The 57,671-nt window shown below is 45.9% G+C and carries 44 protein-coding genes and 1 pseudogene (1 of these 45 running past the window's edge); 19 read left to right on the top strand and 26 right to left on the bottom strand.

The genetic code is table 11. From position 1 onward, the window contains the following. Positions 1-1,874, bottom strand: the 5' portion of a protein-coding gene (locus QUB52_RS01635; RefSeq protein ID WP_332972224.1) for a heavy metal translocating P-type ATPase. It extends 685 nt beyond the left edge of the window; 1,874 of the gene's 2,559 nt are visible here — the first part of the coding sequence; the start codon lies at positions 1,872-1,874; its stop codon lies beyond the left edge, outside the window. A gap of 321 nt (positions 1,875-2,195) precedes the next feature. On the opposite strand from QUB52_RS01635, the gene QUB52_RS01630 reads away from it, so the two are divergent. Next, positions 2,196-2,381: a DDE transposase family protein gene (locus tag QUB52_RS01630; protein WP_265233714.1), complete on the top strand. Its 186-nt coding sequence runs from the start codon at positions 2,196-2,198 to the stop codon at positions 2,379-2,381. An 83-nt stretch (positions 2,382-2,464) separates the two neighbouring features. Here QUB52_RS01630 and ctpC read toward each other — a convergent pair whose 3' ends face one another. Together ctpC and ispG are read right to left on the bottom strand one after the other, a co-directional pair. Continuing rightward, the gene (ctpC, locus tag QUB52_RS01625; RefSeq protein WP_265233715.1) at positions 2,465-3,820 is read right to left on the bottom strand and encodes a carboxyl-terminal processing protease CtpC; all 1,356 of its coding nucleotides are present in this window, start codon (positions 3,818-3,820) and stop codon (positions 2,465-2,467) included. A 438-nt stretch (positions 3,821-4,258) separates the two neighbouring features. Then, complete coding sequence (gene ispG / locus QUB52_RS01620; RefSeq protein WP_332972222.1) at positions 4,259-5,482, bottom strand: (E)-4-hydroxy-3-methylbut-2-enyl-diphosphate synthase; 1,224 nt, start codon at positions 5,480-5,482, stop codon at positions 4,259-4,261. Positions 5,483-5,776: 294 nt separating this feature from the next. On the opposite strand from ispG, the gene QUB52_RS01615 reads away from it, so the two are divergent. After that, positions 5,777-7,078, top strand: coding sequence for a serine/threonine-protein kinase (locus QUB52_RS01615; protein ID WP_332972221.1), 1,302 nt, complete (start codon positions 5,777-5,779; stop codon positions 7,076-7,078). An 89-nt stretch (positions 7,079-7,167) separates the two neighbouring features. Here the strand turns inward: QUB52_RS01615 and QUB52_RS01610 are convergent, their stop codons facing one another. Both QUB52_RS01610 and QUB52_RS01605 read right to left on the bottom strand, forming a co-directional pair. After that, a complete protein-coding gene (locus QUB52_RS01610; RefSeq protein WP_332972220.1) occupies positions 7,168-7,560 on the bottom strand; it encodes a type II toxin-antitoxin system VapC family toxin in 393 nt (130 codons plus the stop codon). After that, positions 7,557-7,787, bottom strand: a complete 231-nt coding sequence (locus QUB52_RS01605; protein WP_332972218.1) for a prevent-host-death protein — start codon at positions 7,785-7,787, stop codon at positions 7,557-7,559. The genes QUB52_RS01610 and QUB52_RS01605 overlap by 4 nt, the downstream gene beginning before the upstream one ends. A 135-nt stretch (positions 7,788-7,922) precedes the next feature. Here QUB52_RS01605 and QUB52_RS01600 point away from each other — a divergent pair, with 135 nt between their 5' ends. The 3 genes from QUB52_RS01600 to QUB52_RS01590 are packed head-to-tail and all read left to right on the top strand — an operon-like array spanning position 7,923 to position 8,840. Then, on the top strand, positions 7,923-8,273 hold the full coding sequence (locus tag QUB52_RS01600) for a helix-turn-helix domain-containing transcriptional regulator (protein WP_332972217.1): 351 nt from the start codon (positions 7,923-7,925) through the stop codon (positions 8,271-8,273). Between the two features lie 47 nt (positions 8,274-8,320). Continuing rightward, positions 8,321-8,617, top strand: a complete 297-nt coding sequence (locus QUB52_RS01595; RefSeq protein WP_332972216.1) for a hypothetical protein — start codon at positions 8,321-8,323, stop codon at positions 8,615-8,617. Continuing rightward, positions 8,604-8,840 carry a hypothetical protein gene (locus QUB52_RS01590; protein ID WP_332972215.1) on the top strand — a complete coding sequence of 79 codons (237 nt, stop codon included), beginning with the start codon at positions 8,604-8,606 and terminating at the stop codon, positions 8,838-8,840. Before QUB52_RS01595 ends, QUB52_RS01590 begins: the two co-directional genes overlap by 14 nt. Before the next feature lie 206 nt (positions 8,841-9,046). Here QUB52_RS01590 and QUB52_RS01585 read toward each other — a convergent pair whose 3' ends face one another. From QUB52_RS01585 to QUB52_RS01560, 6 genes are all read right to left on the bottom strand, one after another. After that, positions 9,047-11,158 carry a DNA-binding protein gene (locus tag QUB52_RS01585; protein WP_265233727.1) on the bottom strand — a complete coding sequence of 704 codons (2,112 nt, stop codon included), beginning with the start codon at positions 11,156-11,158 and terminating at the stop codon, positions 9,047-9,049. Positions 11,159-11,348: 190 nt separating this feature from the next. Beyond that, complete coding sequence (locus QUB52_RS01580; protein WP_332972214.1) at positions 11,349-12,086, bottom strand: Uma2 family endonuclease; 738 nt, start codon at positions 12,084-12,086, stop codon at positions 11,349-11,351. A gap of 32 nt (positions 12,087-12,118) precedes the next feature. Continuing rightward, entirely contained in the window at positions 12,119-13,123 is a 1,005-nt protein-coding gene (locus tag QUB52_RS01575; protein ID WP_332972213.1) for a ribonuclease III domain-containing protein, read from the bottom strand. A 353-nt stretch (positions 13,124-13,476) separates the two neighbouring features. Further along, positions 13,477-14,211: a hypothetical protein gene (locus QUB52_RS01570; protein ID WP_332969016.1), complete on the bottom strand. Its 735-nt coding sequence runs from the start codon at positions 14,209-14,211 to the stop codon at positions 13,477-13,479. Positions 14,212-14,355: 144 nt separating this feature from the next. Next, positions 14,356-15,144 (bottom strand): PP2C family serine/threonine-protein phosphatase, encoded by a 789-nt coding sequence (locus QUB52_RS01565; protein ID WP_332972304.1) that lies wholly within the window; start codon positions 15,142-15,144, stop codon positions 14,356-14,358. 263 nt (positions 15,145-15,407) lie between these two features. Then, positions 15,408-16,070 (bottom strand): vWA domain-containing protein, encoded by a 663-nt coding sequence (locus QUB52_RS01560; protein ID WP_265233733.1) that lies wholly within the window; start codon positions 16,068-16,070, stop codon positions 15,408-15,410. A 20-nt stretch (positions 16,071-16,090) separates the two neighbouring features. On the opposite strand from QUB52_RS01560, the gene QUB52_RS01555 reads away from it, so the two are divergent. The 3 genes from QUB52_RS01555 (at position 16,091) to QUB52_RS01545 (ending at position 17,277) form a co-directional block, all read left to right on the top strand. After that, on the top strand, positions 16,091-16,234 hold the full coding sequence (locus tag QUB52_RS01555) for a hypothetical protein (protein WP_332972212.1): 144 nt from the start codon (positions 16,091-16,093) through the stop codon (positions 16,232-16,234). Positions 16,235-16,393: 159 nt separating this feature from the next. Further along, positions 16,394-16,984, top strand: a complete 591-nt coding sequence (locus QUB52_RS01550; protein WP_265233734.1) for a Uma2 family endonuclease — start codon at positions 16,394-16,396, stop codon at positions 16,982-16,984. Between the two features lie 53 nt (positions 16,985-17,037). Continuing rightward, complete coding sequence (locus QUB52_RS01545) at positions 17,038-17,277, top strand: DUF6737 family protein (RefSeq protein WP_265233735.1); 240 nt, start codon at positions 17,038-17,040, stop codon at positions 17,275-17,277. A 223-nt stretch (positions 17,278-17,500) separates the two neighbouring features. Here QUB52_RS01545 and carB read toward each other — a convergent pair whose 3' ends face one another. Further along, complete coding sequence (gene carB, locus QUB52_RS01540) at positions 17,501-20,812, bottom strand: carbamoyl-phosphate synthase large subunit (RefSeq protein WP_332972211.1); 3,312 nt, start codon at positions 20,810-20,812, stop codon at positions 17,501-17,503. Positions 20,813-21,274: 462 nt separating this feature from the next. Next, on the bottom strand, positions 21,275-21,517 hold the full coding sequence (locus QUB52_RS01535; RefSeq protein ID WP_332972210.1) for a hypothetical protein: 243 nt from the start codon (positions 21,515-21,517) through the stop codon (positions 21,275-21,277). Positions 21,518-22,035: 518 nt separating this feature from the next. Here QUB52_RS01535 and QUB52_RS01530 point away from each other — a divergent pair. The 5 genes from QUB52_RS01530 to QUB52_RS01510 all read left to right on the top strand — a co-directional run bounded on the left by QUB52_RS01530 (position 22,036) and on the right by QUB52_RS01510 (position 27,222). Next, positions 22,036-22,290 carry a hypothetical protein gene (locus tag QUB52_RS01530; protein WP_265233738.1) on the top strand — a complete coding sequence of 85 codons (255 nt, stop codon included), beginning with the start codon at positions 22,036-22,038 and terminating at the stop codon, positions 22,288-22,290. Positions 22,291-22,331: 41 nt separating this feature from the next. Beyond that, positions 22,332-23,513 carry a murein transglycosylase A gene (mltA, locus tag QUB52_RS01525; RefSeq protein WP_332972209.1) on the top strand — a complete coding sequence of 394 codons (1,182 nt, stop codon included), beginning with the start codon at positions 22,332-22,334 and terminating at the stop codon, positions 23,511-23,513. A gap of 232 nt (positions 23,514-23,745) precedes the next feature. Further along, positions 23,746-24,633, top strand: a complete 888-nt coding sequence (locus QUB52_RS01520) for a tetratricopeptide repeat protein (protein WP_265233739.1) — start codon at positions 23,746-23,748, stop codon at positions 24,631-24,633. 359 nt (positions 24,634-24,992) lie between these two features. Further along, positions 24,993-26,243 (top strand): RNA-guided endonuclease InsQ/TnpB family protein, encoded by a 1,251-nt coding sequence (locus QUB52_RS01515; RefSeq protein WP_332976097.1) that lies wholly within the window; start codon positions 24,993-24,995, stop codon positions 26,241-26,243. Between the two features lie 91 nt (positions 26,244-26,334). Beyond that, positions 26,335-27,222, top strand: coding sequence for an ROK family protein (locus QUB52_RS01510; protein ID WP_332969022.1), 888 nt, complete (start codon positions 26,335-26,337; stop codon positions 27,220-27,222). Positions 27,223-27,409: 187 nt separating this feature from the next. Here QUB52_RS01510 and QUB52_RS01505 read toward each other — a convergent pair whose 3' ends face one another. The 4 genes and pseudogenes from QUB52_RS01505 to QUB52_RS01490 form a co-directional block, all read right to left on the bottom strand. After that, entirely contained in the window at positions 27,410-27,835 is a 426-nt protein-coding gene (locus QUB52_RS01505) for a hypothetical protein (protein ID WP_265233741.1), read from the bottom strand. A gap of 447 nt (positions 27,836-28,282) precedes the next feature. Beyond that, positions 28,283-29,941 (bottom strand): CTP synthase, encoded by a 1,659-nt coding sequence (locus QUB52_RS01500; RefSeq protein ID WP_265233742.1) that lies wholly within the window; start codon positions 29,939-29,941, stop codon positions 28,283-28,285. A 56-nt stretch (positions 29,942-29,997) separates the two neighbouring features. Next, positions 29,998-30,198 carry a hypothetical protein gene (locus QUB52_RS01495; RefSeq protein ID WP_332974869.1) on the bottom strand — a complete coding sequence of 67 codons (201 nt, stop codon included), beginning with the start codon at positions 30,196-30,198 and terminating at the stop codon, positions 29,998-30,000. Then, positions 30,195-31,152, bottom strand: a pseudogene (locus QUB52_RS01490) (Rpn family recombination-promoting nuclease/putative transposase). The gene QUB52_RS01495 and the pseudogene QUB52_RS01490 overlap by 4 nt, the downstream one beginning before the upstream one ends. A gap of 282 nt (positions 31,153-31,434) precedes the next feature. Between QUB52_RS01490 and QUB52_RS01485 the strand changes: the two are divergent. The 3 genes from QUB52_RS01485 (at position 31,435) to cutA (ending at position 35,514) form a co-directional block, all read left to right on the top strand. Beyond that, entirely contained in the window at positions 31,435-33,948 is a 2,514-nt protein-coding gene (locus tag QUB52_RS01485; RefSeq protein ID WP_332974867.1) for a VIT domain-containing protein, read from the top strand. A 252-nt stretch (positions 33,949-34,200) separates the two neighbouring features. Further along, the gene (locus tag QUB52_RS01480; protein WP_265236481.1) at positions 34,201-35,100 is read left to right on the top strand and encodes a pentapeptide repeat-containing protein; all 900 of its coding nucleotides are present in this window, start codon (positions 34,201-34,203) and stop codon (positions 35,098-35,100) included. A 69-nt stretch (positions 35,101-35,169) separates the two neighbouring features. Continuing rightward, positions 35,170-35,514: a divalent-cation tolerance protein CutA gene (gene cutA / locus QUB52_RS01475; protein WP_265236479.1), complete on the top strand. Its 345-nt coding sequence runs from the start codon at positions 35,170-35,172 to the stop codon at positions 35,512-35,514. Between the two features lie 48 nt (positions 35,515-35,562). On the opposite strand, the gene QUB52_RS01470 is transcribed toward cutA, so the two are convergent. Together QUB52_RS01470 and QUB52_RS01465 are read right to left on the bottom strand one after the other, a co-directional pair. Then, on the bottom strand, positions 35,563-36,102 hold the full coding sequence (locus QUB52_RS01470; RefSeq protein ID WP_265236476.1) for a DUF2231 domain-containing protein: 540 nt from the start codon (positions 36,100-36,102) through the stop codon (positions 35,563-35,565). Positions 36,103-36,154: 52 nt separating this feature from the next. Further along, positions 36,155-36,433, bottom strand: coding sequence for a hypothetical protein (locus QUB52_RS01465; RefSeq protein ID WP_265236474.1), 279 nt, complete (start codon positions 36,431-36,433; stop codon positions 36,155-36,157). 210 nt (positions 36,434-36,643) lie between these two features. Here QUB52_RS01465 and QUB52_RS01460 point away from each other — a divergent pair, with 210 nt between their 5' ends. Continuing rightward, positions 36,644-37,840: an NAD(P)/FAD-dependent oxidoreductase gene (locus QUB52_RS01460; RefSeq protein WP_332970062.1), complete on the top strand. Its 1,197-nt coding sequence runs from the start codon at positions 36,644-36,646 to the stop codon at positions 37,838-37,840. A 76-nt stretch (positions 37,841-37,916) separates the two neighbouring features. Here the strand turns inward: QUB52_RS01460 and QUB52_RS01455 are convergent, their stop codons facing one another. From QUB52_RS01455 to QUB52_RS01425, 7 genes are all read right to left on the bottom strand, one after another. Then, the gene (locus QUB52_RS01455) at positions 37,917-39,029 is read right to left on the bottom strand and encodes a hybrid sensor histidine kinase/response regulator (RefSeq protein WP_265236471.1); all 1,113 of its coding nucleotides are present in this window, start codon (positions 39,027-39,029) and stop codon (positions 37,917-37,919) included. 4 nt (positions 39,030-39,033) lie between these two features. Then, the gene (locus tag QUB52_RS01450) at positions 39,034-42,024 is read right to left on the bottom strand and encodes a PAS domain S-box protein (RefSeq protein WP_332974865.1); all 2,991 of its coding nucleotides are present in this window, start codon (positions 42,022-42,024) and stop codon (positions 39,034-39,036) included. Positions 42,025-42,158: 134 nt separating this feature from the next. Further along, a complete protein-coding gene (locus QUB52_RS01445; protein ID WP_265236469.1) occupies positions 42,159-44,957 on the bottom strand; it encodes an adenylate/guanylate cyclase domain-containing protein in 2,799 nt (932 codons plus the stop codon). Positions 44,958-45,289: 332 nt separating this feature from the next. Then, positions 45,290-46,834, bottom strand: a complete 1,545-nt coding sequence (locus tag QUB52_RS01440) for a sensor histidine kinase (protein WP_265236468.1) — start codon at positions 46,832-46,834, stop codon at positions 45,290-45,292. Then, on the bottom strand, positions 46,831-47,367 hold the full coding sequence (locus QUB52_RS01435) for a Rab family GTPase (protein ID WP_332974864.1): 537 nt from the start codon (positions 47,365-47,367) through the stop codon (positions 46,831-46,833). Before QUB52_RS01435 ends, QUB52_RS01440 begins: the two co-directional genes overlap by 4 nt. A gap of 2 nt (positions 47,368-47,369) precedes the next feature. After that, positions 47,370-50,216, bottom strand: a complete 2,847-nt coding sequence (locus QUB52_RS01430; protein ID WP_332974862.1) for an OmpA family protein — start codon at positions 50,214-50,216, stop codon at positions 47,370-47,372. 6 nt (positions 50,217-50,222) lie between these two features. Further along, on the bottom strand, positions 50,223-50,831 hold the full coding sequence (locus QUB52_RS01425) for a hypothetical protein (protein ID WP_332974861.1): 609 nt from the start codon (positions 50,829-50,831) through the stop codon (positions 50,223-50,225). Positions 50,832-52,045: 1,214 nt separating this feature from the next. Here QUB52_RS01425 and alaS point away from each other — a divergent pair. Continuing rightward, entirely contained in the window at positions 52,046-54,697 is a 2,652-nt protein-coding gene (gene alaS / locus QUB52_RS01420; RefSeq protein WP_332974860.1) for an alanine--tRNA ligase, read from the top strand. 354 nt (positions 54,698-55,051) lie between these two features. Next, positions 55,052-57,598 carry a tetratricopeptide repeat protein gene (locus QUB52_RS01415; protein WP_332974858.1) on the top strand — a complete coding sequence of 849 codons (2,547 nt, stop codon included), beginning with the start codon at positions 55,052-55,054 and terminating at the stop codon, positions 57,596-57,598. The last annotated feature ends 73 nt before the right edge of the window (positions 57,599-57,671 follow it).

The following is a 57,671-nucleotide window of genomic DNA, read 5'->3' as shown; positions in this document are numbered from 1 at the left end:
TTCCCAGCGAACACCCGCCGGCCATCCACCAAAGCAGAAACCCCAAATCCCGGTTCCGTGTAGAAATCCTCAGCAGGTAGCAGCGGCAAAGCTTGTTTTTGAGATTCCAGTAAAATCGCGGCGGCGATGGGATGACAAGCGCCTCTTTCCACCGCCGCCACAATTTGCAGCAGTTTTGAGTCAATTGTGGAACAGGCATCTTGTCTGTTTCCAGAAACATCATCAATTGCGGAAATTGTGGAAATTGTGGAAATTGTGGAACAGGCATCTTGCCTATTTCCGACATTAATATCCGAGTTAAAATCCAAATCAGAATTCACAAAAATCGGCAAATAATCAGTGAGTGTGAGATTGCCGGTTGTGAGAGTCCCAGTTTTGTCAAAAACCACCGTATCTAATTGATGTACCCGTTCCAAAACATCACCGCCGCGAATCAAAAGCCCGCGTTCCGCCCCGATGCCAGAACCGACTAAAATTGCAGTTGGGGTAGCCAGTCCCAAAGCGCAAGGACAAGCAATAACTAAAACTGCGATCGCCAATTTCAAACTTAACAGCAAAGAAGATTGATAATGAATCATGGGTAATTGATTTCCCAGATTGATTGCGCCGTGTTCCATATTCATCGCCCCTTGTCCTAAAAGCACAGAAGGCCAAATATGAGTCCCGGCAAAATACCAAAATAGGAAAGTTAAAGCCGATATCGCCATTACGCCATACACAAAATATCCGGCGACAGTATCAGCTAAATTTTGAATTGGTGCTTTGCGAGTTTGGGCTGCTTGCACTAAAGCCACCATTTGGGCTACAGTTGTTTCTTGACCGGTGCGAGTTGCCCGCATCACAACTGCCCCGGATTTATTGATAGTTCCCGCCGCAACTGTATCTCCTGGTTGCTTTAAAACTGGCATCGATTCGCCAGTCAGCATCGACTCATCTACAGTTGTTTTGCCTTCGCAGACTTCGCCGTCTACGGGAATTTTTTCGCCTGGCAAAACTTGCAGCCATTCTCCGACTCGGACGCGATCGGCTGGAATTTCAATGTATTGTGGATTGTGGAGTTGAGATGTCGAGTTTACAGGCAATTCTTGAGAGCCCAAATCTAAAATTGGGAGTTTAAAATCAACTAAGCGGGCTGTCGCGGGTTGTAGTGCGATTAAAGCTTGTAAAGCTGATGCAGCGCGCCGTCTGGCTTGCTGTTCGAGAGTTTTGCCCAACAAAATAAAGCCCAGCAGCATCACTGGTTCGTCAAAAAAGCACTCCCATCCCATGCGTGGAAACAGCAGCGCCGCGTTGCTAGCGGTGTAAGCTGTGACTGCGCCTAAAGCTACTAAAGTATTCATGTTGGGTGCGTTTCGCCACAAACTGCGGCAGCCGTCAACGATAATCGGGCGGCCAGGTAGCAGCAATGCGAGGGTGGCGAGTCCCCAGTGAAACCATATGTTGCTGAGAATTGGGGCTTTGGTGCCGAGGATGTGACCTAAACCGGATAGAATAATTAGGATTAGGGCGATCGACAATTGATTGATTTGCTGTCGAATTTCTTGCCGCCGTCGTTCAATTATCGCCGCTTCCGCTTCCCGCTGATTTCCACCTAAGCGAGACTGGGAGGGAAATCCATTATCAGTCAATTTTTTTGCTAAAGCTTCTGCATCGACAGCCCCCGGTTGACACTCAACCGTTGCGACTTCTACGGCTAAGTTAACGCAAGCTGAAATTACGCCTGAATGCTGCATGAGTTGGCGTTCAACTGCTTTGGCGCAGCCCGCACATTTCATCCCGCTGACATCGAAAGTAACAAGTTCTGGCGGCGGTGATTCTTTAACTGGGATGATTTCGGGTTGAATTTCGGGGATTGCTTTGGGGACAAATTGCATGGTTTTTTTTGGTATTGATTAGAATATTTTGGTGTTTCGGAAATTGTTTAATGCAAAAATGAAATAAATGTATCCATTTTGATAATAGATAGTTTCTCCGGCATCTACCGAAAGTGTTAGTTTTTTTTAATTTTTCTCCCAATTCTGAAGATTAGATGGCGGTTGAAACCGCGCCTACACAGACAAAACCCGCCTTCGCGGGTTGAAGATTAGACGGTTATTGTCTTCAGTCCGCGGAGGCGGACATGGTTTGTATAGACGCGGTTTCAACCGTACGTCTTATATTAGTTAGTATCGATCTTTTACTTGACGAATTTAGCTATGACAGAATCACAGAAATTTTATATTGTCAAACGTCCTGCTGGCAATTGCGAGATTTTACCCATCGCCCAAATCGAACAGCAAAGCCCCACTATTATAGAACAGTGGGGCCCTTATGATTCTGCTGAAGATGCGATCGCCCGACGTATCGGATTAATTCGTGCCCGAAAATGTCAACCGCAATAAATCAGATTCCATAAACCGTTCGATTGTTCGGACTTTAGTCCTTCAAAACTTGGAAAGGACTGAAGTCCGAACGATCAAACTTGCTACTTAGATTTAGAAGGTGTCGGACTCGGTTTGGCCTGCGCCGCAGTCGGTTTAGGTGACGCAGCCTTCGGTTTCGACTCAGCCTTATCGTTCCCGGTTTTACCAGTAACTTGCTTTGTCAAAACTTCCAAAGCTTTCGCGTACTGCGGATCTGCCGTCGTAGCAATTTTATCGCGATCGCGCCGCAACTCCTGTTTTTGAGCATCAGTGAGTTCAACCACAAAATCCGGTTTAATTCCCATGTGATTGATATCGGTGCCATTGGGAGTAAAATACTTGGCAATTGTCACCGCCAAACCGGAACCATTTCCCACGCCGCGTACTGACTGAACTAAACCCTTACCAAAGGTTTTTGTTCCCACCAAAACCGCGCGCTTGTTGTCTTGTAAAGCACCGGATAGAATCTCGCTAGCACTTGCTGAACCGCCGTCTACGAGTACAACCAAGGGTTTGTCGGTGATCTCTCCCTTGTTTGCAGTTTGTTTGTCTGCTTCACCGACGCGATCGACCGTTGAGACGATCGTACCTTCTTTGAGCCACATCCGAGCAATTTCAATACTGCCGTAGAGCAACCCGCCGGGATTTGAGCGCAAGTCTAGGATATAGCCCGTCACCTTTTTCTGTTCCAAATCCTTAATTGCCGATCGCATTTCCGATGCAGCATTGGCGCTAAACTGATTTAAGCGAATATAGCCGATTTCGCCGATCGGGCTTTTCTGCACCGACTTCCGCACGGGATGAATTTCAATTTTCGCGCGTTTCAGCTTAAATTGTAATTCCTTGGTATCCCGCAAAATAGTCAGCGTCACCTCAGTATTCGCCTGGCCGCGAATCAAACTTACCGCTTGATTCGTATCCATGCCTTCCGTGCTCTTGCCGTCAATCTTAGTAATGATATCTTTTGCTAGAATACCAGCAGTAAAAGCCGGAGTATCCTCAATGGGAGAAATCACCACCAACTTCTTAGTTTTCTCATCTTGAGTTAATTGAATCCCGACTCCAATCAACTCCCCAGAAGTTTCAACCTGCATATTTTTGAACTCTTCAGGGTTCATAAACCGCGTGTAAGGATCATCAAGCTTCTTCAGCATTTCGCGAATTGCCTTATAAGCTTCCTCATCGCTGGTATAAGTCCGGTTCAAATAATCATTTCGCACCGCTTTCCAGTCAACCTGGTTAAAAGTGCCATCAACATAACTTTTGTCAATAATCTGCCAAACTTCATCAACCAACTCTTTAGGACTTCCCCGAAAAGAAGCCAGAGATTTAGAACTGCAACCAGTGTTGACAAGAGTTACAGCAGTGAGTGCAACTGCTGTAGCACTTAGAATAAGCCCTCGTTTTGTTATAACCATTTGTCTGACGCGCCGGAGCAAAAGATTTCAGAATAATCACGCCCAATCTAACACAGGCAAGGCTTGGTCGGATTTTGGATACATATTTATTCAACTTTGCCAAGTTGTATTCCCGAAGCCGAGGCTGCCGCGCCTGAATGCGGACGCGGGTGTAGGGGATGGATTTGCAAATGCCTAGAATCCTTTGTATATCTGCTGCACAAGTCTCGATCCCCTAAATCCCCCTTAAGAAGGGGGACTTTGAGAAGACTTTCTTGTCCCCCCCTCTTCTTAAAGGGGGCTAGGGGGACTTTGATCGCTCTTGTCCCCCCCTTCTTAAGGGGGGCTAGGGGGGATCAGGCCTCGGATAAAAGCGAGATTTTTCAACGGTTTCAGGCGATAGTTGACACCAATGGCTTTGAGCATCGCCCCAAACCTCAAAACTAAATCCAGCAAAACCTATTCAGGTTCAAACCAGCGATCGTCCGACTTAATCAAATCAATCAATTCTGCCACACCCTGAGACTCAGGAACCTTCTTAATCTCATCCCGGCCGCGGTACAGAGAAATATAACCCGGTTGCTTCCCGACATAGCCATAGTCAGCATCAGCCATTTCCCCCGGCCCATTGACAATACAACCCATAACTGCAATATCCAAACCAGTGAGATGCTTCGTCGCCTCCCTCACTTTGTGCAGCACATCCTCCAAATTAAACAAAGTGCGGCCGCAGGAAGGACAAGCCACATACTCAACCATCGTTTTCCGCAATCCCAAAGCTTGCAGAATGCTGTAGCAGACAGGAATCTCCTTTTCCGGCGCCTCTGTCAGCGAGACGCGAATCGTGTCGCCGATACCGTCAGCCAACAGCGGGGCGATACCAGCCGTGGATTTAATGCGGCCGTATTCGCCATCCCCAGCTTCCGTAACGCCCAAATGCAGCGGGTAATCCATCCCCAATTCGTCCATCCGGTACGCCATCAAGCGGTAAGCAGCCACCATCACCGGCGCGCGGGAGGCTTTCAGGGAAATCACGATGTTGCGGAAGTCGAGGGATTCGCAAATTTTGATAAATTCCAGGGCCGATTCCACCATACCTTCGGGGGTGTCGCCGTAGGTAAACAGCATCCGTTCGGCGAGGGAACCGTGATTAACGCCGATTCGCAAAGCTTTACCTTGATCCCGCAGGGAAATCACCAGAGGTTCCAGGGTTTCGCGGATTTTCTCGCCAATTTCCGCGAATTCCGCGTCAGTGTATTCGCTTCTGTCGGCTTTGGGCTTCTCGAACACGTAAAGTCCCGGATTGATTCTCACTTTGTCTACGTGTTTGGCGACTTCCAGGGCAATTTTCATCCCGTTGTGGTGGACATCAGCAACCAGGGGCACGGCTTGGTAGGTTTCCTGCAATTTTTGCTTAATTTCGGCTAAAGCTTTGGCGTGGGCCATGCTGGGCACGGTAACGCGGACGATTTCGCAGCCAATCTCGTGCAATCGCCGAATTCCTGCGACTGATCCGTCGATGTCGAGGGTGTCTTCGTTAATCATCGATTGTACGACGACTGGGTTGCCTCCGCCGATCGTGATGCTGCCGACTTTGACGGGACGGGTTTTGCGGCGTTTGATGCTGGTGTCGAAAATCGGTTCGGTTGTGGGGGTTTTAGTTGGATTGGGCAGAGTTTGCATAGTTGATTGGTAGAGTTTTGTTACGAAGGTCTATAAAATTGTGTCTGCTGTTTTTTAGGTTGCCACAGAAAGGGTCTGTTTGGGTAAACAGGTTTTGGGATTTAGGATTCTTAATGAAATTGCTGCGAATTTGTCGATCTAATTATGTCGGAAAAGGGCGATCGAACTAAAAGCCAACCATCACCGGGAAGGCGAACTGAAGTTAGACCCGTGGAACTAAACCGAACTTACAAAATACAGTTAAAATACAGGCTAGGCCGAGATAAAAATTAATATTGGTTGGCGGTGAGGAGAATGGTTTGGGAAGCAGGGCAGGGGTTATATGGCGATCGGTATATTATTGAAGCCAAGTTAGGTGAGGGCGGCTTTGGGGTCACGTACCTAGCGCAGAAGGCGCAAAACAGGCAGCGGGTTGTCATCAAAACGCTTAAAGATGAATTATTGAGCGATCCAGATTTTGCCCGGTATCGGGAAAGATTCCTGCAAGAGGCGGTAAAGCTATTTGTGTGCAAGCATCCCAATATTGTGCAAATATACAACTATTTCGATCATGGTAATTTGCCTTGCATTGCGATGGAATATGTGGCAGGAGAAGATTTGTGGAAATGGGTGAAAAGGCGCGGTATTCTGTCAGAAACTGAAGCTTTAAACTACATCCGCCAAGCAGGAGAAGCCGTAATAGTTGTTCACGAACAAGGTTTACTCCATCGGGATATCAAGCCACAAAACATTATGGTGCGTGACAATCAAGATGCAGTTTTGATTGACTTTGGTTTGGCGCGGGGTTTTATTCCAGATCGCACTCAACAAATGACTTGTGAATTAACACATGGTTTTGCGCCTCTCGAACAATACGCGGAAACTGGCAGATTTGCTGAGTACACAGATGTTTATGCTCTGGCGGCAACGCTATACTATCTGCTAACGATAACACCACCAACTCCTGCATACTTGAGGGCTTCAAATTATCCTTTAAAGCCGCCGTATCAGATTAATCCTAATATTAGCGATGCGGTGCATCAGGCAATTATGAAAGGGATGGAAATGGATGTGACAAACAGGCCTCACTCAGTGCAACAATGGTTGGCTATGCTTCCCCAACCTATAAATTTGATTTCCGCAAAAGGAGTCGATTATGGTAAACTCGATCGGCTGTTGGCTAGCGAAAAATGGCAAGAGGCGGATCACGAAACGAAGAATAAGATGCTGGAAGCAGCAGGCAGAACAGGGGAGAGGTGGTTCAGAATTGAAGATATTGATCGATTCCCCTGTGAAGACTTACGAACTATTGACCAACTTTGGGTAAAATACAGTAACGGACTTTTCGGCTTTTCGGTGCAGAAACGCATCTATGAAAGTCTGGGAGGAAGCGGAGAATACGATCAGAAAATTTGGGAAGCTTTTGGCGATCGGGTAGGTTGGCGTGTGAATAGGCGTGAATGGTTGTACTATAATGATCTAAAATTCAATACCAAAGCACCTCAAGGACACCTCCCGGCGGGGGTCTGGTCAATGCGGTCGGGCAATAGTAGGGTGGGGGATAGGTGGAGTTGGTTCTCTTCTCTCGCGTCGAGACTTGTAGACTGTAACATCTAAGCGTTTCCGGTTTTCATAAAGATTTATTACAAAGGCATAAACCACGAAACCACGCCAGTTCTACGTTTCCGATACCTGGCATATTCAATTTACCAAATTACTAAAGAGTAGAAACCAGCTATTTTTTGATCGGCTGTAATAATAGCAGCTTGACTTCTTTTGGCAACTGCTACAACCACTCTATCTGCTGGATCTCGGTGTTCCCATTCTAACTTGACACTTTGTAGCCAAATGTCCTCATCAATTGGTACGATCCGAATAACATTAGACTTTTTCAAAGTAGCGATATAGTCATCAATGCTTACTCCTAAATCTAACTTATGATTTTTGTTTTTGATAGCTATTTCCCAGATTGCCGTTGATGGAACCAAACCATTTTTTTCTTGTTCCATCTGCTGAAAAGCTTCTTTTGCCCGTTGAGAAAGTTTGTCTGGATCTAAACTCCACCAGATGAGAGCGCAGGTATCAAGGACAAATGTCATACTTCCCGCCATTCTTCAGTTGTTGGCGTAGTTAAATCTTCAAAATATTTTACTTTCCCCCGCATATCCTTAAATAATTCTTCAGTTGAAAGAGACTTTTCATACTGACAAATTCTCACAACTGGTTTATTCCCATCCATCACTACAATTTCTTCGCCTTCAAGCTCGACAAGTTGCAATAATTCTAGTAGTTGAGCGGTTAACTGACTTTTGTCAACGGTTTTCATAGGACAATGATTTGTGTTGTGTTAAAACTACATTATATCTCAATAAGATTCACTTAGCAAAACGTGTCATTGCGAGTCGCGATCGAGATATTCGCAAAGCCAAAGAATACTGGATAGAATTCAGGAGTAGAGACGATGCCTAAAACGCACAGTTACCATGATTATCTGATTAACTCGCTTCAAGACATTGAAGAAACTGCTGCTTATATTCAAGCAATTTTAGAAGAAACAACACCGGAACCTGAACTGTTACTGACGGTACTCAGAGATGTACTTAAAGCTCAAAGTCAAGTCTCTATCATAGCTGAAGACGATTTACAAAATTGGGATAAACTTCAGGAATTGCTGAAAGCATCAGGGGGAGAAGAGATTTACCGATTTATTGGTTTGCTGAAGGCTTTAGGATTAAAGACAGAGATTGCAGCTAGTCAAGGTAAAACACCAGAAGTATCAATAAATTCTCGTGAAGTAGGGTGCGTCAGCTAGGGAGAAGGATTTGGCGTTTTGTTTCATCCTAGCGTGGAGGACTTTTAATGCAAAACTTAACTCAATTAACTCAGCTTGAATTAGTGCTTCTTGAATTAGTGGCTAAAGGTCAAGGAAAGTGGAGTTGGTACGAACTCGCCAATGCACTTTCCTATCGAGATGTACCGCGAGAACCTGACATGATGGTTGTCTTAAAAAAACTGTCTGCTGATGGCTTGGTTAAACGATATATCGAAACAGGTTCGCCCCGCGACAGATGGGAATTGACGGCGCAAGGGTCGATTTTGCTGACAGACAAAACTGCTTCTGAGCTTACTAATTTATGCAAATATGTTGAAGTTTAACTTAAAAATGAAATTTGTAGTTTGCATTAACAATCAAGATTATCAAGCATCCTTAGAAGTGCGAAAAATCTATCGAATCATACCGGATAATCGCGCTGCGGAACATCACTTGATTCGAGTTATTACCGTATTGAATTATACCCTGCTCGCGAGCGTCGCGCTTGCACTGCGCTCGGAAAAATATTATTCCGATGCAAACGGCAACAATATCATACATCTCTAAATTAGAAGCGGTATGTTGTTGGGATGCGAGCCCTGTTTGAGCGCTGAAGTACAACAACTTACCTCTGCCTTCATAGACAAGATTGTAATTCTTGATCTGCTGTTGAAATACATCTGCGTTGGGCTGCGTTTATCTACCTTGAAGGAGCGGTTTTGCGATCGATCAAAGATTTATCCAATAAGTCTCAACCCATAAATCTAATCAAATCACCACTTCCCCAACGCCCCCCAAACAGTACCCGAAATTACGCCCCAAATCGCCCCCAAACCAGCTCCCACGATCGCACCCGCCACAGGCGCCAACTGCACCGACACCCCACTGCTGACAGCCGGAAACATCGCAGAAACCCCCGCCCCCAACACCGCACCCGCAAAAGTCCCCAAAAAACTGCCCCAAATCGAACCCAAAGCCGCACCGCTGACACCCGAAGGCTGAAACGACACCGGCAGCTTCGGCGCAAACCCACAAACACCCAACAAACTCCCAGAAACCACACCCCCGATCGCACCCACACCCGCCGCCACGATCGCCACACCCAGCAATAAACCCCCAAACTCGATCATCGGCCGCATCTGCCCGTTATATTGCTGCCAAACCACCAACCCAGCCCCCAAACAAACACCAGCCCAAGTCCCTAAAAACGCTCCCCAAACCGCCCCCAAAAATGCTCCCCGCCGGCCCCACACTCTGCCCATTGGCAGCGCCAGAGGAGGCGGAAAACCAGCCCAAACACAGCCCCACACAGTACCAATCCCCGCGCCAGATAAAATCGCCTGTCCGATCGCCGAATTATCACTAATCGCCCCAAACACCACACCGCTGATCGCAGCCAAAAAGAAAGCCCCCCAGAGAGTCCCCACCAAAACTCCCCCCCACTTCCGCCAAATCTGGTTCGGCGACAAAGTAAAAATACCCCACATCATCCCAAAAAAACTGCCCCAAATCGAACCGACAAAAATCGCCCCCAAAATCGCGCCGCCACCCTCAGTGATTGCCGAAAAAATCCCCGCCACCGCCGCCAAACACAAAGTCCCCCAAACACCTCCCCAAGCAGCATCCTGAACAATGCGCTCAAACTTGCTAGGGGGAATCCGAGGCACCGGAGTCCGACTCCGAGAAGGTATCGGTAGCATCGGCAGTTGATAGTTTCCCATTTGGCGTGGCAGCCCCGTGGACTGGTGTTGGCGGCGCACTGCGGTCTCCCTCACGACGGGCGGTGGCTGGGGCTTTTTACGCTTGGTTTTCGCGGGCTGCAAGTGCAATCCGTTGCTGACTGCCTGCCGCGAAGGAAACGGATCGCGACCTTTGAGAAGTTTTGCCCGATCGCACCAAGGGCACCGACTCAGATGATTTCCGTATTTGTGCTGAGTGTTTTTGCTGCAAGTAATTAGGGAATCTTCGGCTTCCCGAATCGCATTCACCCAAGTTTTCGCATCCGGGCGCGCCGCCGGATTGCCGTGCCCTTCCTCAAAACAGCGGAGAAACATCTGCCGCAGTTGGGGATGCAGCATCTCGAAGGCTGGCGCAGCGGGCATCGGGCGGTAGGGTATCCGCTTGGTACCGCTGGGAAAATGGCCCGATCGAATTCTCGCTTCCAAAGACGGCGGTTCGTCGCTACCGAGATAAACTCCCGAAAATGGGTGCGTACCTTCCATCAGCAATTGAAAAATTAATACCGCTAAACCGAACAAATCGTGCTCTGGAGCTCGATCGATATCACGGAAAGTCTGCCCCTGCAATTCCGGCGGCGTAAACTCCGGTTTCCCCACCGGACACCGATAAACGTAACCTGTATAAGGATCGCGCACTTGAAACGAATCGGTGTCTACCAGCGTTACCAAAGCCGTATCCGTGACGAGAATGTTCGACTCGTTGACATCGCCAATGACGTAACCCCTGACGTGGAGGGCGTTTACAGCCGAGGCGAGATTTCTGGCGGTGCGATGGAGGTAAAGATAGTTAAATAGCGGTTTTTGTTCGCGCCTGGTTTTGGGTGTGTAGAAAGTGTGTACCGGCAAGGCTTTCTTGACGCGCGGCATCACAAAACCGACGATTTTTTCGCGCCCGCCGACAGTATGCAGCAAATCTATCGGCCAAGCAATTGATGAGTGTCCCACTTCCGAGATCGGCGCATCGGGCGGCATACTGAACATGACAGTGAGTTTGTCGCCGTCTTCGTCTGTCGGTTTGTGGTAGATTTTTGCTACAAGGGACGAGTCTTTGGCGATCGGGTAGATGCGACCTTCACCGCCACTGGCGATCGCGCTGTTGGTGTCGATCGCAATCAGTTGTCCGCTAAATTGGCGCTGCAACTGCATAGAATTCCGTTAGGGGATAGAGGATTAATCAATTTGAGATTTGAGATTTTGGATTTTAGATTAAAGAAAGCTACCCCACTGATAAACCCGTAATTCTATTTTATTGTGAGATGGGCATCCTGCCCGTCCTGGAAAACTCAGCAAGAGGCTTTCGGGCCTGTTCCACAATAGTTCAATTTTGCAATTGTGCTTACAATCGATCGGGATCGATTCCCATTTCTCGCAGTCTTGATTCTAAAGCTTGCGATCGCGATCGTTCTTGTTCCAGCAGCATTTCTGCCTGTTCGGCCCGCTGTCGTTCTTGTTCAGCCCGCAGCCGTTCTTGTTCGGCCCGCGCCTCGGCTTGCTGTCGCAGTCGATCGATCTGAGCAAAACTCATAAACGCTTCTCCAGAGGGCCCGAACATTTCGAGTCCTGTTTCAGATAATTGAAACCGCACTCCCAGTCTCGGACTTACCCAACCCTCCATTTGTTCAATCTGTTCTAATTTTCCCTCAACCCGCAACCATCCTATCAGTTCCAATTTTTCTGGATCGTACAAATAGTATTCTTCCACACCGTAGCGTTCGTAAAATTGAAATTTTTGCATCATCGGAGTCAGACGATTTCCCGGCGACCAAATTTCAAAGGCGACTTGCGGCGCAATATTATCTTCGTTCCACTGTTGATAGGAACCTCGATATCCTTTGGGGATGCCAAAAATTGCCATCACATCTGGTGCTTGGCGTAGTTTATTATTCCCTTCCACCGGATACCAAAGCAAGTCACCTGCTACCAAAACATTTGGATCGTCTGCAAACAGCAATTCTAAATTTTCTTTAATCCAAACGATTAATCGAAACTGATCCGTATTGTTTGACATCGGTTCGCCGTTATCGTCGGGGTAGATGATCTTTGATTTTTCGGGAGATTGCAGTTGTGTAACCATTGCTGTTTTCCCATATTTTTTAGGAGTTGATTTTATTTTAGTCGATCGCCTGTTTCGTCTTCCAGTTCGTCAACTGCGGTTTTGATGAAATTATCCACCAGCCAGTCGCGGGTACGCGAGAAATTGCTCTCCAATTCTAGGTAATGACTGCCTAATTTTGTTTTAAAGTCTTTCGGGAAAATCTCTTTAGCCCCTAACAGATTTTTCCAACGAGTTAGCTGGCTGCTGTTGCGATCGGGAAAGCGGTTGTACAGATAGTCGATCGCGATCGCCTCAAGAATGTCCGCCCCCAGGATTTCCCGCCGTTTTAGCTCATTTTCCAGCGTACCTTTCGACTGCTGAGTTAGATCGAGATGTTCGCCCAGAGTTGGTTCAATCAACTTTTGAATCAGCCAGTTACCCGCACGGCAAAAATCGCGATCGAACTCTAAGTAAATCGCGCCAAACAAAGCCTCAAAAGTCTCAGCTAAAAAAATATTGTACTCGCTTTTGTCTGTTTCTTTCCCGCTCCTAACCCGCCAACTAAGTTCCTTCAATTTCCAACTTTGTGTAAATTCCGCCAGTTTTTTATTGTCTGCTAAACGAGATTTTAAAGTTGAGATAGCATCGCAGTTCAGGTAGGGATATTCGCGGTACAGGTAATCGGTAACAACAGCACCGAAAATCGCTTCCCCTAGGAGTGACAGCCGTTGCTGCTTCACCTCTTGCCCAGTGGGAGACTCGTGCGGGCGATCGCACTTGCTGGTATGGCAGTGGCTGGTCAAGGCGATTTCCAGCAGTTTGGTTTGCCCAAAGTCCGAAAGGTCGATCGCTACTTTGACTGCTTCAACATCTACCTGTTTAATTTTGATCAACTCTAATTCTTCTTCACATTTTCCCCACTTTTCCAACCAATCACCGCCAGCATCTTCCACATAGAAATCAACAAAATCTACCCCATGATTCATCCAATTATCCTGCATTTTTCGGGCAGCTTCTAGTTCTTCAAAGACTTTTTGCAAGTTGCTTTCAACGGTGCTTGTGCCTTGTACTGTCATAGTATTGATGTTGATGTAATTTGATTTTATTTCCAACAACTTCACCGCGATTAAATCAAATCTCTATCTTTCGTAGGGTGCGCAATGGGTACCTTACCGCTATTGATTGCTGCGGTAAATCTTCCCGTTGCTTAGCATTTGTATCAAGTACCTGTTGCCGCAGTTTGCCAGACACCTCCCGGAAATAGAAAATGGGAGGAAAAATCTTGGCATAGCCTTCCTTTTTGCGGGAAGCGGGCTGAGGGTTAGGTTTGTGGCCTTGTCTAGAATTCTGCAATATGTGAGTTATTCAAAATTTTTTCTTCACCGAGTTTTTAGCAGTCGAACTATTCTCAGCAGCAGATCGGGTGAATTTATGGGAATTTGAGGTAACGACCTGCGGGCAAATTATCACTATTATATAATGCAATGTTAACTAACTGGTTCAGGAAATTTGCATCTTTTGTATCATAACTTAAAAATAGTCCTCTGTCAATCCCCCAGCCTTGAAGAGTTTGTTGCCATTGTTGATATTTTTGTTCCGAAAATTCATCAGAAAGAGTGGTGACTTGAATGCAGAGGGGCTGCTGTTGGCGGTTGCTAACGATCGAATCGGTTGCCATAGAAAGATCTGCTACATAGCGATACAAAACACTGCCTTGGCGTTCGACTATCCGGGAGGCGATCGCACGAATGACGCCATCGTCAGCCGGATCGAATTTACCCGCCTTGAGTTTTTGTTTCCAGATGTAAAATTTGCGATCGTTTTCACTCAGCCATTTAGGAAATAGATAGCCGTACCAATACCTTTCTCCCGGAGTCATTAACTCAAACGCCGCTTGTTTTTCTATTTCCGAAGGTAGAGATTGAACTGCCAGCCAAACCTGAGAATCTCGGATAAGCTGTAGCAAAAAAGCCACCACAAATTTCTTAGCAGTTAGCGAACCGGGTTTAACATCTTTCACCCAGCGATTGATTTCATCCAATCTTCTCGCCAAACTCGGATCTATGAGAGCTGCTTCGCTAATTAGGGAGTTGAGCTTATCCTTAATATCTTGTGCTTGCAAGTGACGACCTACTGTACAGACTAAACCAAAATTGTGTGACACCTCGATTTTATTATAGAAGCGCGCCAAATTTTCGCCGCTGGCTCGGTTCAACGAATTAGACTTGTTGCCAAATTCAGAATCGGGAACTTTTAACCGCAGATCAACGCCGATTGACGCAGATAGATGTTGGCTTTTGCAATTGATCTATTCTAAATTTTCCTTTTCCTCCGAACTCGCAAAAGTTGCCAACAATAATGTTAAGTCATCATCGGTGCGTTCGGAGACTCTGGGCGATCGCAAAAACGACTCTAACTGCTCTTTTGCATCCGAATCTTCCTTCGCTTCGCCCGAAAACCGAAACAACGGCGTAAAAAACGGCTTGTGGGGGGTACCTTCGGGGATTTTGAGAGCTAGCATTTGCAAGCCATCGGAAAACACAGCTAAGTGCCGCAGTTTTTCCCGAAGTACCTGAAATTGCGCTGTTTCGATCGCATTTGGCGAAACCAAAAAGATGGTTTCGTTGATATATTCGCCGCAGGGAGGTATCGTAAGGGCGATCGCATTTCCCGCACTATCACCCGCCACCGCCGCACCATCACCAATTTGAGCAACTGCGATCAATTCCGGTGTAGCAACAACCGCAATTAAAGTGCAAGCCAAATCTCTCGCCGCCACTTCCCGCGTTGCCGCTTCTGCTTCCACAGCCGCCCGTGCGACTTGCAGAGAAGCTGTCAAAAATACGTGCCATTCGCCGTCATTTTCAGGCTGCAAATCCTGTTGGCAAATCGTTTCCACAACCGCTTCCACAGCAATTTTCGCTCCAACTTCTGCGAGTACAGCCGAACCCGCGCCGTCGGCAACTGCTGCCACCAAAACACCGTTAGGTAAGACGCGCCAGCAGTGGGCATCTTGACAGGGCTGCGATCGTTTTTCGTGGCTCGTACCAGTCACCGATGCCGCGACAACTTGCCAATTAAAAGATGAATTCTCCATTAATAACTCTTGTATTCCAAACTTCGTAAATTCAAAACTATGGAAATTCATTGGGAGCATCTCATTGTTGTAAAAAGCATTTTTCTGTAGTAGTGCTGTCCCCGCTCGCTTCTATAACCAAGCCAGCGGGGATAGCACTCTTAAAGAAAAATTGAGATTCTCCCAATTCATTGTAAGCACTTCGCACCCATGACTAATCACCAATGCCAACTGCCAACTGCCAACTGCCAACTGCCAACTGCCAACTGCCAACTGCCAAATGACTAAACAGTTCCCCATCCGGGCGGCGGTAATGCGACTTGTTCATCAATTTTTGAGTGAGAAACTCTCTGCATACTAGCCGACAGCCAGATGAACATCTCTCGAAAATCTAATCCTCTCAATTTTACAGGCGTGCGCTCGACAATTTCCGCCAGACGGGCGATATTAGCACCTTCCACTCCGACAGCAAAAAACGCCACGCGCTTATTAGTTTCTTCCTGTTGAATGCGCTGTGCTGCTATTTCCACAACATCATCTGATTCGCCTTGAGGTTCACCATCGGTAATCATAAATACCCACGGGCGATAGTAGGTGATCCCATTGTTGCGGTATTCAGATTTACGGGCGGCAATCAAATCTAGTGCTAGCTGAATGCCGGCGCCCATGTGGGTTTGTCCTTGAGCAGTCAGCAGCGGTGTCTCGAACTGGTCGGCGGTCACGAAGTCTTGCACAACTTTGATATTATTGTCAAAGGAAATAATCGCGACTTCGACTCGCTTTTTAGCTAGTTCGTCTTTAATTAGGTCATTCCTAAAAACTTCCAGCCCCTCATTCAAGGCATCTATGGGTGCGCCTTGCATGGAGCCCGATGTGTCCAGCAGGAGGACGCAGGGACAGCGCGGCTCTGGGTTTTCGGCAAATTCTACGGCTTCGTCTAGTCTCATGGTTCGGGGTTGACCTTGGAGTGGCTCGGTTTTTAGGTTGGTTACTTTATAGCAGAAGGAAGAAGGAAGAAGGAAGAAGGAAGAAGCGATCGACCGCATGGGTTAGGAGCATTAATCACGTTCTAATCGTCTCGATCGCATTTTACCATTTCCGTGAAATATAGCGTGTTAAATATCTGAAGGGCGATGGCTTACGCCCCGCTACGCTACGATCTTGTGTTCATCCGCGTGCATCCGCGTGCATCTGCGGTCAAAAAAACAAATTCATTCCTGTCGGTGGTAACATAGGTTGATAGTATTCCTGCAAAATAAGGATAAGTCTGATGATTGCAAAAATCAGCTTTGACCAATTTCTTGTAGAATGTCCCGAAGATGGATTATACGAACTGGTGAACGGAGAGATTATCGAAATATTTTCAACCAGAAATCATATTGATGTTGCTAACTGCATCTTAGACTCTTTTCACGCTCAAATAAAAAACCTGAGCTTAAATTATGTAGTGACAAGCAAAACAGCTATCAGAACTGTAACTAAAGCCGGAGTCGAACAAGGACGGAGACCCGATGTCAGCGTAATCGATCGCGATTTGTGGTATTCTGACCGTTCTGCCTATGCTGCTATGCGCGAACCAATTCAGTTAGCGGTGGAGGTAACGTCAATGAATTGGAATGTCGATTATATTCATAAATTGGATGAGTATCAGCGTCTAGGAATTGCCGAATATTGGGTTGTCGATTATTTAGCAATTGCTAGCTCTAAATTCATCGGAAAGCCAAAAGTTGCGACTATATTTGTCCACCTTTTGGATGCAGACGGTAACTATCAAACAACTGCATTTAAGGGTAGCGATCGAATTGTGTCGCAGACTTTTCCAGAATTAACGCTGACAGCCGAACAGGTGATGAATGTTTAAATTGGTTTGCTCTAGAGAGCCAGTCCGTCAATCTATACAAAATTACTGCAAATATGAAAACTGGTTCTGATAAAAAAGCTATTAGTGCTTGGGATTACAAACCTTGGTGGTGTCAGCCTTGGTCGATTCTTTTGACTGGCACGAGTCTGATTTCCGGTAGTTGGTTTTTGCTAAAAACTGTTTGGATAACTGTTTTAGTCGCGATTCCTTTATTAGCTTGGATGGGATTTTTCTTATTAGTTTGGCCGAAGTTGATGGTGTCTAGCGGTGCTTTAGATTCTCATTCAGATTAGGTTTTGGTGGTGCGCTGTTTGAGTAAGGTGCGCCATCAGTGCTCTACGTTTCTAGCAAAGTCTCGATCCCCCTAAATCCCCCTTAAGAAGGGGGACTTTGAAAAGTGGACGGTTTCGCCCTTAACAAAAGGGGCTTTGACGCTCTTGTCCCCCCCTTTTTAAGGGGGGCTAGGGGGGATCGATGGCCTAACGATCAAACAGTGTTTCGCACCCTACAATCACCCTACTTTTGCGGGTAATAGTCTTGAATTGCTTTCACTTCCATCGGGTGAGATTTGAGCGATCGAATTCCCGCTGCTGTCGCTTTGGCACCGGCTATTGTCGTAATAATCGGGATTTTGTAAGTCAAAGCTGTGCGGCGGATAAAGATGCCATCGGCGCGGGATTCTTCGCCGGAAGGTGTGGTAATAATTAGTTGGATATTCTCATTCTTGATCGAATCCAACAAATTTGGCCGCCCTTCATGCAGCTTCAATACCAAATCTATATCTAAACCTTGCTCTAGCAAAACTTTCCGTGTGCCGTGGGTTGCTACTATTTTGAAACCCAATTCCAAGAATTCCTTGACAACCGGTACTACTGCTAGTTTATCCCGATCGCGCATCGAAACCAACACAGTTCCCGACAACGGCATCACTTGGCCTGCGCCAAGTTGAGCTTTGGCAAATGCTTTGCCAAAATCTGTGTCAATCCCCATGACTTCGCCAGTCGATCGCATTTCCGGCCCTAACAATGTATCAGTTCCTGGGAACTTAGCAAATGGTAGCACAGCCTCTTTCACAGAAACGTGAATTGGTACAATCTCTTTAGTAAAACCTAAAGCTTCCAGAGTTTGACCTGACATGACTCGCGATGCCATTTTTGCCAGCGGAACCCCGATCGCTTTTGACACAAAAGGTACTGTACGAGAAGCCCGCGGGTTAGCTTCCAAAATGAAAACTTGTTCGCCTTGTACAGCAAATTGAATGTTCATCAACCCGATCACTTTCAGGGCTTTTGCTAGTTCGATTGTCTGGCGGCGGATTGTGACTAAAGCTGCGTCGGGAAGGGTTTGGTAAGGGATAGAACAAGCCGAGTCGCCGGAGTGGATACCCGCTTCCTCGATGTGCTCCATAATACCGCCGATGGTGACATTGCCAGTAATATCGGCGATCGCATCTACATCCACTTCGATCGCATTTTCCAAGAACTTGTCAATTAAAATCGGATGATCCGGTTCTACAAGCACCGCGTAGGTCATGTAACGTTCCAATTCTGTATCGGAATAAACAATTTCCATGCCCCGCCCGCCCAACACGTAACTCGGCCGCACCACCACCGGATAACCGATGCGCCCAGCTACTATCAAAGCATCCTCAAAACTCCGCGCCAAACCGTTAGCTGCTTGCTGAATATCCAATTCCCGCAGAATCTTTTCAAATCGCTCCCTGTCTTCAGCAGCATCAATAGAATCCGGCGAAGTTCCCCAGATTTTTGTTTGTACGTCAGGATGATTTTCGAGAGCCTTTTGTAAAGGAATCGCCAATTTCAGCGGCGTTTGTCCGCCAAATTGAATGATTACTCCTTCGGGATTTTCCGCCTCAATGATATTGAGAACATCTTCTTTAGTTAGCGGTTCAAAATACAGGCGATCGCTTGTATCATAATCTGTTGAAACCGTCTCCGGGTTCGAGTTGACCATAATTGTTTCAAACCCATCCTCACCTAGAGAATAGGAGGCGTGACAGCAACAATAGTCAAACTCAATCCCCTGTCCGATCCGGTTCGGCCCACCACCTAGAATCATCACTTTGCGCTTAGTAGAAGGCAAAACTTCCGACTCCGGCGCGAGACTGTGGCCAACGGGCGAAATCTTCTTTTCTTCATCGCCCAATTCCCAAATTGCCGCTCCCACTTCGTAGGTGGAATAATAATACGGTGTAAACGCTTCAAATTCAGCGGCACAGGTATCAACTGTTTTGTAAATCGGTATTACGCCCAAATCTTTGCGGTAAGCGCGAACTTCATCTTCCGATGTTTTTGTAGCATAAGCAATTTGGCGATCGCTAAATCCCAACTGCTTCACTTCAAACATTGTCTCTTTTGTCAACTGCTTGAGCGTTGTTCGTTTCAAGAACTTCTCTGCTTCCAACAATTCCTGCATTTTATCCAAAAACCAGGGGTCAATTGCTGTGAGCTCGAAGACTTCTTCCACCGACATTCCCATCATCATCGCGTGGCGGACTGTAAAAATGCGATCGGGATTTGGTGTCCGCAATCCGGCGCGAATTTGTTCCAAACTCGGCAATTTTTCCGGTTTGTCGCACCCGAAACCTGCGCGGCCAGTTTCCAATCCCCGCAGCGCTTTTTGGAAAGATTCGTTGAAGCTGCGCCCGATCGCCATTACCTCTCCCACTGACTTCATTTGCGTCGTCAGAGTCGGTTCGGAACCTGGAAACTTTTCAAAAGCAAATCGGGGAATCTTCGTCACCACGTAGTCAATTGTCGGCTCAAAAGACGCGGGAGTTTTCTTGGTAATATCGTTGGAAATTTCGTCTAGGGTGTAGCCTACTGCTAATTTTGCCGCCATTTTGGCAATGGGGAAACCGGTTGCTTTCGAGGCCAAGGCAGAGGAACGAGAAACCCGTGGGTTCATTTCAATTACAATGAAATCTCCGTTAACTGGATTCACCGCAAATTGAATGTTAGAACCGCCAGTTTCCACTCCGATTTCGCGGATAATTTTAATCGAAGCATCCCGCAGGCGCTGATATTCTTTGTCGGTAAGAGTTTGGGCTGGTGCGACGGTAATCGAATCGCCGGTGTGAACGCCCATCGGGTCGAGATTCTCGATCGAACAAATAATCACTACATTATCTGCCAAATCCCGCATCACTTCCAGTTCGTACTCTTTCCAACCAATCAAAGATTGTTCGATCAAGATTTGCGATACGGGACTCGCGTCAACACCACCTTGGGCCATTTCTTCAAACTCTTCTTGATTGTAAGAAATACCGCCTCCCGTACCGCCCATTGTAAAAGCAGGACGAATAATTAACGGATAACTGCCGATTTGGTGACCGATTGTTTTGGCTTCTTCGAGATTGTTAGCAATTCCCGAAGGACAAACGGCGACACCAATTCGCGCCATCGCTTCTTTAAATAACAGTCGGTCTTCTGCCATTTCAATTGCTGGCAATTTAGCACCAATTAACTCGACGTTGTACTTTTCTAAAACGCCATTTTTAGCCAATGCAACTGCTAAATTGAGCGCCGTTTGACCGCCCATTGTCGGCAAAATTGCTTGTGGTCTTTCTTTGGCAATAATTTGTTCGAGGATGCCCGGTGTTAGAGGTTCGATGTAAATGCGATCGGCAGTTTCTGGATCGGTCATAATCGTTGCAGGGTTGGAATTCACCAGAACAACTTCATAACCTTCTTCTCGCAAAGCTTTGCAAGCTTGCGTCCCCGAATAATCAAATTCGCACGCTTGGCCGATAACAATTGGGCCGGAACCAATGAGAAGAATCTTTTTTAAGTCTTGACGACGGGGCATAGGTTCGTAATTGGTAATTGGACAGGATTAACGATAAATTTGATGTTTGGCATCAATCTTAGAAACAGACTTTTTGAGCTGTTCCATCAAAAGCTTACTCAAAATAGTGCAAGTTTTGTTGTTAAGTTGAAATTGTGCACCATTATCAGCATTTTGGAAGCAGAACCTCGCGACTCCGGCTGGCAGACACCGCCAGCTAGGGAGAAATATTGATAGCAAAAGGGTGCAGTCGATCGCTAAATCCAGACTATTTTAAGTGTTGCGCTCAAATCGTGTTGTAAAATACAGAATCCTGGTATTCCGCCCGATCGATCATTTAGTCCTGGACGCAAGGATAGTCAGAAACCGGGTTTTTTTACGAAAATCCTTGGTTGGAGTCATCAGATTAAGTAAAAAACCCGGTTTCTTTGGTCTTAATGTGTAAGTCCTTGTGCCGTTTCCCTACCGTATGTCATCCAATTTTTAGGGTTTGCGGGACGATCGCTTGATGAGTACACTGATAACTTGTCCCGGCTTTGGGCCTCGCTGCGGCGGACTCCAATCCCCAAAGGCGGCAAATCCCAGTCGATACAACGTGTGGATGGTTTCTGACACGGCTGCGGGGGAACCGACAACCGTTATCTGCACGACTTCTTGTTCGGGTACTGTTGAGCCGTCATTTGGACGATCGGACAAGTTGTCGTCAGGCACGAATTCCTGTGACATAATATGGTCTCCTAGTTTTTGGTTTTTCTGGCGAGGAAAACCCAAAAACCCAGCCGCCCCGCACGATAACACAGAGCAGGGCGGCTACAGAGAGTGATAAAATTCTCCATTAGCCTCCAGACTGCTTGTCCCAGTTTGGCGGTTAGCTGTTCATTGCTGTTACAGCAGCTTTGGACAGTGCAACTAGATTTTTGAGCGACGCCAGCTACTTCCTTTCTAAGCAAAGCAGCCTTAATTCCATAGCGTAGCCATAATGGGGGCCGCAGTCAATCAATTTAAGATTTTGGATTTGAGATTTTAGATTGTCCTGAAAGTTGAGTCGGCGTAGCCTAGAAGTTTCTGCGATTGCTTTCCCGAAGCGCAATGACATACAACTCTCCCACTCTTCCACTCTCCCAATCTTCCCTTCCCCATCTCCTCTCCCTGAATCCAACCGACTAGATGAGGGAATGCGCCGAGGATCGGGTAAAATATGAAATCGTTCCAAAACCTTAAAATCTAAAATCTAAAATACACCTATGGCTAGAACTCCCAGCGAATATTCCGTGCACCTACTGATTGATGGCGGCCACCGCGAAGAAATCCGTTTTGCAACCCTGCAAGATTTTCAACAGTGGTATAAAACCCTGGTTCCCAAACAAGATTCGTCAGAATTTGTTAATGTCCCGATCAAAAATATTCAAGGCGAATACATGGTAATTCGGCCTACCGCTATTCTCGGAATTCGCGTTGAACCGATATTTAGTTCTAGCATCGAACGATACGATGAATGATCGATCGGGAAAGTTATCAATTGAGTAGGAAAGATTGGAAATTGAGTAAGATTTTTCGTTATCAGCTATTGGCGATCGCCTGTTGTATTTTGGCGATCGCATTTTCGGTGCCCGCGATCGCAATTCCGGCGCTGCAACGCATTAGTGTAAGTCAATTACAACCGAGTGAGTTGGAGTCGATCGCCTTTGACGCTCAAATCTGGGGCGAAAATGGCAAACCGGGGGATAAGCAATTGCTGTTAAAGTCGATCGACAACAGCCTCGGTTATCTTAACTCCCAGGCTGCCGCCAGTGCTTACAGCCGCTATCCAGTAGCAGGTATTACGCGCGATCGAGTTAGGCGATCGCTCGATCGATTCCGGCAATTAGTTGTCAGTTCTACAACTCCAGCAGAACTCCAGGAATCTGTCAAGCGGGAATTTGTGTTTTATAAGTCGATCGGCAAAGACAACAAAGGTACAGTTGCATTTACCGGTTATTTCGAGCCGACTTACCCAGCTTCTCGCACGCCTAATTCCGAATACCGTTACCCCCTGTACAGAGTGCCGCCAAACTTGGGTTCTTGGTCGAAACCTCACCCAACCAGATTGGAATTGGAAGGTGCGGATGCTTTGCAGGGAAGTAAAGGATTGTTGCGGGGGTTGGAATTGGTCTGGTTGCGCGATCGCTTCCAAGCATTTCTCGTCCACGTCCAAGGTTCGGCGAAGTTGCAGTTAGCAGACGGCGGCGTAATGACAGTGGGTTTTGCGGGCAAAACCAGTCAGAGTTATACAGGTGTCGGGCGAGAATTAGTTAAGGACGGCAAGTTTACTTTAGAACAGCTAACATTGCCGAAACTAAACGAATATTTTACCAATTTTCCGGCAGAAATGGACAAGTATTTGCCGAAGAATCAAAGTTTTGTGTTCTTCCGAGATACTAACGGCGCACCTGCTACTGGCAGCATTGGAGTGCCCGTAACTGCCGAAAGGTCGATCGCAACGGATAAAGTGTTAATGCCCCCCGGCGCGCTAGCATTAATTAGCACGAAACTGCCCTATCCCAATGCAGCGGGGAAACTCGAACAAAGTGCCGTAAATCGGTATGTTTTGGATCAGGATACGGGTGGTGCAATTAAAGGCGCGGGCAGAGTTGATGTATTTATGGGGACGGGTAACTCGGCGGGCGATCGGGCGGGTTATATCAACTCTACTGGAGAACTGTATTATCCGCTATTAAAGTAGGAACAAAGCGAGTGGCCATAAACCGGGTTTTTACCAAAATTATTCGCAATCATCGATAGATTAGGAAAAAACCCGGTTTATTCGATATTCACGAGTGGCCATAAACCGGGTTTTTACCAAAATTATTCGCAATCATCGACAGATTAGGAAAAAACCCGGTTTATTCGATATTCACGAGTGGCTAGCAAAACAGAACAAAATAGAAACAACCCCACCCATCACAACCCCACAAATGCTCAACAAAATTTGGCAATTCCTCAAAGGACTAATCCAGCGCCTATTGGGAACTACACCCCCACCTGCGCCACCACCTGCGCCCCGCCCCACCCTAACAGACGCGGAATACGAGTCGAAATTCATGGAAATCCTGGAAGGGGTGAATGCCGGCTGGAGTCGAGGGGATGTCGCGGGATTCTTAATCGCAAAACGCCTGAGAGATGGTGAATTGGCCGCTTGGTTGCGACGGTTTGGGAGTGGATTGTTTGAGGGCGAACATGATGACACCGCTGCTACGGATGCGGTGGTTTCGCTTCAGGAATTGGCGCAGCGGCTGGGTTTGTTGGGGAGATTTGGTAGCGGGGAATTGTCGCAGGTAGCGGGGGATCTTGGGCGGGAGATTTTGACGCGATTTCCGCTGCCGGTGGTTGAGGATGATGGTGGGTATGGGAATGTGATTGAGGCGGTGTTTGTTGGGGATGGTTTGGGTTTTTCTGGGGATGGGAATCGCAGGGATGCGGAGGATGAATCGGAAGTTAATTTAGATGCTGATGCGTGGTGCTATCGAGGGAATGAGCAGTTTGAAGAAGGAGATTTTTTAGCTGCGATCGCATCTTACGACAAAGCCTTAGAATTCAAACCAGATTTACACGACGCCTGGAACAATCGGGGCGGTGCACTGGATAATTTAGGCAGGTTGGAAGATGCGATCGCATCTTACGACAAAGCCTTAGAAATTCAACCTGATTTTGACGAGGCTTGGAACAATCGGGGTCGTGCATTGTTTAATTTAGGCAGGTTTGAAGAGGCGATCACATCTTTCAACCAGGCAATTGCTCTCAAACCAGACTACCACGAATTTTTGCACAACCGAGACGTAGCGCAACGTCAGTTAGAACGTTAGAACAAACTGAATAGCCGAACTCGCCTCGCTCCAGCATTTTGGCGGAGTTGGGCGATCGCCATGATATTCTGATCAATTAAGCTAAGCACCGCATCCGTCGGTAATTTTCACCAAAAAACGAGCGAGAAGCCCCTGGCTTTAGACATGGGGAGGAAAGCGGCAGCGACTTCAGTCACCTAACATCTGTGTGCTCAATTAATTCCTTCATAGAAGAAGATAGGCTACGACAGATTTGACCCGTGCTGTAGATAGATCTAGAGTACGGGTCAAATCATGAATACAAACAGAATTATAATATTTATTGTTGACAGAATGAAATCCTACTATGCTAGTATGCTGTAACAAGGAGGAAAAAGAATATGTTTGGATGTCAACAGAATTTAATCAGCCCAACTAAAGACTTAAAAGCAATTCTAGAATTCCTGTGCAACGAGTCATCGAAGTTGACGAACTGCGGAATATATTATGCTCGTCAAATGTACTTTAAAACAGGCAAAATACCGAGTAGGGCCCAGTTGCACAAAGTGCTTGGCACAGAAAATCATAACTTGCATTACAAAGCATTTTATTCCGATACCGCGCAACAGATTTTAACTAGCGTCGCTGAGTCTTTTAAATCCTACATTGGACTACTGAAAGGAATTGGTAAAGGCACTGTAACCCAAAGACCTAGATTGCCAAATTATCGACAAGGCGGTCTAGCTTTAGTGACTTATACAGGTCGCTCTGTCCGGCTTAAGGATGGATTACTGAGATTCCCATTGGGCAGCAAAGTTAAAACTTGGTTCGGCTTGGATGCTTTCTATCTCCCTATGCCTACCAACCTAGACTACAAAGCAATCAGAGAATATAGGATTATACCTCGAAACGGTTCCTTCTATTTAGAGTTGATTTACAAATCGAAAGATGTCCAAGTAGAGGTAGATCAATCCAATGCTTTGATGATAGACCACGGGATGAACAATTGGTTGACTTGTATCAGCAATGTGGGGACTAGCTTGATAATTGACGGACTACATCTGAAGTCCATCAATCAAGGATATAACAAGCGTGTTGCGTTTTTGATGAAAGGGAAAGCGAATGGTTACTGGTCAAAGCGATTGGAGCGTTTAACTGAGAATCGCAATCGCACCATGCGAGATGCTGTCAACAAAGCAGCTCGAAAAGTAATAAATCATTGCTTGCTAAATAAAATTGGCACTGTAGTATTCGGCTGGAATGCTGGAATGAAAAATGGTATTAATTTGGGATCTAAAACTAATCAAAATTTTGTTCAGATTCCAACTGGCAGGCTAAAATCTCGTATTTCTCAGTTATGCGAACAGTATGGGATTCGGTTTGTGGAAACCGAAGAATCGTATACGTCGAAGGCTTCCTTTGTCGATCTTGATTTGCTACCTAAATTCTGCGAAAAACCAGAAGGGTGGCAACCAAGCGGTCAAAGAGTTAAGCGCGGATTGTATCGCACTCTTGAAGGTTTGTTGATTAATGCAGATTGCAATGGGGCAGGCAATATCGGTAGAAAAGTAGCGGCAACTTTGGGGATTTGTCTCAAAGAAGTCAGTAGAGGCACATTGATAACGCCTTTGAAAGTCCCTTTGTGGTCTTAGTCAAGAATCCCCCTGATTCATCAGTGGGGAGTATCAAACACTCAAATAAGATGAAAGAGGAATGAAGTCCTCACTACAATCTCAAATCGTAATGACACAAGTAATCGGCATCGACTTAGGCGGCACCGCAATCAAACTCGGCAGATTTAGCGCTGACGGCGTTTGTCACCAATCCTTAACTGTCCCAACGCCTCAACCCGCTACGCCGGAAGCCGTCTTAGCCGCCATCACCGATGCTATTTTACAACTTAATTCACAAGAAAATGCTGTAGGGGCGATCGGCATTGGCACACCAGGCCCCGCAGACGCAGCCGGCAGAATAGCCAGAGTAGCAATTAACCTCAAAAACTGGCATAACGTCCCCCTCGCTGACTGGTTAGAAGCAAAAACCGGACTGCCAACAATATTAGCAAATGATGCCAACTGTGCCGGACTAGGAGAAGCTTGGTTAGGTGCAGGAAAACACTTTAAAAACCTTATCTTACTAACTTTAGGAACAGGAGTCGGCGGTGCAATTATCTTAGATGGTAAACTATTTTCAGGTCATCAAGGCGCCGCCGGAGAACTCGGATTAATTGCCATAAATCCCGATGGCCCAGAGTGCAACAGTGGCAATCGCGGTTCCTTGGAACAGTACGTTTCCGTGCAAGCAATTCGCCGCGAAACGGGTTTAGAACCCCTAGAATTAGCAGATTTAGCAAAGTCTGGAGATGCCAAAGCTTTAGAATATTGGCACAATTACGGACGATATCTCGGTATCGGTTTAGCAAGTCTCATTTATATTTTAACGCCGGAAGCTATTATTATCGGTGGCGGAATTAGTGCCGGTGCAGAGTTTTTCTTGCCAGCAGTTCGATCCGAAATTGAGCGGCGGGTACTCCCCAGTTCTCGCGAATATTTGCAGTTATTGGTGGCCAAATTGGGCAATCAAGCAGGCATCGTAGGCGCAGCAAAACTAGCTTGGCAAGTCGCTCAATAGTGATGAAAAATTAACAATGCAGCGCCTTTGACTGCGCTCTTTTCATCTCTAAACTTACGGTTCGCATCGCGCACATACCACAAAAACAATTAAAATGAATGTTGGGAGTTACTAATAATAATCTCCCTTCATCCTTCATCCTTCTTCCTTCATCCTTCTTCCTTCTTCCTTCTTCCTTCCTCCTTCTTCATGGCAGAGAGTGCCCAGTCATATTTTTAATGTATTCCTGAATTTTTAGATAATCGTCTGAGTTGCCTTCGCGCATGAGAATAATATTAGTAGCACTGTCTGGCAGGAAAAAGCTGATTAGCCTACCGTTCTGTTCGCAAGCAAAAGAGCTAATTCTACTCAGATCGATCGCAAATTCCTTGCGATCGTAATTAATCTTAATCCACGAACCTTTAGAATTGCGATCGATCGTTTTTTTGATGTATTCGAGAACTTGCTTGTAAGCCTCATGATTGCCTTGGGGATTAAGAATAATCGGCTGACTGCTATTAGGCAGCCAAAATGTGATACGCTTGTTATCCAGTTCGCTAGAAAAAGCACTAATAGTGTCAAGGTCAATTATGTATGTACTTTTCTCATAAGTAAATTTGCTCCAATACGCCACAAAAACCTCCTCAAACCTGCGCTTCCTGGTATTTTAGGATAGTTTGACAACTCATACCATTTTAGATTTTAAATTTTAGATTGGGAATGACAGATTCTGTATGAGTTTGGATCTTGCCTACAGTTGCATTCTTTTTTGAAACTGGTATCACGATTGAAATCTCAGCTAAAAAGTTAAGTAAAAATACTAAGAATTTTTACCTTCTGTCTTCTCCCTTCGGGTACTAGCCCCCCAACCCCTATGCTAGGGCAGGGGGTAAGGTTTTTCACTCGTTGAGAATGCTGCCCGATATCATGTCCGGTAAGTGCCACCCTAATCAAATCCTATTCTTGGGTTGGGCGGGTGAGATTACGATCGACTATCCATCCTATTTGAATATTGTCTACTCTCACCCGCCCCCACAGACTTCTAATATATCAGAACTAATCGATCGCAGATGGTATGAGATCAGGCTCCTGCAAGTTTCCCTGCTACTAAGTCGCGAGCCTCAGTTTCTACAAAATCCTGCTTTCCCTGGGTGCTCGCCGCCTGGATAAACCCCTGAAACAAGGGGTGGGGGGCGCTAGGCCTAGATTGGAATTCGGGGTGAAATTGACTGGCTATGAAAAAGGGATGGTTGGGCAATTCAATCATTTCTACGAGTCGGCCGTCGGGAGATGTGCCGGATATTACATAACCTGATTCTAAGAAAAGATTGCGGTAGGCGTTGTTGAATTCGTACCGATGGCGGTGACGCTCGTAAATCACTTCTTTTTGATAAAGTTGGAAAGCTAGCGTATCTGGGTTGACGCGGCACGGATACAAACCCAGTCGCATTGTACCGCCCAAATCGACTACATCTTGCTGTTCCGGCAATAAATTAATTACCGGATTGGTCGTATCTGGGTCAAATTCAGCGCTGTTGGCATTCTCTAGTTGGGCGGTGTTGCGAGCCCATTCAATCACAGCACACTGCATCCCCAAACACAATCCCAAAAATGGTATTTTATGCTGTTTGGCATATTCGATCGCCGCTATTTTGCCATCAACTCCCCGAATTCCAAAACCTCCGGGCACAACAATGCCGTTCATATCTTTGAGATAGTTATCGAGGTTTCCCGATTCTAAATCTTCTGAGTTAATCCAGTGCAAATTTAGGTCGCAGCCGATCGAGATTGCGCCGTGTCGCAAAGCTTCCACCACGGAAAGATAAGCATCGTTCAACCGCACGTATTTGCCAACCAAAGCAATATCAATCTTGTGGCTGGGGCTATACAGCCGTTTGACTAAGGTTTGCCACTGAGTCAAATCGGGTGGCCGCTGTTCGAGTTGCAGCAAATTGATGGTTTGTTCCGCTAAACCTTCCTGTTCCATCATCAGCGGCACTTCGTAGATACTTTTGGCATCTTGGGCGGTGATGACGCATTCTTCGGGTACGTTGCAGAATTCCGACAATTTTTGTTTCAGGCCCAAAGGTAAAGGCCGATCGCACCTACAGACTAAAATATCTGGTTGAATGCCGATCGACCGCAACTCCTTAACCGAGTGCTGAGTCGGTTTAGTTTTCATCTCCCCAGCCGAAGGAATCCAAGGTATCAGCGTGACGTGCATATACACAACATTTTGCCGCCCAACTGCCTTGCGAAACTGGCGAATTGCTTCCAAAAACGGCAAAGATTCAATATCTCCCACGGTTCCGCCGATTTCCGTAATTACCACATCGGGATTAGTATTTTTTGCTACACGAAAAATACGCTCTTTAATCTCGTTAGTGATGTGGGGAATCACCTGCACCGTACTCCCCTGATATTCGCCCCGGCGTTCCTTATTAATCACGGCTTGATAAATGGAACCCGTGGTGACGCTATTGAGGCGAGACATCGAAGTATCGGTAAAACGCTCGTAGTGCCCCAAATCCAGGTCAGTTTCCGCACCATCTTCCGTGACGAAGACTTCTCCGTGCTGAAACGGGCTGAGAGTGCCGGGGTCAACGTTAATATAGGGGTCTAGCTTCAAAATCGAGACAGAGTAGTCCCGCGACTTCAATAGACGGCCCAGGGAAGCACCGACAATTCCCTTGCCGATACTGGAAACCACGCCGCCGGTCACAAACACAAATTTGGTCATAGATTTTCAACTTTAGATGTTTCTATAGTTAAGAGGGTAACACTCAACTCTAAGAGCTAAAATCGAAAATTGTCCAGCAGGGTTTCAGCATTTCTCAAATACGGGTGGGGACATGACGAGTGGGCCATTAGCTCGATCGGGCGGTTGGTATGGGTTTGGAGTGCGATCGCCCATTTCACAACTCTTGCTTGTTCAATACTTCGCTTTTGGAGGAGACGAAGGGCCCGCCAGAGACCAACCCTTTTTACTTTCGTCAAGAATATGTCTGCAAGCGATCGGTCAAATCTGACATACTCGCCAAATCTAAAACAGCCTCTCCTAAATTCTCTAATTGCTCAGCGGATAACCGAGTGATGCGAGCTTGAATCTCCGACGACAGCGGCCCGACACGGCGCTCCAACAGCGACACAACTAATTGCTGTAACTGCTGCTTTCCTTGCTCGATGCCTTGTTCGATGCCTTGTTCGATACCTTGTTCGATACCTTCTGCCAGGGCTATTTTGGTAGCTAGACTAATGGAGCCACGCTGGTCTTGAATCCAGATTTCTCGCTTATCTAACTCATCTAGTTCCTGAGCATTTAGATTTGCTGTACTGGCAATTTTAAAAGCCTGTTTCAGTTCCTCTACATTTCCCAATTCTTCTGGAACAGCCTGTAAAGCTTGAGCTGTTTTCATGAAGTATATCCACTTATCTGTCAAGGTTTCTAATTCATCTAGTTCCTTGTTGAATTTTGGTAACTCCACAAACACCATCTCAAATTGATCTGCTAGATAATCTACTAAAAATGTCTTTTCTTTGAAGATAAAATGCGAAATCACTGTGTCTATGTTCTCAAACATTTTAAAATCTGTAATCGTCAGAGCAATCACAGGGTTTAACTTGCTGTAGCCACTTCCTGTGCTTAGCTGCATTGAATATGTTTTAGTTGCATTATACAAAACCCGCTGCTGAAAGTATTCTACATTCAAAACCTGCATTTCAATGAGCACAGTTTTGTCACCATTAATCTTGGCTTTTACATCCAGGTAAGTGTCTTTGATACCTTTAATGTTTGGAGCTAAATAGGGGTCGATAATTTCTAAATTTTCGATGACTGGCTGTGCTTCGTATAGGAGAGCATTTAAAAAACTAATTAAAATTTTTTTACTGTCATCCGAGCCGAATATTTTTTTTAAAAGCAAATTTGGTTTTGGGGTTGATAAAACTCATGACATTTTTAATTTATTAGAGGTTTAGAGGTTGATGTGAGAATTATTTAAGCTATCTCACTATCATACAATATTCAGCATTGGCTTCGCGGACGATCGCCCAAACCGACCTCAATACAAATGCCAGTCCCCAGCCCGCGCCTAGGGAGTCATTTCTTTAATCTTTAATCTAAAATCCACCCAGGTCTGCTTGTCATGTTTCCCGAACAGCTAACTCAGGAACGTTTCGGCAATGGTAAAGTCATGGTAAACGGAGCACCTCAAGTCTGCTAAAAAAATAACTATGAAGTTTGTCTGCGTTCTATCCCCTCAACGGTTGCTTTCTGGTGGTATCGCATTGCTCGCAGCGATCCTCTTCGAGGGCTTCGCTAACGAGTGCGGTGCATGGCTCGTCGCTCCCAATGCGGCGCGGGCAAATGCTCCTGGGCAAAATTATTCGTCTGGGCCACCGAAAATCCTCGCTAGTAACGATGTTAGTTGCAAGCTTGAAGCGCGATCGCCCGAAACTCGCTGTCCAGTCGGCGGTTTGTTCGTCAAAACTCAAAATACAGCCACAGAGCAAGTCTTTCCTCTCAAACGGACTGAAGTTAAAGCCAAAATAGCCGGCAATATCTCCCGCGTCGAAGTTGTTCAGAAGTTTGAAAATCCTTTCCCCGAATCTTTAGAAGCTGTTTATGTATTTCCCCTGCCCGATGAAGCGGCGGTGGATGACATGGAAATTAAAATCGGCGATCGCACTATTAAAGCTGATATCAAACGGCGCGATGAAGCTTTGGAAATTTACCAAAAAGCTCGTCAGCAAGGCAGAACAGCGGGTTTATTGGAACAAGAACGCGATAATATTTTTACTCAGTCTCTAGCTAATATCAAACCGGGAGAAAAGATTGAAGTTACGATTCGCTACACCGAGAGTCTCAAATTTGCCGATGGCGATTACGAATTTGTGTTTCCCACAGTGGTTGGGCCGCGTTATATTTCGCAAAATACCACCGATGCCGATCGCATTAACCCGCCTGTTTTGCCTCCAAACACGCGCTCTGGTCACGATATTGCTGTTTCGGTAGAAATCGATGCCGGAGTTGCGATCGGCAATGTCCGCTCTACTTCCCATCAAATTACCACTGACCGCAGCGGCAATATTGTTCGCGTCAAATTAGCTGAATCTGACACAATTCCCAATAAAGATTTAATTCTGCGCTATCGAGTAGCCGGCGAAAATACTCGCGCCACAGTCCTGAGTCAATCCGACCAACGGGGCGGTCATTTTGCGACTTATTTAATTCCGGCATTAAACTACAAAAATAACGAAATTGTACCAAAAGATGTCGTGTTTTTGATGGATACTTCCGGTTCTCAACAGGGCGATCCGCTAGCAAAATCTAAGGAGTTGATGCGCCGCTTCATCCAAGGACTCAATCCCAAGGATACTTTTACTATTATTGATTTTGCCAACACTGCAAAAGCGCTTTCAACAACTCCTTTAGCGAATACAGAAGCTAATCGACAAAGGGCAATTAATTATATCGACGCTTTGCAGGCTAACGGCGGCACCGAACTGCTCAACGGCATTCAAACTGTGATGAAGTTTCCGGCGACAAAAACAGGAACGCTGCGGAGTATTGTACTGATTACCGATGGTTATATTGGTAATGAAAAAGAAGTGCTGGCCCAGGTGCAGCAGAGCCTGAAACCGGGAAATCGACTTTATAGTTTTGGTGTCGGTAGTTCGGTGAATCGGTTTTTGCTCAACCGTTTGGCCCAAGTGGGAAGAGGCACGTCTCAAGTAATTCGTCAAGATGAACCGTCAGCAGCAGCGGCAGAAAAGTTTTTTCGTCAAATTAATAGTCCGGTATTGACTAATATTCAAATTAGTTGGGAAGGAGTGGGGGAAAAACCGGAGATTTATCCGATCGCACCACCGGATTTGTTTGCGAGTCAGCCGCTGGTGTTGTTTGGCAAAAAGAGCGATCGAACAAATGGCAAACTGCGCATCCGCGGCACTCAAGCGGGCGGCAAAGCTTACGAGCAGATTTTACCTGTGAATTTTGCTCAATCCGGCGGGCGGCAGCGGGAGTCAACATCAGTCACACCAACCGCTACGGATTTTGGAAATTCGGCGGTAGCTCAACTTTGGGGGCGATCGCGCATTCAAGATTTAATGAATCAAATGTTTGGCGGCGAGACTAAATCTCTGGTGGAAGCTGTGACTAATACTGCTCTAAATTATCACTTGCTGTCGGAATACACGGCTTTTGTGGCTGTGAGCGAAGAAGTGCGAGTCGAACCAGATGGATCTCGTCGTCGCGTGCAAGTGCCTGTCGAATTGCCGCAGGGTGTCAGCTATGACGGTATTTTCGAGCGGGAGGAGAGCGACCAAACGAGAGGTGGCACTCGCAGCTCGAACTCGACTCCCAATTTTGCACGGCCAGTGCCAGCTCCTCGCGCGCTGCCAGCCCCTTACAGCGAGCCACCCCCGCAGCAAATTGCTGCTCGCTTGCAAGTAGTCAGCGCCCAAGGGTTGGATGCTGGGGCGATCGCCTCTCTGAATCAATACCTGCGATCTGTTAATCTCCCAGCGGCGGTTAGCGGCGAGACGGTGTGGGATTTATCCATACAAAACGGCCGCGTTGTGAAAGTCGCGATCCTCTTCGAGGGCTTCGCTAACGACACTCAAACCTCGACGCTGCAAGCAACAGACGCCATTGAGAGTCTCAAGGCAGCCTTGAACTCCTGGCAACCTCCCGCAGGATTCAAGGGCGCGCTGAGGCTAAAGTTGCGGATTAATGCCGATCGCTAAGGAATGACTATCTATGTCACGAAAGATTAACTTTTAATTCAAACATACCGAAAGGGCGATCTCTACCGCGAGAACAATATAAAATCTTTATTAAGAGATCGCGTTTGAACAGAAAGTAATGTTAACAGAAGTTATACGGTTTGATGCCAACGCTAAAACAGTCTAATTTTTGTAACAGTAGAATTTCTGAAACAACCTGAAGATTAAAGATTTCTCGATCGAACTCCCCAATCAGAGAAGGTATCAGGCCCTATGGAAGTTAGCGAACTGCTCAACAATTACGAAAAAGGACAAAGAGACTTTGCTGGAGCCGATCTGGGCGGGGCAAACCTCAGCGGAGCAATCTTAATCGGAGTCAACCTTTCGCGAGCTAATCTTTCCGGGGCGAACCTCAGCAGAGCATTTCTCACCAAAGCAACGCTCAAAGGCGCACTGCTGCACAGAGCAAATCTGAGTTTTGCCAAAATGGGCGAAATCCAACTCTCAGACGCAGATTTGACAAAAGCTAATTTGAGCGGAGCTTTTTTGGTAAAAGCAAAGTTACCGAGAGCAAAGTTAAGCGGCGCAACTTTAACCAGCGCCAACCTACGGAGTGCTGTGTTGTGGAATGCCAATTTGTGCAGCGCCGACTTGCAATTAGTTAACTTCCTCGGCGCAAATCTGACGGGAGCTAATTTTAAATGGGCAAACCTTTACGGTGCAAAGCTCAACAGTGCCAAACTTTTTGGAGCTCAATTAACCGGAGTCAGTCTGCGACGAGCGCAGTTGACAGGCGTGAATCTTTGCGGTGCAGATTTGAGCGGCGTTAATGTGAGCGAAGCTAAACTGATGGGAGCTAATTTGGAAGGCTCGAATTTGGCGGGAGCAAATTTCAGTGCGGCTCAGTTGCGGGGCGTTAAATTGGCGGGAGCAAACTTAACTGGGGCTAAGTTTAGAGGAAGTTGTTTGATCGGGGCAAATCTGAATTGGGCAAAGCTGTGTCAAGCTGATTTGATGGCGGCAGATTTGAGCGAGGCGACGTTAATAGGAGCCAATTTAGATAATGCTTTGTTGACTGGAGCTATTTTGCCCGAATCCACTAGGCGCTACTTTTCCTTAGCTGGGGCGTGCAAAGTCAATTCTTGGGAAGTTTCGGAAGTTAAAAATTGGTAATTGGTAATTGGTAATTGGTAATTGGTAATTGGTAGTATCAAATCCGTTGATATCGGATCTAAAATCCTTATGACTGTTAATTTTGGGTTGGTGCTGGTAACTGCTGCATCGGAGGCGGATGCGGAGAATATCGCTAAAACTCTAGTTGAACACAAGCTGGCTGCTTGTGTTAGTTTGTCGCCAATTCGCTCGATTTATACTTGGCAAGGCGAGATTCATGCCGAGTCGGAGTGGCAGTTGGTGATTAAAACTGATTTGGCTAAATTTGAGGCTTTAAAAACAAAAGTTCAGGAACTCCATTCCTATGAAGTTCCCGAAATTATTGCTATTCCCATTATCGCTGGCAGCGAGGCTTATCTGAATTGGCTGGGACAATCTTTAGGTTCGAGCGTTGGGAATGCAATTCCTTCATGATCCACCTATGAAGACGGACTGAAGTTTCTACTAAAAACGCTCAGAAACCTACATATTTTGACTGCTAGGGCCGATAACACCGACTTTGTGGCGAAAACTTAGTTCGCCGCCGAACCAGCCTGTAACGCCCAGCAAGCTGGCAACGACGACCGACAGTGCTAAACCTGTAAAGACGATCGGCTCAGCAGCATTTCCTTGGCGCAACACCAGGTTAATCAGCGAAAGTACCAGAGCCGCCACATTGCCGCCCATGTGCAACCAACCGGCACTGCGATCGCGCACTCTTTTAATTCTCGTAAAATCTAAAAAGCCCGTGATTCCCGCCAAAATCCCCGCAGCAAAGCCTGCACCAATCAGCCAAACCGAAGCTCTCGCCCAAAATGGATCGCTTGTCAGCCAATAACCGATATCTGTACCGGCGGCTGCGACTAAAAAGGCGATCGGAAACACGATCAGCACTGGGTGGAGGGGATGACCTGCAACTGAAACTGTACTCGTAATGCCGGCGTCGCGATACTCTGTGTCGTCACTTTCTAGAATCGGCGGAATATTGGGATAGGGCGTACTATTTGTTTGATTTGTTTCCATGATTTCTAGCGATAAGTTTTCTACCTACAAAGCCAGTTTTATTGGATTGAGCTTAATCCCAAATTCGCTCGCCATTTTCGTCAACGCGGGCCTGTCGAATTACGTCGGAAATTTCCTCGGCGTCTTTGACGTGGTGCAAAGCTTTCTTTTCCCCGTCCGGTTCTTCTACGATCACATAAGTTGGAACTGTAACTACATCTCCCGTGATGTCGGGCACGTGGTCAACTGCTAATTGCTGAGCTTTTTCTTCGATGCTTTGCGGTTCGTCGGAAATGCGATCGCCCGGATTGACAGTACGGCGCATATCTTTGCCCGGTTTGTCGATACTCATAAAACCTCTGTGGTGTTTCTAATTTTGTGCTGTCTGTAATTGCTACTATTGAACAAAAAATGTGCCTGCGGTAACATCTCCCAAGGGGTGTAAGTTGCAGTTATGCCGATCGCGCATCACCTCTTTCTGTAGGTAGAGACTTTTGGGCCTGTTCCGAAACAACCTAAGCTAAAATCTAAGCATGATATTTTCCTTCCCTTTGAGTTGCTCATGAAAAGTTACGATTGGATTGTTGTTGGCGGTGGCATTACGGGTGCAGCCCTGAGTTACGAACTCGCAAAAAAAGGTTTTGCTGTGCTGCTTTTGGAGCGAGATGCTACCATGCAAAATGCGACTCGTTTTAGTTATGGAGGCTTAGCTTATTGGTCTGGCACGACTGATTTAACTCGTCAATTGTGTCGGGAAGGTATCGAACGCCACCGCAATTTATCGGCGGAATTAGACGCTGATACTGAGTTTCGCGAGTTGGATCTGTTGCTGACAATTGATGCGGACGCTGATATTGAAAAAATAGTAGAAAATTACGCGCATTTTGCGATACCTCCGCAGCTTTTGAGCGTTGCAGAAGCTGGCGAGTTGGAACCTTTACTGAATAAAAGTGCGATCGCCGGAGCTCTAACTGTGCGTCACGGTCACATTTCCCCGACAGCCACAAATATAGCTTATTGTCAAGGGTTTGCGCGGTTGGGAGGAACTATAAAAATTGCTGAAGTAACTGGTTTAATAGCAGAGGGAAATCGGATTTCGGGAGTCAAGACGGTACACGAAAGTTATGCTTGCGAAAATGCGGTGATTTGTGCTGGAGGTTGGAGTCGAACTTTGCTCAAGGCGGCTGGCATTTCTGCGGGAGTTTATTTTAGTCGCGCCGAGATTTTGGAGACTGAACCTGTCGATTTGAAACTCAGGACTTTGGTGATGCCCGCGGTATTAAAACGTTTTGAATTGGAAGCTGAATCGAGTAAAATTGAGGTAGATTTTCTGTGGGATGAACCGGGTAATGAGTTGTTACCACCGATTTTAGATGCTGGTGCAATTCAATTTAATGATGGCAGTTTGCGGATCGGGCAATTGTCTCGAACTTTGAGCGATTTGAATGCTAAAGTCGATCGCGAAACCAGCGAAACCGCAATTCGTGCCGGAATCGGCAAGGTTTTGCCAGCTTTGGCCGATTTACCCGCAACTTGGCACGATTGTATTGTGGCATTTAGCGCGGATAAGCTCCCCATAGTTGGGGAAATTGGTTCTCGCCCTGGATTGCACGTTTTTTCGGGTTTGAGCAATCCTTTGGCGATTGTACCTGCTTTAGCTGAGCGATTTGCTGATTCGGCAGCAGGATCAAAAGATTGGGCGATTAAGAGCGGGATAGCTTCGCTTAACGAGATTTTGTCTCCCAATAGATTTGCTTAAAATGAAATACAAGAATAATGCGACGATCGGATATCATATCACTGATGACCAATGACTAATGACCAATGACCAATGACTAATGACTAAGAAAAGGCAGCGCGACAATAAATGTAGTACCTTTGTCGATCGCACTTTCCACACTTATTGTACCCCCGTGCAGATCAACTATGTGTTTAACAATGCAAAGTCCCAACCCCGATCCTTTAATATTGCCTACATTAGCACCCCGTTCAAACTGCTGAAATAATCTCCCCTGATATTCCGCTGTCATCCCAATTCCTTCATCTCGAACGGAAAAAAATATTTGCTGGTTTTCGCAGCTTAATTCTAAACTGACATTGCCGCCATTTGGAGAATATTTAATAGCATTTAAAAGCAAATTAGTCAGGAGGTTGTGCAGCAATTTTGCATCGAGATTGGCGTGCAGTGGCTCTTTTGGGGCGCGGAAAGTTACCAGGTGTTTGTCGGTGACGAGCGGTTGTAGTTCTTCTAAAAGATAGGTGCAGAACTCCGTTACATTTAGCTGATTTAAATTCAAGGAAAGTTTGCCTGATTCGGCTTTGCTGAGCATTAAAATATCCTCCAGCAATTCGCTCATATTGCGGACGGCTTTTTTGATGCGAGCGACATTTTTATTTGTACTTCCTGGCGTTCTCTGCAATTCGCTATCTTCCAGCATTTCAGCCGATAGCTGTATGGTAGTCAACGGAGTATTTAAATCGTGGTATGCCATTGAAATAAATCGCGCTCTATTTTCGCTCTTTGCTGCTGCCAATGTAATTATTTTTTGCAGCCTAACTGCTTCTTGATGTTTACTCAGCACTATTTTAATGGTGGCGTGTAGCTCTCTTTCTTTAAACGGTTTGAGGAGGTAGCCATAAGAACCAGTATTTTCGGCTCGCTGCAAAGTTTCGTCGTCGGCATAGGCAGTTGTATAGATAATTGGGATATCTAATTTTTGATTGATTATTGCTGCTGTTTCTATGCCATCAATGTCGCCTTTGATGACTATATCCATTAAAATTAAATCTGGTCTCATTTCGGCTGCGCGCTGTATGGCATCGACTCCAGAAGAAACGATGTCGGCGATTTGATATCCCAATTTTTCTAATTTTTTAGATAAATTTTTAGCGATTAATAATTCATCTTCGACAATCAAAATATTAATGATTTTTGCTGGTAAATCCATGTTTTTACAACCTCTGAGAATAGTTTAATTCGTTAAATGTTAAGTGAAATGCTGTGCCGATTTGCCTTGACAGTTCAATGGTTCCTTCTAACTGCTCGGTTAAAGTGCAGACAACTTGAAAGCCCATAGAGTTAGTTTTTCTAAAATCTAAGTTTTGAGGAAAGCCGACGCCATTGTCCTTAACGAAAAGGTGGATTTCTCCATCGCTCGTTTGATAGCATTCTACACTAACTGTCCCGCTAGTACCGTGAGGAAAAGCGTGTTTCAGGGTATTTGAAACCAATTCATTAGCAATTAAACCGCAGGGAGTAGCAGTCTCAATATTTAGGGAGATTGGTTCAGCTAATACCTGCAACTGAATCCGGTTGTCACTTATATTGTAAGAGTGAAACAAGTTACTGACCAAATCTTCTAGATATTCACCAAAATTAATTTGCGCCAGGTTAGTCGAGCGGTACAGTTTCTCGTGAATCAGAGCCATAGAATAAAGGCGATTCTGACTTTCTTCAAACATTTTGGCTATTTGGGGTTCGGCAACTGTGTTAGATTGTAATTCTAACAGACTGGCAACTACGCAGAGGTTGTTTTTGACGCGATGGTGAATTTCTTTGAGCAAAATCTCTTTTTCTTTGAGGGAGTTTTTCAAATTTGCTTCCGCTTGTTTGCGATCGCTCAGTTCCGTTTGCAGTTGCTGGTAGAGTAGAGATTGCTGAATGGCGATCGCCAATTGATTCACCAACTGGTGAAATAAATTGATTTCCCATTCTTGCCACTCTCTGGGCTTATCGCACTGGTGCGCAATCAGCAATCCCCAAAGTTGGCTGTGCTGAATAATCGGCACTACTAACTTTGCCCTAACTTTAATTTGTTTCAGAAACTCCACCATACAAGGTGCAATGGAGGGGTGATCTAGTTCGGATAACGCACAAATTCGCCCTTGCAAATAAAGCTGATAATTTTGAACCGGAAAAACCTCTTCGCCAAAACATCTATCCACCAGTGGGCTGCATCCTTCTGCCACCGCTTCCGCAATGACTCGGCCGCTTTTTTCCGGTAAAATTTGATAAACCAAAACTCGATCGGCTAACAAGACTTGCTGGAGTTCGGCAACCGTGGTATTGAGAATTTCCTCTAATTGCAAGGACTGGCGGACGCGACGGGCGATCGCCTCTACCAGCCGTTCTTGCTCGAACTGCTGTCGCAAAGCTATTTCAGCGCATTTAGAATTGCTGATATCGGCGGCGTAACCAATAATTTCGATCGGAATACCGCTGCTGTTAACCAATATTTTTAGTTCCGTCCGCAGCCAGCGGTAAAATCCGTATCCGTGCAGAAAGCGGTACTCGCAAATGCAATTTTTTCTCTCGGACAAATCAGAAAAATTTACGATAAATTGCGCTCGATCTTCCGGGTGAATACGGCTCGACCAAAAGTCAGAATCTGCTAACACCTCTTGGGGGTCGTAGCCAACGATTGCCTTAACGTTGTCGCTGATGTAAGTAATACAAAAATTCCCCGTCGGTGTGGCAGTAAAAATTACCGCTGGATTAGAAGCAAGTAAAAATTGCAGGCGTTCTTTTAACTGCTGCAATTCCATTTCTGCCCGCTTGCGGCAACTGATATCTTCGATCGCCCCCATGCTGTAAACAGGAATGCCATCGCGATCGCGAATCAGCGTCACCGTCAAGTTTGCCCACATCAACTCGCCATTCTTCTTCGTCAAGCGTTTTTCCATTTGGAAGCGAGAAATATTGCCATCGACCAACTGCTTGATTTGCTCGAATTCTGCTTGTAAATCTTCTGAGTGGGTGACATCAGCGAAACTCATTGCTGCCCAGTCCACATCGCCGTAGCCCAACATCTGGCGGTGAGCTTCATTCACCTTGATCATGCGGTAGTCGCGCACGCTTGCCAAACCGATCGCAATTGGAGCATCATCAAACAAATTGCGAAACTTTTCCTCACTCTTTTGCAGTGCAGCTTCTGCGTGTTTGCGAGCAGTAATATCCCGCGCTACCCAGATCACTCGATCGACTCCCAGTGGCGAAATACTGCCATCAAACCAGATTAACTTCCCACCAATTTCCATGCTGTATTCAACTCTGTGGGTTTCCCCAGATGCCAAGGTTTGGTGAATGTGGCTGAGGCAAAAATTAGCTTCCGCTTCCGGCAACATTTCGGCGAGGGTTTTGCCCAGCGCTTTAACAGCCCGTTTGTAGAGCAGTTGGGGAGACGTGGGGGCGACTTTGAGGTAGCGGCCGCTGGCATCGAAAACCAGCACGATATCCGTCATCGCATTAAACAGCGCCAGCAGTTCAGCTTCAGAGTTTTGCAATTTTTCTGCGGTCAATTTACCTGTTAATACGGCCTGTTTGTAGTGTTCAGTGCGTTGCTGGACTCGCTGTTCTAACTCTACGTTGAATTGTTGCAAAGCGGTTTCTGCAAGTTTGCGATCGCTAACTTGTTTTTCGATTTTTGACTTGTTTTTTAAGAGATCACACTGTTTTTGCTGAAGTTTTACAACTTCTTGCTCCAACATTTTGACTACGCTGTAAATTTCTGGGCGAATCTTTTCTTCGCTGACTAAACCTATGAGTTGACCTTGTTCGTCCACAATTGGCAAGCAATCGATCGAGTGTTGACAAAATAGCTTAAATGCGCTAAAAATATCTGTAAATTCTGATTCTTTTAAGACAATTAAATTCCGCGTCATTGCATCGACAACTTTCATTTCTTGCCATCCTGATTCGGTGGCTAGGTTCAGCATATCACCTTGGCTTAGCAGTCCGACTAGCTGATTTTCCTCGACAACTAAGACGCAACTAATCAATGGTTTTACCGTTGCGTTTGAGTCTGGCAGCGGACAAGGGTTTCTCGCCAGACGCATCAGGGCGATCGCATCCCCGACGGAAGTTGAGGGCGCAACCGTCACAGGATGGCGATCGATAGCTGCTAAGGGCGATCGTAAATTTGTCAACAAATTAGCAAATTCCATCAGTCTAGACCTAAAAAGTATTATTAACTAACTTTAGCAACACTTTTAGTCCTCAGCCAGATGACTGATAACTGATGACTCATGACTGATGACCGATGACCGATGACTAATGACCGATGACTAATGACTAATGACTAATGACTAATTGTTTTTTTACCAACCAGCAGATAAGTTTTCATTCCCCCTTTGCCTTTAACTTCAATAGTTCCCCGCTCCTGAAGCAAATATTTGTGTTCCAATAACTTATAAGTAGTTTCGCTGACTTGAATCCGCCAAGGCAAACCGTGAGATTCCATCCGGGAAGCAATATTTACCGTGTCGCCCCACAAATCGTAAATAAACTTTTTGATCCCAATTACTCCCGCAACGACCGGGCCGCTATGAATCCCGATGCGGATGCTAAAATATTTATTATTGTTAGCATTAAACCGAGCTATCTCTGTTTGCATATCTAAGGCCATTTGGGCGATCGCCTCAGCGTGATCGGCGCGGGGACTTGGCAGCCCTCCCACCGCCATATATGCGTCGCCGATAGTCTTGATTTTCTCTAAGCCATGCCGTTCGCACAACAGGTCGAATCCTGAAAAAATCTGATTCAGGAGTACCACGAGGTCGATCGGATTCATGACCGCAGACAAAGCTGTAAACCCCACAATATCTGCAAACAAAACAGTCACTTCGGGAAAGTATTCGGCAATAGTAGTTTCGTTTTTCTTCAAGCGTTCTGCTATTGCCTTGGGCAAGATATTTAACAGCAACTTTTCTGATTTTTCTTGTTCTTCCCGCAAGGCATCTTCTGCTTGCTTGCGTTCCGTAATATCGTGGTAACTCCAGACTCTGCCGATAATTTTATCTCCCAGCCGCTGCGGTTCCGAATAGCGTTCAAAAAATCTGCCGTCTTGAAATTCCAACAAGTCAAAACTTTCGGCTTCGGGCTGCTCGTAAAGCGATTCTATTCTCTCTTGGAATGCTTGAGGGTCTTTGAGTTGGTTCTGCACAAAAGCGATCATTGTCTCGTCGTCTCGCAGCGCCATCACGTCGCTAGGTACGCCCCACATTTCCACAAATTCTCGATTGAAAGTGACTATTTTCCCGTTCCTGTCAATAGCCAAAATACCGTCAGCAGTAGAATCAAACGTTGCTTGCAGCAAGGACGCAGATTTTGCTAGAGCATCTTCCGCCATCTTTCGAGCAGTAATATCTCGCAAAATAGCGCGAATCGCTACTAACGATCCTTCTGAAAACTTACAGCTTATGCTACCTTCTAGCAAAATTTGTTCGTTTTGTTGAGTGATAAATATTGCTTGAATATAGTCTGGATAAAATGTATTTTTATTGATGTTTTTTTTGACAATAGCTTGATACAATATATCAATAGACTCTTGGGAACTATTAGGATGAATAATATCAAAAACAGTCATTTTTGCAATTTCTGCTTCGCTATAGCCCAGAGTTTCCCGCCAAGCCCGATTCACATACAAAAAATGACCGTCGGCTCCAATACTTTGAATTAAATCAGTAGCATTTTCAAATAAGTCTCGCAGTTGTTCTTCGCTTTCCCGCAAAGCTATTTCGGCTTGCTTGCGCTTGATAAATTGACCAACTTGGCTGCCGATTGTTGCCATTGTCTGGAGCAATTCTTCATCAAAACACTGCACTTCGCGGCTGAAGAAAGTCATCACTCCCAACACAGATCTTTCAGAATTTTCCTGTTCGTAGTCACCCAAAATAGGGAAGCCAAAAGCTCCGTGCAGTCCTTCTTCGGCGGCGATTTCTCGGCGCAGAAAATTGTCACTTTTTGTGACATCCGCAATCCACTCCGAGGAACCGCTGGCCCAAATGAGACCAGACAATCCTTCCCCGAATCCACAGGTCATTTGTTCGGCCAATTCGGCAAATTTGGGGATAGAAACTGAGGGTTTTGTCCAACTCGTGACGCACCGCAGCAAATTGGTGTCATAAATCGTAGTTATTCTCTTACTTCCTAACAGCAGTTTTTTCCCAGCTTCCGGCATCCAAAGTTCGGCAGTATCCCACCCCAAACTGTCGCAAATTGCCGGGAGAATTGCTGCTAGAGCTTTTTTGATTGTTTCGGATGTAGAGAGGATGTGAGTGGTGACGTACTGAGCTACTTTTCGCTTGCGGGCTCGCTGTCTGTCTGTCATGTCGCGGCCAATGTACACGAAATCTTCGATGGCAGCCCTTGCTTCAGAAAAGCTTTTAATATCAGTCGGAATCGCCGTACAGGAAAACGAAACTGTGAGCTTTTCTCCGGTTTTTCCCGTGCAAATTACTTCAGTGCTAGTTTGAGATTGTTGAAGCGGCTCTTGGCTGACTGCTTGCAAAGATGCGCCCTCAGCAGCAAGGGTGTCTATTTGCTCGCCTACTAATTCTGATTCGCTGTAACCGAACAAATCTTGAGCCGCTTGATTGACTTTTTTGATTTTTCCCGATCCCGTTGTCACCAACAAAACTTCGGCCATTGAAGTAATGATTTTTTCAACATAATTATTAGTAGCGGCTAAGGTACTCAATAAAATATTCATTTCATTGGTAGCTTGGACTAGAGTTTGTTCCAAACCCATCCTGTCGGTTACGTCTTCAAAAAATACAATTAATCTGTGATCGTTCTCGTCATTTTTGAGTTCGACGATATACATATCAAAATAAAGCCGCGAGCCATTTTCTAATACCCGAGTTATCGCTTTAAATTCAAAGTTTGGCAACCGCCCTTCCAAAATATCGATTAAAATTTCTTCAGTTCCCACCAATTCGGGAAAGGGAAGGCGCACATCGTTGCCGGCAACTACTTCATCGGGACAGTCAGCAAAGCGCTGCACATTGAGAGATATCTCTTCGATGAAAAAGTCTTGATCCAGTGATAGGTACTCCAAGTGGTGGGGAACCAACAGTTTTTTTAACAGGGTTGTCATGTTGGATTTTTTATTGGTGAACGCGCCCTCTGTTCGTGATAGTCATTAGTCATTAGTTATTAGTTATTAGTCATTAGTCATTAGTCATTAGTCATTAGTCGATTTTAGATTTTAGATTTTAGATTTTAGATTTTAGATTTTAGATTTTAGATTTTAGATTTTAGATTTTAGATTTTAGATTTACTCCACAGATGAATCTGGCAGCTTGAACTTTTGTCTAAAATTTTGGGTTCGACCCTGACGCTCGCGTCGGAAAGCAAGTACCCATTTTGGGGCGGGGTCATGCCCAAATCAAAAATCTTCAATGCTTCAATACGAAAATTGTATTACCTCTATTTGTAAAAGGGAATGGTGACTATAAAGGTAGTGCCTAACCCTGTGTCGCTGGAAAATTCGATTTGACCTCCGTGCAAGTCTACACACTGCTTGACTATGGATAAACCCAGTCCTGTACCGGGTATTTTTCCGACATTTTGGGCTCTGTAATAAGATTCAAACAGTTGTTCTTGGTCTTCTATAGGAATGCCAATGCCTGCGTCTTTAATTTTAAATATAGCTTCTTCATTACGACAATTTAATTGAAAATCAATATAGCTGTCGATCGGCGAATATTTGACAGCATTTGAAAGCAAATTTGTCAAGATGTGTCGCAGCAATTTGGCATCCAGTGCGGGCCAGTATTCTGTTTCCTCCAACTCCCGATCAGTTTGTTTCGCGGGCGGAAGAGATTTTCGGCAAGTAAAGTTAATTTTATGATTTTGTCCGTAACTAATTTTAATGGACTCTACTAACTCGCGGCAAAAATTTTGCAAGTCAACTGGTGCGGGATTGAATTGGAGTTTTCCTGCTTCGGCGCTGCTGAGCAACCGCACATCATCTAATAGCTGAGCCATATATTTAGATGCTGATTTAACGTGTTCGAGATATTCTTGTTTTTCCGCTTGGGTGATTTCGTCGCCGTATTCTTTAAGGATTTGAGTAGCAAATAATACTGTATTTAAAGGATTGCTGAATTCGTGAGCGAGCATCGAGAAAAAACGAGATTTTAGCTGTCTGAGTTCTTGCTCTTTTGCCAAAGAGCGGCGAATTTCCATGTCTTTTTGCTTGCGTTCTGTGATGTCCCTGCCGATATAGACAAAATCGTACAGCCCCTTTAATTCTGTCTGAATTGCCGAACAGGAAAATTCTACCCAAATTTCTGCTCCTGCTTTAGTAGTGCAGACTACTTCGAGTTCTCGAAGCAGCTCTTTTTGAGACAAGATATAGCGGTGGCGAGCTTGGTAAAGCAAGGTTTCTTCGACTACTATTATGGAGAGGGGATGGTCGATCAATTCTGCTTCGCTGTACCCAAATAACCATTGTGCCGATTGATTGACTGTTTTGATAATTCCTAAGGTTGTTGTCACTAACAAAGCATCGCCCATCGAGCCAATAACTTTATCTATATAATCTTTAGAAGCGGCTAAGGCGCTCAGCAAAAGATTAGCTTCATTCGCTCTTTGAATCAAGGATTGCTTCATCACCATTTTTTCGGTGGCATCTTCAATCAAAATTAGCAAATTACTTGCCATATCTTGTTCGTTTTCATGTTCTATAGCCAACATATCGAAGTATAAAGGGCGGTTGTTGTCGGTAAACCGAGCGATACCTTTGAGTTCAAAATTCGGCCGCCGTCCCATTGCGATGGACATCAGGATATTTTCAATACCAATCAGTTCGGGAAAACTGATGCGAGCATCTGCACCGGGGAGCGCCTCACCGGGAGTATCGGCGTAATGCTGGACTTCGGCGGAGATTTCTTGAATGATGAAATTGTGATTTACTATCAAATACTCTGTTTGTCGCTGGCCCAAGAGCTTTCTAAAAAGGGGGTTCATACTTGTTCTACCATTGTGTAAGCTAGTTTATGAAAAATTTCGTCAACGTCTTTGCCTGTTTTAGCCGATGTGGTGTAAACTGCTATTACTTTGTCTTGACCAATTGAGTGAGAAATTTCTACTAGCAGTGCCAATTTTTCCTCGTCAATTAAGTCTACTTTGTTCAAAGCGATGATAATTGATCCTTTGGGATTGACTGAAGAGAAAAGCTTAATGTGTTCGGAGATTCGCTCAACTGTTTCGGTTCGGCTGACATCGGCAACGATTAAAACGCCGCTAGCTCCTTGCAAGTAAGTCGGTGCAATTCCTTTGAATTTTGTATGCCCTTCTAAGTCCCAAATCAGCAACTTTGCTGTGACATTTTCCTGCTGTTTGGTGTTTTCTAATATGATAGTTTTGCGGGAAATTTTTACTCCGACAGTGGAGAGGTACTCGTCGCTGAATTGCTGATCGACTAAACGGCGGATTAGGCTGGTTTTGCCGACGCCAAAGTCGCCGATCATGCACATTTTTTTAGATATAGTAACTGACATAATTATTTGCTGTTGATGGTCTTAGTTATTGGTTCAAATATCACGCATCTGCTTAAAAGTAGCGGTTGATTCGGTTCCACGCCTGCGGGAGGATTTTGGCTACCAACCACTTGGAGGCGTTTCGGGTCAGCACCGACGCGCACTAAAGCCTCTCGCACTGCTGCGGCACGCTGGAGCGACAACCGTTGATTTGTGACAAGTTCCCCAGTGCGATCGCTGTGTCCAATTATCTTAATCTGTTTTTGAGGATATTGATCCATGAAATTTTTGACACTGGCGATGATGTCTCCAGATGTTGAGTTTAATGTTGTCGTTCCTTGGTCGAAGTAGATGCGGCTGGAAATCTTCAGCGGATCTAGTTTAACAGTGCTGACGACGGACTGAACGCCGGGAATTTGCTTGAGGGACTGAGCAATTTTTTGTGAGTCTGCATCATCCATGACTGTCCCCTCTACTGTAACTTTGCGATCGCCATACTGACTAGAAATAGAAACGCCCGATAAGCGGTTCAAAACAACAGTAATCCGCTGCACCTCAGCCGCCGTCAAAACTGGATCGGGAGGTACATCTACAGCGATAATTTGATTGTCTAATTTCAGATTTGGTGCAGTTGATGCGGCTATTTTTGCGGCTTTTGCTCGCAATTCTGGATTTGGCAATTTTCCGGTTAACTTAAGAGTGTTGCCCTCAACGTCGACGCTTAAGCGGTAAACCGCTAATTCTGGGGTCGAGGCTAGAGCTAAAGCGGCATTTGCTTCGAGGCGGCGGTCGATGCTGCTGCGGTGCTGATAAATTCCCCAAGGTACTAAGATTAAGCTCAGCGCTGCCATGCTCAGGCCGAGCAGCATCAAGGGGGGTTTTGTTGATTTTTCCTTGTTGGGCGGGTCTAATAAACTTTGGATCAACGGGTGCAATGACTGCGGTATAGTACCGGGATCGCCGTTAAACTCGTGAATTAATTTAGCGTAATTAAGGATAAGTTTACTAACTGTTTGTCGGACTTTGTTGATGAACGAGTCTGGCGGTTCTCCTTTAATTACCACTGCCATGTAGCAGTATCCCGCTACTTCTAGTATAATTTTTGAATCGCCGTATTCAATTTGATTTAGTTCGGAAATTTCTCCTGGCTGAACGATGCACTCGTTAACAAAGCTGCGAATAGCTGTGAGCATTCCTGCTACCATTTCCGATTCTAACTGGTAGTCGCCTGAGTGTTGAGATTCGGAAATTACCAAGCCTGATGCTTTGTGAATTAAGAATGCTGCTTGGACTGTAAAAGGTATTGATTCTCTGAGGATTAATTCAGCTTCGGAGACTCCTTGTACTTGGGAGCGAATTTTGCGCCCAACTCCTTCCATGCTCATGGCATTTGACACTTTTTCATTGATTGTCTTGATAGCTTCTGCCATGTATCTGGAAATAGTGCTGCCAATGACGGGATAGAGAGCATCCACCATAGAGTCGCGTTCGAGTGCTATTTGGGCTGTAATCGCTTTGCCCATTTCCGGGGCGAGGGCTTGGGCGATCGACTCTTGGTCGAGGCGAATTTGCTCTTTAATTGCCATGCCGATTTCTGGGGCGATCGCCTTAGCAATTTCTTGGGGCGAATTTTTTATTTGTTGAGCAAGGGCGTCTGGGAGCAATTCAGCGATCGCCGAACTCATTGCTGGCCTGTTTTCTACCGTTTTTGCCCTAATTACTTCATCAATAATTGGCACTATCGCCTTAACAACTTCTTCTCTGGAATCGGTAATTTTGCGGCTAAGAATTTCTGCGATCCAAGGCAGCATCAGCGCGATCAGCTCTTGGGGATCGTGGATTTGGTGTTCGAGTTTTCCTAATTTATCGTCGATGGTTGTCAGCAGGTGGCGCACCCCCGGCAAGTCATTTTGTTCCAGGAGATTTTTCACTTGCTCGATATCCGACATTTGCGAGCCAAAAATGAGATTTTGCAGCCTTCCCATCGCGTTGTCGGCTTCATTTAAGTCTTGTTTAATTTCGCCTAATATTTCTGCTCGCTGGGATATCGGTGTCGCCTGTTCTTGCAAGTCTGGCATTGACGGTAGCGAAGCAACCACCGCATCAAAATATATTTTTTCTGACGGCTGTGAAAGTGTGGGAACGGCGCAATTCGGATCAGTTGCTGCGGGTGATGCCACAGTTTGGGGAGTGGGCGAATCCTCTAAAGCGGTGTCAAAATCCTGGAATTTTTCCGCCTGTACGTACTGGGGAGAATCTAATTTTTTCGAGTTGGGCAATTCTGTTATCGGTGGCGATGCTTGCTCAAAATCCGTCTGAGCGATCGCAGAAACATCTGCTAAAACATCTATAGTTTTAGCTGAGGAATAGTTTTTCTCGAGGTCTGAACTGTTGAGTTTGTGAGTAGCGAATAGCCTACTTTTGGACTCATCTGCAACAGCCGGGGAAGCAGTGGAATCCGGTTGGCGAGAGCCAGTTTCTGGGACACTCGCTGCAATTTCCTCTGGCTCTGCGGAGGAAATACCTAGCAAACCCATCAACCCGCCGAGGGCCCCAGCTCGATCGTTTTTGTCTCTGCTGTCACCTTCGGACTCTGGATTTTGCTGCGCTGTAATTTCCTCTGGCTCTGCGGAGGAAATACTTAACAAATCCATCAACCCGCCGAGGGCCCCAGCTTGATTATTGTTGTCGCTGTTGTCAGCTTCGGACTCTGGATTTTGCTGTTTTGAACCAGCAATAATTTTGAGATCGAGCAACAGATTCAGCAAGGGTTCTAGCTGGGTTGCTGCATGAGCAGCAGACTCGTCAGGTTGAGAAACAAAACCCTCTAGCTGATTTTCAACTTCCGGATTTTCTTTCGGTAAAGCCATGCGTTATTATCCGTGATTGTGGCGCTCCGGCAACAAGAATTCGTTATTTAACTTATTATCAGTAACGCCTTTAAGTTCGGGGACAAATTCTGTTCCTTTGAGCCTCATGCCTAGTTCAAACAGAATTTCTGCCATGTCGTCTCTGGAAACTTTAACATCTCTGAGCATGGAAAAGCGGCGATCGAGTTCTTCAAAAACCTGTGTTTTCAAAGTGCGAGTTTCTTCGGAGAGTCGCTCTCTGGTTTGGGAGAGTTCGTCGCGAATGGAACTGGTTTGATTGTCTATCGCCTCGTCGAGGGCTTCGATGGTGCTGGAGCATTTGCGGTTAACGCGATCGATTTGCTGCCGGAGATCGGTGGTTTCTTCTTGCGTGTTTGAGGTGAGCGATTTAACTTTCTTTTCTAACGAATCAACTGCCGCCCTCATTTCTGCGGATAGAACTGTTTTCACTTGTTCGATGCGAGCTTGCATATCTTGCTGCATCATTGACATCTCAGAATCTATTTTATCGAAGCGATTGTCGTATTCTCTAAGCTGCGCCCCGAAAATTATATCTCGAATCTGGTCGATATTTCCCAGCCGCTCGCGCATTTCTTCTTTGGTTATTTCGGCCATGATTTTACCTTGAATCTCCAAAAATTGTGAGTTTAAGAACTGTACTATATTTTTTGTTAAACGGCTAGTCGAACCGTTTGAGCAGCCTCAAAATATGTGCTGCCGACTTTTACTGTGATTGGTGACAGTTGTCAGCTATAGGGATTTTTTGACTTGGCATAGCTCGAATGTTAGACAGTCCCACCCCTTCGTCGGGGATGAGATTCTTGAGAAATTTCACTCTAAATCTCCTGAAATTCAGGTTCTTGGAGTCAATCATCAGAGCCACAACGAGGCTCTCTAAAATAGCGGTTTGCTATGCTTGCCTTGCAGCAAGCTGCTCAATTGTAGACTGTCTCGCAGCCAGCGACGTAGGTTTTAATGTTTTGTACAGATTTTTCTATGATATCCCATATTGACAGTGCCGGTGGGCCAGAGGGCCTGGCCACGGCAAAAAACGGGCGGGGGCGATCGCACAGGTGCCATTATGTATAAAACATCACTTGAAAGATCAAAGTCGGCGGTTGAAACCGCGCCAAGACAAACTTTCGTCCGCCTCCGCGGACTAAAGAGTAGAGTTCAAAATCTCTCCCCGTCTCCCTCTCTCCCCCCGTCTCCCCGTCTTCCCCTTCCCTATAAAAAAGCGTAGGGCCCGATCGACAACGACCAGACCCAATAATATGAGAGCTTTGTTTTTTGTAACAAACGAGATGTGTTTCCGGTAAAGAACAATTACTTCTTACTAGGGTTTACAACTTGTGCAACTTTACTTTTAATCCGCAAGCACAATAAGTCTGACTCGACTGCGGTTTGGCTTGACTGCGCGATCGGCAGTTCTACCACTATTCCAAGTTGTGTTCGGTTAATTTCGGCTGCTCTTGGGAATCTAGACCGGAGACACCATGCCTATATCCTCGAACTTTGTTTCTAAGTATAGCGACCTCCTGTTTCTTTCTGTCCCGGTGTCTATTATTAAGTTAGCACGAGCTTTGGGAGGAGTAAAGCACAATTTGCAAAACTTGATGGGTCTTTACATTACTAAGTATAATGATATGAATATCCACATAGATGTAAGTTAGGACTCACGCACTCCGAACAAAGAAACCGGGTTTTTTCACCGAAATTGAGGATTTTAAGCAAGTATTCTGGTTGAAAAACCCGGTTTCTGGACATCCGTGCGTAAGTCCTATAAATTCTATTGTTGCGACATCTTTACATACTTAACAATTTTTGTCATGTCTATTTCTCCTAAGTTTCTCAGTGGTAGTCAAATTCGCCAAACATTCCTCGACTTTTACGCCGATCGCGGACATAAAATATTACCGAGCGCTTCTTTGGTTCCCGAAGATCCGACAGTGTTGCTGACGATCGCCGGAATGCTACAATTCAAGCCGATATTTCTCGGCCAGCGCACCGCAGAATCACCGCGCGCTACGACTTCGCAAAAGTGCATCCGCACCAACGACATCGAAAACGTCGGCCGCACCGCCCGCCACCACACGTTTTTTGAGATGTTGGGTAACTTCAGTTTTGGGGATTATTTCAAAAAACAGGCGATCGCGTGGGCTTGGGAACTTTCCACGGAAGTTTTCGGTTTACCAGCGTCCAATTTAGTTGTGAGTGTTTTCCGAGAAGATGACGAAGCCTTTGCGATTTGGCGCGATGAAATTGGCATTCCGGGCGATCGCATTCAACGCATGGGAGAAGCAGACAATTTCTGGCAATCTGGCCCCACAGGCCCGTGCGGCCCGTGTTCTGAGATTTATTACGATTTCCACCCAGAAAGAGGCGATAATATCGACCTCGAAGATGATAGCAGGTTTATCGAATTTTATAACCTGGTTTTCATGCAGTACAATAAAGATGCAGAGGGCAATTTAACACCGCTGCAAAATCAAAATATTGATACTGGGATGGGATTGGAACGGATGGCGCAAATCCTCCAGAAAGTCCCTAACAATTACGAAACAGATTTGATTTTTCCGATCGTCCAATCGGCGGCGGAAATTGCCGGAATTGATTACCACAATAGCGATGAAAATGTCAAGGTTTCGCTGAAAGTAATTGGCGACCATATTCGGGCTGTGGTACACATGATTGCGGACGAAATTCGCGCGTCGAATGTAGGGCGCGGTTACATTTTGCGCCGGTTGATTCGCCGGGTGGTGCGCCACGGGCGGCTGATTGGAATTCAGGGCGAATTTACGGTGCGAGTGGCCGAAAGCGCGATCGCCCTTTCGGAAGCAGCGTATCCCAACGTGCGATCGCGGGAAGCTCAAATTAAGGCGGAATTGGCAAGGGAAGAGGCGCAGTTTCTCAAGACTTTGGAACGCGGAGAGAAGCTGCTGGAGGAAATTGTCGATCGCACAAAACAGCAAGCCAACCTACAAATCAGCGGACAAGATGCTTTCACCCTTTACGATACCTACGGTTTCCCCTTAGAACTGACTCAAGAAATTGCTGAGGAACAGGGAATTACTGTTGACTTAGACGGCTTTGAAGTCGCGATGAAGGAACAGCAAACTCGCGCCAAAGAAGCTCATCAAACCATTGATTTGACGGTGCAGGGTTCCTTAGATAAGTTGGCTGAAACTATCCAAGGAACTGAGTTTGTCGGTTATGCTGAATTATCTAGTTTAGCTGAAGTGGAAGTTATCTTAGTTGACGGCCAAGCTGTGGCATCAGCAGAGGCGGGAACCGAGGTACAAATTGTGTTGAACAAAACGCCGTTTTATGCAGAATCCGGCGGACAACTTGGGGATAAAGGTTATTTGAAAAGCGGAGAAAATGGTGATGGTTTGTTGGTGAGAGTTGATGATGTGAAGAAGGAATCGGATTTCTTCGTGCATTTCGGCTTGGTGGAACGGGGAATGCTGAAAGTTGGCGATAGTTTGACTGCAAAAATTGACAATAGCGGCCGCCGCCGAATTCAAGCCAACCACACAGCAACTCACTTATTACAGTCAGCTTTGCGAAAAATTGTAGATGATTCAATTTCCCAAGCGGGTTCCCTGGTATCGACGGAAAGATTGCGATTTGATTTCAATTCTCCCCGCGCTGTGACAGCAGAAGAGTTGGAAAAAATTGAGGATTTAGTTAATAGTTGGATTGCTGAAGCCCACGCTGCTGAAGTTGCAGAAATGCCGATCGCCCAAGCGAGGGAAAAAGGCGCTACAGCGATGTTTGGCGAGAAGTACGGCGACGTGGTGCGGGTAATCGATTTTCCTGGCGTTTCGATGGAATTGTGCGGGGGGACTCACGTCAACAATACGGCTGAAATCGGGCTGTTTAAGATTGTTTCGGAGGCGGGGGTTGCGGCTGGTACTCGCCGGATTGAGGCGGTTTCGGGCCAGGCTGTTTTGGATTATTTGAATGTGCGTGACAAGGTTGTGCGCGATTTGGGCGATCGATTTAAGGCGAAGCCGGAAGAGTTACCCAACCGGATTACTAATTTGCAGAATGAGTTGAAGGATACTCAGAAGCAGTTGGCTGCTGTGAAGTCGGAATTGGCGATCGCGAAATCTGACCAGTTGTTAAATGCGGCTGAGGCGATCGGTGATTTCAAAATCATTGTAGCTCAATTGGGAGATGTGGATGCAGAAGCGCTGAAAACTGCGGCGGAAAGGTTGCAGCAAAAGTTAGGAAATGCTGCGGTTGTTTTGGCTTCGGTTGCTGATGTTGACAAGGTGAGTTTGGTGGCTGCTTTTAGTCCTGAAGTTAATCGGAAGGGATTGCAAGCTGGCAAGTTTCTTGGGGGAATTGCTCAACTTTGTGGCGGTAAAGGCGGCGGGCGACCTAATTTGGCGCAGGCTGGGGGACGTGATGCTAGTAAGTTGCAGTCAGCGTTGGAAAGTGCTCGGAATTTGTTGGTTGAAGGGTTGGGTTAGTCTGGGTTTTGTGTGGGAGACTAAAACCCTTTTTATCTCTCGTTTATAGCGGAGGCTAGATCCCCCTAAATCCCCCTTAAGAAGGGGGACTTTGATCGGAATCTTGTCCCCCCCTTCGTAGGGGCGGTGCCCCCGTGCCCGCCCTGGCTAGGGGGGATCTGGCCTCGGCGGTAAACAAAAGTCTATGCCAGAACCCAGCCACCCACCCAGAAACCGGGTTTTTCTCCCAAATACTTGCAAATAACCCTAAATATCCATAAAAACCCGGTTTCTTGAGCCCCAGAAACCCACCCAAAAAACCCTTGTTTTCCCCGCGCAAAAAATGTAAAATTCAACAAACATGGGTAGTCAAAAATGAACGAAGAACGCCGGGAAGCCGATCAAAATCTGATTCAATCTCTCTTTTGCTGTCCCAGCGAAGAACAAACCGCCATCCTGCAAGCGAATTTAGAATTATTAGACGATGAATTTGCCGAATATTTGCGAGAGTGGGCAACAGAAACCCTGCCCGATCTAGATGCAGATCGAGCAGAAACTCGTGCCAAGATATTATACGATTTAACTCTTAAATTTTTCAGTCTTCAGCAAGGCAGTCGCAGAAGCAACATAGAGATTGCGATTGCTTGTCTGGATATAGGATTAACTATTTTTACCCGCGCAGATTACCCAGAAGATTGGGCAATGTTTCAAAACGGTATAGCAAATGTTTACTGTGACAGAATCAAGGGAGACAGGGGTGATAATTTAGAAAAAGCGATCGGCTTTTATGAAGCAGCTTTAGAAGTTCGCACCCGCCCAGCTTTTCCCGAACAATGGGCAGATACTCAAAATAATTTGGCAACTGTTTACAATGACAGAATCAAGGGAGACAGGGGTGATAATTTAGAAAGGGCGATCGCATTTTATGAAGCTGCTTTACAAGTTCGCACCCGCCCAGCTTTTCCCGAACAATGGGCAATGACTCAAAATAATTTGGCAAATGCTTACTATTCCAGAATCAAGGGAGATAGGGGTGATAATTTAGAAAGGGCGATCGCATTTTATGAAGCTGCTTTAGAAGTTCGTACCCGCCCAGCTTTTCCCCAATATTGGGCAACGACTCAAAATAATTTGGCACTTGCTTACTATTCCAGAATCAAGGGAGACAAAGGTGATAATTTAGAAAGGGCGATCAAATTTTATAAAGCAGCTTTACAAGTTCGCACCCGCCCAGCTTTTCCCCAATATTGGGCAGATACTCAAAATAATTTGGCACTTGCTTACAGTGACAGAATCCAGGGAGACAGGGGTGATAATTTAGAAAGGGCGATTAAATGTTATGAAGCTGCTTTACAAGTTTACACCCGCGCAGCTTTTCCCGAATATTGGGCAAGGAGTCAAAATAATTTGGCAAATGCTTACTATTCCAGAATCCAGGGAGACAGGGGTGATAATTTAGAAAGGGCGATTAAATGTTATGAAGCAGCTTTACAAGTTTACACCCGGCAAGCTTTTCCTGAATATTGGGCAACGACTCAAAATAATTTGGCAAATGCTTACTATTCCAGAATCAAGGGAGACAGGGGTGATAATTTAGAAAGGGCGATTAAATCTCATAAAGCAGCTTTAGAATTCTGCACTCCTACCACCTTACCCCTTGACTGTCTGCAAACAGGCCGAAACTTAGGCCATTTAGGATTTGCCGAAAGTTTGTGGGAAACAGCCATCTTCGGCTACGAAAAAGCCATCGAAGCAGTCGAACAAACCCGCGAGTGGGTAACATCCCAAAGTCGCAAACGACAAATCATCGAAGAAAACCTCAACATCTACGAAAAAATGATGCAATCCTGCATCAATCACCAACAATATCACAAAGCAGTCCAAACCGTAGAACGCAGCAAATCCCGCTACCTAGTCGAACTCTTCATCAACCGCGAAATCTCTCCCAAAACAGCCACAGAATCCGAGAAACAACAACTCAGAAACCTGCGCCGCCAAATCGCCGCCTCCCAACAATTCCTAGAAATACAATCATCGACTCCCCCTCTTCCTCCCCCCCTTAGCAAGGGGGGGCTGGGGGGGGTTCCCGAAGACTCCGACACACAACGCCCAACTCAAACCCACATTCTCAGCCCCGAATCATTTCAACAAGAAAAAGACAAATTAGCAACAACATTGCAGCAATTAGAACAATTGCTGAAACAGATCAAAAAGCGAGAACCAGAATTCACCCTAACTCAAAAAGTCGAACCCATAAACATCGCCGAATTCCAGCAAACATTAGATACAGAAACAGTAATTGTAGAATGGTACATCGGCAACCCCAAATTTAACAACCAAGACTGGGGAGGATCAGCCTTCATCATCACCCGCGACAAAATAGACTTAGTACCAATAACCGCCACCGAATTAGCCGAATTAGAAACCTGGAAAAACGACTATCTCAACGAATACCGCGACAAAGCCAAACAAAAAATCTGGCAAAAAACCCTATCGGCAAAACTGGACAAACTCTCCGAAATCTTGCGCCTCAACGAGATAGTCGCCAAAATCCCCAATCATTGCCACCAACTAATATTAGTACCCCATCGCTACCTGCACCTATTCCCCCTCCACGCCCTACCATTCACATCACAAACCCGGTTCACCCAAGAAACAATGTTTTTTCGCGGAAACCTCCTAGACTGCTTCCCCAGCGGCGTGAAATACGCCCCCAGTTTGCAACTACTAGAACTCGTACAAAACCGCATCAAAACCCGCACATCTCCCGCCCCCGAACTTCAGCCATTATTTGCGATTCAGAATCCCACCGAAGATTTATCGAACGCCGACATGGAAGTACAAATCATCAAACAAAGATTCGATACCCATGACATTTTAATCAAACAACGTAAGGATTCAGGTCTAAGATTGGGGAATTAAAGAAGGCATAAATAAGTCACAAAAATGGGCAGATATAGCATCACGGAAAAAAGCCATTGCACTTTTACCTTGA

Source organism: Microcoleus sp. A6-C6 (assembly GCF_036705955.1).
Taxonomy (GTDB): Bacteria; Cyanobacteriota; Cyanobacteriia; order Cyanobacteriales; family Microcoleaceae; genus Microcoleus.
This window is presented reverse-complemented; position numbering and strand designations above follow the sequence as displayed.

Bases quoted from the DNA above. Each gene is read 5' to 3' on its own strand.
- QUB52_RS01630 (WP_265233714.1), top strand. From the start codon at position 2,196: ATGACAGAATCACAGAAATTTTATATTGTCAAACGTCCTGCTGGCAAT.
- ctpC (WP_265233715.1), bottom strand. From the start codon at position 3,820: ATGGTTATAACAAAACGAGGGCTTATTCTAAGTGCTACAGCAGTTGCA.
- ispG (WP_332972222.1), bottom strand. From the start codon at position 5,482: ATGCAAACTCTGCCCAATCCAACTAAAACCCCCACAACCGAACCGATT.
- QUB52_RS01615 (WP_332972221.1), top strand. From the start codon at position 5,777: ATGGTTTGGGAAGCAGGGCAGGGGTTATATGGCGATCGGTATATTATT.
- QUB52_RS01610 (WP_332972220.1), bottom strand. From the start codon at position 7,560: ATGACATTTGTCCTTGATACCTGCGCTCTCATCTGGTGGAGTTTAGAT.
- QUB52_RS01605 (WP_332972218.1), bottom strand. From the start codon at position 7,787: ATGAAAACCGTTGACAAAAGTCAGTTAACCGCTCAACTACTAGAATTA.
- QUB52_RS01600 (WP_332972217.1), top strand. From the start codon at position 7,923: ATGCCTAAAACGCACAGTTACCATGATTATCTGATTAACTCGCTTCAA.
- QUB52_RS01595 (WP_332972216.1), top strand. From the start codon at position 8,321: ATGCAAAACTTAACTCAATTAACTCAGCTTGAATTAGTGCTTCTTGAA.
- QUB52_RS01590 (WP_332972215.1), top strand. From the start codon at position 8,604: ATGTTGAAGTTTAACTTAAAAATGAAATTTGTAGTTTGCATTAACAAT.
- QUB52_RS01585 (WP_265233727.1), bottom strand. From the start codon at position 11,158: ATGCAGTTGCAGCGCCAATTTAGCGGACAACTGATTGCGATCGACACC.
- QUB52_RS01580 (WP_332972214.1), bottom strand. From the start codon at position 12,086: ATGGTTACACAACTGCAATCTCCCGAAAAATCAAAGATCATCTACCCC.
- QUB52_RS01575 (WP_332972213.1), bottom strand. From the start codon at position 13,123: ATGACAGTACAAGGCACAAGCACCGTTGAAAGCAACTTGCAAAAAGTC.
- QUB52_RS01565 (WP_332972304.1), bottom strand. From the start codon at position 15,144: ATGGAGAATTCATCTTTTAATTGGCAAGTTGTCGCGGCATCGGTGACT.
- QUB52_RS01560 (WP_265233733.1), bottom strand. From the start codon at position 16,070: ATGAGACTAGACGAAGCCGTAGAATTTGCCGAAAACCCAGAGCCGCGC.
- QUB52_RS01550 (WP_265233734.1), top strand. From the start codon at position 16,394: ATGATTGCAAAAATCAGCTTTGACCAATTTCTTGTAGAATGTCCCGAA.
- QUB52_RS01545 (WP_265233735.1), top strand. From the start codon at position 17,038: ATGAAAACTGGTTCTGATAAAAAAGCTATTAGTGCTTGGGATTACAAA.
- carB (WP_332972211.1), bottom strand. From the start codon at position 20,812: ATGCCCCGTCGTCAAGACTTAAAAAAGATTCTTCTCATTGGTTCCGGC.
- QUB52_RS01535 (WP_332972210.1), bottom strand. From the start codon at position 21,517: ATGTCACAGGAATTCGTGCCTGACGACAACTTGTCCGATCGTCCAAAT.
- QUB52_RS01530 (WP_265233738.1), top strand. From the start codon at position 22,036: ATGGCTAGAACTCCCAGCGAATATTCCGTGCACCTACTGATTGATGGC.
- QUB52_RS01520 (WP_265233739.1), top strand. From the start codon at position 23,746: ATGCTCAACAAAATTTGGCAATTCCTCAAAGGACTAATCCAGCGCCTA.
- QUB52_RS01515 (WP_332976097.1), top strand. From the start codon at position 24,993: ATGTTTGGATGTCAACAGAATTTAATCAGCCCAACTAAAGACTTAAAA.
- QUB52_RS01510 (WP_332969022.1), top strand. From the start codon at position 26,335: ATGACACAAGTAATCGGCATCGACTTAGGCGGCACCGCAATCAAACTC.
- QUB52_RS01500 (WP_265233742.1), bottom strand. From the start codon at position 29,941: ATGACCAAATTTGTGTTTGTGACCGGCGGCGTGGTTTCCAGTATCGGC.
- QUB52_RS01485 (WP_332974867.1), top strand. From the start codon at position 31,435: ATGAAGTTTGTCTGCGTTCTATCCCCTCAACGGTTGCTTTCTGGTGGT.
- QUB52_RS01480 (WP_265236481.1), top strand. From the start codon at position 34,201: ATGGAAGTTAGCGAACTGCTCAACAATTACGAAAAAGGACAAAGAGAC.
- cutA (WP_265236479.1), top strand. From the start codon at position 35,170: ATGACTGTTAATTTTGGGTTGGTGCTGGTAACTGCTGCATCGGAGGCG.
- QUB52_RS01470 (WP_265236476.1), bottom strand. From the start codon at position 36,102: ATGGAAACAAATCAAACAAATAGTACGCCCTATCCCAATATTCCGCCG.
- QUB52_RS01465 (WP_265236474.1), bottom strand. From the start codon at position 36,433: ATGAGTATCGACAAACCGGGCAAAGATATGCGCCGTACTGTCAATCCG.
- QUB52_RS01460 (WP_332970062.1), top strand. From the start codon at position 36,644: ATGAAAAGTTACGATTGGATTGTTGTTGGCGGTGGCATTACGGGTGCA.
- QUB52_RS01455 (WP_265236471.1), bottom strand. From the start codon at position 39,029: ATGGATTTACCAGCAAAAATCATTAATATTTTGATTGTCGAAGATGAA.
- QUB52_RS01450 (WP_332974865.1), bottom strand. From the start codon at position 42,024: ATGGAATTTGCTAATTTGTTGACAAATTTACGATCGCCCTTAGCAGCT.
- QUB52_RS01445 (WP_265236469.1), bottom strand. From the start codon at position 44,957: ATGACAACCCTGTTAAAAAAACTGTTGGTTCCCCACCACTTGGAGTAC.
- QUB52_RS01440 (WP_265236468.1), bottom strand. From the start codon at position 46,834: ATGAACCCCCTTTTTAGAAAGCTCTTGGGCCAGCGACAAACAGAGTAT.
- QUB52_RS01435 (WP_332974864.1), bottom strand. From the start codon at position 47,367: ATGTCAGTTACTATATCTAAAAAAATGTGCATGATCGGCGACTTTGGC.
- QUB52_RS01430 (WP_332974862.1), bottom strand. From the start codon at position 50,216: ATGGCTTTACCGAAAGAAAATCCGGAAGTTGAAAATCAGCTAGAGGGT.
- QUB52_RS01425 (WP_332974861.1), bottom strand. From the start codon at position 50,831: ATGGCCGAAATAACCAAAGAAGAAATGCGCGAGCGGCTGGGAAATATC.
- alaS (WP_332974860.1), top strand. From the start codon at position 52,046: ATGTCTATTTCTCCTAAGTTTCTCAGTGGTAGTCAAATTCGCCAAACA.
- QUB52_RS01415 (WP_332974858.1), top strand. From the start codon at position 55,052: ATGAACGAAGAACGCCGGGAAGCCGATCAAAATCTGATTCAATCTCTC.